Annotated in this window: 50 protein-coding genes and 1 tRNA gene (2 of these 51 cut by a window edge); 24 read left to right on the forward strand and 27 right to left on the reverse strand. The window is 40.7% G+C overall.

Annotation, left to right across the window (positions count from 1 at the left end; genetic code table 11):
* Positions 1-38, reverse strand: partial view of a sigma-70 family RNA polymerase sigma factor gene (locus HY841_09180; protein ID MBI4930921.1) — the start only. Its footprint begins 610 nt before the window's first position; the window shows 38 of its 648 coding nt (coding positions 1-38); its start codon is at positions 36-38; the stop codon falls past the left edge of the window.
* Between the two features lie 113 nt (positions 39-151).
* On the opposite strand from HY841_09180, the gene HY841_09185 reads away from it, so the two are divergent.
* The 5 genes from HY841_09185 to HY841_09205 all read left to right on the forward strand — a co-directional run bounded on the left by HY841_09185 (position 152) and on the right by HY841_09205 (position 8,571).
* Complete coding sequence (locus HY841_09185) at positions 152-4,633, forward strand: hypothetical protein (GenBank protein MBI4930922.1); 4,482 nt, start codon at positions 152-154, stop codon at positions 4,631-4,633.
* 71 nt (positions 4,634-4,704) lie between these two features.
* Positions 4,705-5,223: a hypothetical protein gene (locus HY841_09190; protein MBI4930923.1), complete on the forward strand. Its 519-nt coding sequence runs from the start codon at positions 4,705-4,707 to the stop codon at positions 5,221-5,223.
* A 158-nt stretch (positions 5,224-5,381) separates the two neighbouring features.
* A complete protein-coding gene (locus HY841_09195) occupies positions 5,382-6,863 on the forward strand; it encodes a LysM peptidoglycan-binding domain-containing protein (protein ID MBI4930924.1) in 1,482 nt (493 codons plus the stop codon).
* 190 nt (positions 6,864-7,053) lie between these two features.
* Positions 7,054-8,079, forward strand: a complete 1,026-nt coding sequence (locus HY841_09200; GenBank protein ID MBI4930925.1) for a deoxyhypusine synthase family protein — start codon at positions 7,054-7,056, stop codon at positions 8,077-8,079.
* A gap of 87 nt (positions 8,080-8,166) precedes the next feature.
* Positions 8,167-8,571: a hypothetical protein gene (locus tag HY841_09205; GenBank protein MBI4930926.1), complete on the forward strand. Its 405-nt coding sequence runs from the start codon at positions 8,167-8,169 to the stop codon at positions 8,569-8,571.
* Between the two features lie 240 nt (positions 8,572-8,811).
* Here the strand turns inward: HY841_09205 and HY841_09210 are convergent, their stop codons facing one another.
* The gene (locus HY841_09210; GenBank protein MBI4930927.1) at positions 8,812-9,384 is read right to left on the reverse strand and encodes a hypothetical protein; all 573 of its coding nucleotides are present in this window, start codon (positions 9,382-9,384) and stop codon (positions 8,812-8,814) included.
* Positions 9,385-9,658: 274 nt separating this feature from the next.
* On the opposite strand from HY841_09210, the gene HY841_09215 reads away from it, so the two are divergent.
* The 3 genes from HY841_09215 to HY841_09225 are packed head-to-tail and all read left to right on the forward strand — an operon-like array spanning position 9,659 to position 19,340.
* Positions 9,659-17,269 (forward strand): gliding motility-associated C-terminal domain-containing protein, encoded by a 7,611-nt coding sequence (locus HY841_09215; GenBank protein ID MBI4930928.1) that lies wholly within the window; start codon positions 9,659-9,661, stop codon positions 17,267-17,269.
* A gap of 38 nt (positions 17,270-17,307) precedes the next feature.
* A complete protein-coding gene (locus HY841_09220; protein MBI4930929.1) occupies positions 17,308-18,243 on the forward strand; it encodes a type IX secretion system membrane protein PorP/SprF in 936 nt (311 codons plus the stop codon).
* 35 nt (positions 18,244-18,278) lie between these two features.
* Positions 18,279-19,340 carry a PorV/PorQ family protein gene (locus HY841_09225; GenBank protein ID MBI4930930.1) on the forward strand — a complete coding sequence of 354 codons (1,062 nt, stop codon included), beginning with the start codon at positions 18,279-18,281 and terminating at the stop codon, positions 19,338-19,340.
* Positions 19,341-19,358: 18 nt separating this feature from the next.
* Here the strand turns inward: HY841_09225 and HY841_09230 are convergent, their stop codons facing one another.
* A complete protein-coding gene (locus HY841_09230; protein MBI4930931.1) occupies positions 19,359-21,353 on the reverse strand; it encodes a dehydrogenase E1 component subunit alpha/beta in 1,995 nt (664 codons plus the stop codon).
* A gap of 78 nt (positions 21,354-21,431) precedes the next feature.
* On the opposite strand from HY841_09230, the gene HY841_09235 reads away from it, so the two are divergent.
* Entirely contained in the window at positions 21,432-21,560 is a 129-nt protein-coding gene (locus tag HY841_09235) for a FeoB-associated Cys-rich membrane protein (GenBank protein MBI4930932.1), read from the forward strand.
* Here the strand turns inward: HY841_09235 and HY841_09240 are convergent.
* Together HY841_09240 and kynU are read right to left on the reverse strand one after the other, a co-directional pair.
* Positions 21,557-22,078, reverse strand: a complete 522-nt coding sequence (locus HY841_09240) for an SRPBCC family protein (GenBank protein MBI4930933.1) — start codon at positions 22,076-22,078, stop codon at positions 21,557-21,559. The two genes, HY841_09235 and HY841_09240, sit on opposite strands and share 4 nt — an antisense overlap.
* Positions 22,075-23,334 carry a kynureninase gene (gene kynU, locus HY841_09245; protein ID MBI4930934.1) on the reverse strand — a complete coding sequence of 420 codons (1,260 nt, stop codon included), beginning with the start codon at positions 23,332-23,334 and terminating at the stop codon, positions 22,075-22,077. Before kynU ends, HY841_09240 begins: the two co-directional genes overlap by 4 nt.
* A gap of 45 nt (positions 23,335-23,379) precedes the next feature.
* Here kynU and hemL point away from each other — a divergent pair, with 45 nt between their 5' ends.
* A complete protein-coding gene (gene hemL / locus HY841_09250) occupies positions 23,380-24,687 on the forward strand; it encodes a glutamate-1-semialdehyde 2,1-aminomutase (protein ID MBI4930935.1) in 1,308 nt (435 codons plus the stop codon).
* On the opposite strand, the gene HY841_09255 is transcribed toward hemL, so the two are convergent.
* The 3 genes from HY841_09255 to HY841_09265 form a co-directional block, all read right to left on the reverse strand.
* Positions 24,677-25,969 (reverse strand): T9SS type A sorting domain-containing protein, encoded by a 1,293-nt coding sequence (locus tag HY841_09255; GenBank protein MBI4930936.1) that lies wholly within the window; start codon positions 25,967-25,969, stop codon positions 24,677-24,679. The genes hemL and HY841_09255 overlap by 11 nt on opposite strands.
* Positions 25,970-26,062: 93 nt before the next feature.
* Complete coding sequence (locus HY841_09260) at positions 26,063-26,884, reverse strand: hypothetical protein (GenBank protein MBI4930937.1); 822 nt, start codon at positions 26,882-26,884, stop codon at positions 26,063-26,065.
* Positions 26,881-27,672, reverse strand: coding sequence for a hypothetical protein (locus tag HY841_09265; GenBank protein MBI4930938.1), 792 nt, complete (start codon positions 27,670-27,672; stop codon positions 26,881-26,883). The genes HY841_09260 and HY841_09265 overlap by 4 nt, the downstream gene beginning before the upstream one ends.
* Positions 27,673-27,830: 158 nt before the next feature.
* Here HY841_09265 and nusA point away from each other — a divergent pair, with 158 nt between their 5' ends.
* Together nusA and infB are read left to right on the forward strand one after the other, a co-directional pair.
* Entirely contained in the window at positions 27,831-29,105 is a 1,275-nt protein-coding gene (nusA, locus tag HY841_09270) for a transcription termination/antitermination protein NusA (protein MBI4930939.1), read from the forward strand.
* Between the two features lie 104 nt (positions 29,106-29,209).
* The gene (gene infB / locus HY841_09275; protein MBI4930940.1) at positions 29,210-31,837 is read left to right on the forward strand and encodes a translation initiation factor IF-2; all 2,628 of its coding nucleotides are present in this window, start codon (positions 29,210-29,212) and stop codon (positions 31,835-31,837) included.
* 20 nt (positions 31,838-31,857) lie between these two features.
* On the opposite strand, the gene HY841_09280 is transcribed toward infB, so the two are convergent.
* Positions 31,858-32,562, reverse strand: coding sequence for an outer membrane beta-barrel protein (locus tag HY841_09280; protein ID MBI4930941.1), 705 nt, complete (start codon positions 32,560-32,562; stop codon positions 31,858-31,860).
* 91 nt (positions 32,563-32,653) lie between these two features.
* Between HY841_09280 and HY841_09285 the strand changes: the two genes are divergently transcribed.
* The 4 genes from HY841_09285 (at position 32,654) to HY841_09300 (ending at position 35,077) form a co-directional block, all read left to right on the forward strand.
* Positions 32,654-33,091 carry a TM2 domain-containing protein gene (locus HY841_09285; protein MBI4930942.1) on the forward strand — a complete coding sequence of 146 codons (438 nt, stop codon included), beginning with the start codon at positions 32,654-32,656 and terminating at the stop codon, positions 33,089-33,091.
* 104 nt (positions 33,092-33,195) lie between these two features.
* Positions 33,196-33,441: a hypothetical protein gene (locus HY841_09290; GenBank protein ID MBI4930943.1), complete on the forward strand. Its 246-nt coding sequence runs from the start codon at positions 33,196-33,198 to the stop codon at positions 33,439-33,441.
* Positions 33,442-33,503: 62 nt separating this feature from the next.
* The gene (locus HY841_09295) at positions 33,504-34,667 is read left to right on the forward strand and encodes a hypothetical protein (protein MBI4930944.1); all 1,164 of its coding nucleotides are present in this window, start codon (positions 33,504-33,506) and stop codon (positions 34,665-34,667) included.
* Positions 34,668-34,786: 119 nt separating this feature from the next.
* The gene (locus tag HY841_09300; GenBank protein MBI4930945.1) at positions 34,787-35,077 is read left to right on the forward strand and encodes a nucleotidyltransferase family protein; all 291 of its coding nucleotides are present in this window, start codon (positions 34,787-34,789) and stop codon (positions 35,075-35,077) included.
* Between the two features lie 114 nt (positions 35,078-35,191).
* Here HY841_09300 and HY841_09305 read toward each other — a convergent pair whose 3' ends face one another.
* Both HY841_09305 and HY841_09310 read right to left on the reverse strand, forming a co-directional pair.
* Positions 35,192-35,491, reverse strand: coding sequence for a hypothetical protein (locus tag HY841_09305; GenBank protein ID MBI4930946.1), 300 nt, complete (start codon positions 35,489-35,491; stop codon positions 35,192-35,194).
* A gap of 277 nt (positions 35,492-35,768) precedes the next feature.
* Positions 35,769-36,287: a hypothetical protein gene (locus HY841_09310; GenBank protein ID MBI4930947.1), complete on the reverse strand. Its 519-nt coding sequence runs from the start codon at positions 36,285-36,287 to the stop codon at positions 35,769-35,771.
* 419 nt (positions 36,288-36,706) lie between these two features.
* Here HY841_09310 and HY841_09315 point away from each other — a divergent pair, with 419 nt between their 5' ends.
* From HY841_09315 to HY841_09325, 3 genes are read left to right on the forward strand one after another with little or no spacing between them, the layout of a single operon-like run.
* Complete coding sequence (locus tag HY841_09315; GenBank protein MBI4930948.1) at positions 36,707-38,392, forward strand: hypothetical protein; 1,686 nt, start codon at positions 36,707-36,709, stop codon at positions 38,390-38,392.
* A 20-nt stretch (positions 38,393-38,412) separates the two neighbouring features.
* Positions 38,413-39,060 (forward strand): hypothetical protein, encoded by a 648-nt coding sequence (locus tag HY841_09320; protein ID MBI4930949.1) that lies wholly within the window; start codon positions 38,413-38,415, stop codon positions 39,058-39,060.
* A gap of 21 nt (positions 39,061-39,081) precedes the next feature.
* On the forward strand, positions 39,082-40,188 hold the full coding sequence (locus HY841_09325; protein MBI4930950.1) for a T9SS type A sorting domain-containing protein: 1,107 nt from the start codon (positions 39,082-39,084) through the stop codon (positions 40,186-40,188).
* A gap of 1 nt (position 40,189) precedes the next feature.
* Here HY841_09325 and HY841_09330 read toward each other — a convergent pair whose 3' ends face one another.
* From HY841_09330 to HY841_09350, 5 genes are all read right to left on the reverse strand, one after another.
* Positions 40,190-40,999, reverse strand: a complete 810-nt coding sequence (locus tag HY841_09330) for an alpha/beta fold hydrolase (GenBank protein MBI4930951.1) — start codon at positions 40,997-40,999, stop codon at positions 40,190-40,192.
* Between the two features lie 86 nt (positions 41,000-41,085).
* The gene (locus HY841_09335) at positions 41,086-42,378 is read right to left on the reverse strand and encodes an aminopeptidase P N-terminal domain-containing protein (GenBank protein ID MBI4930952.1); all 1,293 of its coding nucleotides are present in this window, start codon (positions 42,376-42,378) and stop codon (positions 41,086-41,088) included.
* Between the two features lie 69 nt (positions 42,379-42,447).
* Positions 42,448-42,825, reverse strand: coding sequence for a four helix bundle protein (locus HY841_09340; protein MBI4930953.1), 378 nt, complete (start codon positions 42,823-42,825; stop codon positions 42,448-42,450).
* A gap of 283 nt (positions 42,826-43,108) precedes the next feature.
* Positions 43,109-43,375, reverse strand: a complete 267-nt coding sequence (locus tag HY841_09345; GenBank protein ID MBI4930954.1) for a DUF167 domain-containing protein — start codon at positions 43,373-43,375, stop codon at positions 43,109-43,111.
* Between the two features lie 14 nt (positions 43,376-43,389).
* Entirely contained in the window at positions 43,390-45,120 is a 1,731-nt protein-coding gene (locus HY841_09350; GenBank protein MBI4930955.1) for a peptide ABC transporter substrate-binding protein, read from the reverse strand.
* Between the two features lie 132 nt (positions 45,121-45,252).
* Between HY841_09350 and HY841_09355 the strand changes: the two genes are divergently transcribed.
* Positions 45,253-46,044 (forward strand): hypothetical protein, encoded by a 792-nt coding sequence (locus tag HY841_09355; GenBank protein ID MBI4930956.1) that lies wholly within the window; start codon positions 45,253-45,255, stop codon positions 46,042-46,044.
* 57 nt (positions 46,045-46,101) lie between these two features.
* A complete protein-coding gene (gene mce, locus HY841_09360) occupies positions 46,102-46,503 on the forward strand; it encodes a methylmalonyl-CoA epimerase (GenBank protein ID MBI4930957.1) in 402 nt (133 codons plus the stop codon).
* Here mce and HY841_09365 read toward each other — a convergent pair.
* The gene (locus HY841_09365) at positions 46,496-47,119 is read right to left on the reverse strand and encodes an HAD family phosphatase (GenBank protein ID MBI4930958.1); all 624 of its coding nucleotides are present in this window, start codon (positions 47,117-47,119) and stop codon (positions 46,496-46,498) included. The genes mce and HY841_09365 overlap by 8 nt on opposite strands.
* Before the next feature lie 35 nt (positions 47,120-47,154).
* Between HY841_09365 and HY841_09370 the strand changes: the two genes are divergently transcribed.
* The 3 genes from HY841_09370 to HY841_09380 all read left to right on the forward strand — a co-directional run bounded on the left by HY841_09370 (position 47,155) and on the right by HY841_09380 (position 48,631).
* Positions 47,155-47,228, forward strand: a tRNA-Ile gene (locus HY841_09370).
* A 12-nt stretch (positions 47,229-47,240) separates the two neighbouring features.
* Positions 47,241-48,299 carry a methyltransferase domain-containing protein gene (locus HY841_09375; protein MBI4930959.1) on the forward strand — a complete coding sequence of 353 codons (1,059 nt, stop codon included), beginning with the start codon at positions 47,241-47,243 and terminating at the stop codon, positions 48,297-48,299.
* Between the two features lie 5 nt (positions 48,300-48,304).
* Entirely contained in the window at positions 48,305-48,631 is a 327-nt protein-coding gene (locus HY841_09380) for a hypothetical protein (GenBank protein ID MBI4930960.1), read from the forward strand.
* On the opposite strand, the gene argH is transcribed toward HY841_09380, so the two are convergent.
* From argH to rpoN, 10 genes are all read right to left on the reverse strand, one after another.
* Positions 48,613-49,959 (reverse strand): argininosuccinate lyase, encoded by a 1,347-nt coding sequence (argH, locus tag HY841_09385; protein MBI4930961.1) that lies wholly within the window; start codon positions 49,957-49,959, stop codon positions 48,613-48,615. The genes HY841_09380 and argH overlap by 19 nt on opposite strands.
* Positions 49,960-49,970: 11 nt before the next feature.
* Entirely contained in the window at positions 49,971-51,035 is a 1,065-nt protein-coding gene (locus HY841_09390; protein ID MBI4930962.1) for a M20 family metallo-hydrolase, read from the reverse strand.
* On the reverse strand, positions 51,032-51,814 hold the full coding sequence (gene argB / locus HY841_09395) for an acetylglutamate kinase (GenBank protein ID MBI4930963.1): 783 nt from the start codon (positions 51,812-51,814) through the stop codon (positions 51,032-51,034). Before argB ends, HY841_09390 begins: the two co-directional genes overlap by 4 nt.
* Entirely contained in the window at positions 51,811-52,776 is a 966-nt protein-coding gene (locus tag HY841_09400) for an N-acetylornithine carbamoyltransferase (GenBank protein MBI4930964.1), read from the reverse strand. The genes argB and HY841_09400 overlap by 4 nt, the downstream gene beginning before the upstream one ends.
* Entirely contained in the window at positions 52,777-53,913 is a 1,137-nt protein-coding gene (locus tag HY841_09405; GenBank protein ID MBI4930965.1) for an aspartate aminotransferase family protein, read from the reverse strand.
* The gene (locus tag HY841_09410; GenBank protein ID MBI4930966.1) at positions 53,914-54,942 is read right to left on the reverse strand and encodes an N-acetyl-gamma-glutamyl-phosphate reductase; all 1,029 of its coding nucleotides are present in this window, start codon (positions 54,940-54,942) and stop codon (positions 53,914-53,916) included.
* On the reverse strand, positions 54,932-56,122 hold the full coding sequence (locus HY841_09415; protein MBI4930967.1) for an argininosuccinate synthase: 1,191 nt from the start codon (positions 56,120-56,122) through the stop codon (positions 54,932-54,934). The genes HY841_09410 and HY841_09415 overlap by 11 nt, the downstream gene beginning before the upstream one ends.
* Positions 56,123-56,132: 10 nt before the next feature.
* Positions 56,133-56,825, reverse strand: a complete 693-nt coding sequence (locus HY841_09420; protein ID MBI4930968.1) for a GNAT family N-acetyltransferase — start codon at positions 56,823-56,825, stop codon at positions 56,133-56,135.
* Between the two features lie 73 nt (positions 56,826-56,898).
* Complete coding sequence (locus HY841_09425; GenBank protein ID MBI4930969.1) at positions 56,899-57,510, reverse strand: phosphatase PAP2 family protein; 612 nt, start codon at positions 57,508-57,510, stop codon at positions 56,899-56,901.
* Between the two features lie 2 nt (positions 57,511-57,512).
* A protein-coding gene (gene rpoN / locus HY841_09430; protein MBI4930970.1) for an RNA polymerase factor sigma-54 crosses the window boundary here: on the reverse strand, positions 57,513-57,671 show its final stretch. Its footprint extends 1,317 nt past the window's final position; 159 of the gene's 1,476 nt are visible here — the last part of the coding sequence; the start codon falls outside the window, past its right edge; it ends in the stop codon at positions 57,513-57,515.

Here is a 57,671-nt window from a genome sequence, read left to right on the forward strand (position 1 = left end):
GAATCAGAGCAGTCCTTTATATTATATGAAGAAGCCAACGGTGAATAATTCTTATGTAAATATCCAAAAAATTCCCTCTTGTTTATGGAATGCTCAAAAACCGTGCATCATGCTGTTAAATAAACCGAAATCAACTAAAAAATCTATAACAATGAAAACAAATCACACATCATCAAAATTTTCCCGAGGTGGAAAATTTTTCACAGCAATCGGAGTTTCTTCCGTAATGATTGCATTAATGAGTTGGATGGCTCCAACCAGCTACCAGCCCACGGTTGAGAACGAATTCATCAAGGCGCTGAAGAAAAAATCAACTGAGGCGAATTCAAAAATGCCAGAAGAGCGCGTGTATCTTCAGTTCGACAAGCCGTTTTATAATCCTGGAGAAACCATTTGGTTTTCTGCGTATCTGCGCAACGGACAGAATCTAAAAGCAAGTTCGCAGAGCGATATTCTGAATGTGGAATTCATTAATCCGAAAGGAAGCGTAGAAAAAACCATTCGCCTTATTGCGAAGAACGGAAAAGCGAGCGGAGATTTTTCTTTGGGTGAAGAATCGCCAGGCGGATTATATAAAGTGAAGGCGTACACCAACTGGCAGAAAAATGATTCTTCTTTCTTTGAAAAAGAATTAACTGTTCAGGATGTTGTATTGCCTGCCATGAAAATGAAATTGGATTTTGACCGCAAGGCGTTTGGTGCGGGCGATGAAGTATCAGCAAAAATTAAAATTGAGACCAACGAGAACAAACCGCTATCTTCTTATAAAATAAAATATGTGGCACAGATTGGCGGTGAAAAAATTGTGGAAGAAGCCACCATCACCGATTATATAGGAGAAAAACATGTGAAGTTCACACTTCCTGCGAAATTAAAAACGAATGACGGACTTCTCAATATTATGATTGATTATCAGGGACAGACCGAATCCATTTCCCGTTCTATTCCCATTGTGCTTGGAAAAATAAATTTCTCTCTCTTCCCTGAAGGCGGAGATTTAATTCGCGGAATAGAAAGCAAAGTTGCTTTCCGTGCGCTGAATGAATTTGGAAAACCTGCTGATGTGGAAGGAATTGTATTGAACAGCAAAGGAAAAAAAGTTGCTGATTTCTCAAGTTTTCATAATGGAATGGGCGCATTTGAAATTACTCCCGCGCTCGGAGAAAAATATACCGCAAAGATTACAAGTCCTGTTGGAATCACCGAACAATATGAATTACCTGAACCATTAATCAGAGGTTATGTGTTGTCTGTTGAAAATGCTAACGCAAACGAAATGCTTCTGAACATCAGCACCACCGAAACCGAAGAGCTTTCTTTGGTTGGACAAGTTCGTGGAAAAATTTGTTACGCTACTGCTATTAATGCGAAAGCAGGACAAAATGAAATTCTTATTCCAGCCAGCGTTTTCCCTATGGGAGTTGCACAATTCACACTGTTTGATTCAAAAGGAATTGAGCGCGCTGAGCGTTTGGCGTTCGTGAATAAAAATAATCAGCTGAGTGTTTCTATTTCTACGGACAAAGAAAAATATCTTCCACGCGAAAAAGTGAACATGACCATTATGGTGAAAGATGAACGCGGAATGCCTATGCCCGCTAATCTTTCTCTCAGTGTTGCAAATGATCAGTTGCTTGCTTTCGCAGATGACAAACAAGGAAATATTCTTTCCAAACTTCTTTTGGAATACGACATCAAAGATAAAATTGAAGAACCGAATTTTTATTTTGATGCGAAGGAACCTAAATCAGACAAAGCGCTTGACTATGTGATGATGACCAGCGGATGGAGAAGATTTACCTGGGAAAAAGTTATGGCGGATGAATTGCCTGCCATTACTTACACCGCAGAAAAAGCAATCGTATCCGGAACTGTGCTGGACGCTTACACAGGAAAACCCATTGCAAATGCGAAGTTGAAAATCAGCGCTGACGGTTCAACTGTTGAAACAGATGAGAACGGAAAATTCACAGTGAAAAAAATGGATCTGACAGAAGCTAAAAATCTTTTCGTGAACGCAAGCGGTTACAATCAACAGCAATTCAATGTTTATGATTACAACCAGAATCTTGCGTACTATCTCTATCCTAATTACAACAATAATTATTACGGTACTACTTCAACAACCACTAAATCTAAAAGTGGCGGATGGTGGGCAGTTCCGCAAAGCGCGCCAGCCGGAGGAGCAGGGAACAAACATTTAGAAGTTCAGGAAGATATGATGATGGTTGCAAATGAAATGCAGTTAGGTGCAATTGATATAGCAGAAAAAGCGCCACAAAAAGGCGAGCATTTGAAAAAAGATAAAGCACCTGTTGCTGATAAATCAAAAGTAAAGGACGAAGAAGGAAAGAAAAATCAAAACAATGAAGTAGTGGCTAAGATCGAAAAAGAAAAGAAAGGAAAGATTGCTATGGATGACGCACGCGATCAAAAATTCCGCGCGAACGATGGAGATTTTGAAAACAATAGAAAAGTTGTAGCGCAGAATGCCGTGGTGTATTACCGCGCAAAGCAATTCTCAGCGCCTGTTTACAAGCAGGAAGAATATCCAGAACAAAGAACAGATTTCCGCTCTACGATTTACTGGAACCCAAATGTTCAGGTGGATAATTCAGGAAAAGCGGAAGTATCCTTTTACAATTCTGATGACATTACATCATTCAAAACAACTGTTGAAGGAATCGGAAATGACGGAAGCATCGGCAGAACTGAAAAAACTTTCTTCACACAAATGCCTTTCTCCATGACAACAAAAATTCCTACAGAGGTGGTAACAGAAGATGTGATTTCCATTCCTCTTACGCTGAAAAATAATACTTCGGCTTCTGTAACAGGATTGCTGAACATTACCGCACCAAAAGGTTTGGAGTTAATCACAAACATTACACAATTGCAAACACTTCAGGCAGGAAAAGCAAAAACAATTTATTTGGAATACAGAGTGAAAGAAGAAATTTCAGAGGGAAATTTTGAAATCGCTTTCAAAGCGTGTGGAATGAAAGATGCGTTCGCACAAAATCTGAAAGTGATTCCGAAAGGATTTCCGGTCACTGCTTCTTTCTCTGGCGACAAAGGCGAATCAGAATATGAAGTGGATTTGAGAAATGTGGTGAAAGGTTCCATTAAAGTAAAACTGACTGCGTTTCCTTCCGTTGTAAGTGATTTGCTTACAGGCGTGGATGGAATTCTTCGCGAACCGGGTGGATGTTTTGAGCAGACTTCGATGAGCAGTTATCCGAATGCAATGGTGATGGATTATCTGAAAACATCTGACACAAAAGATGAAAAACTTCTTGCCTACGCAGGAGGAATGCTGGACAGAGGTTACAAACGCCTCACCACTTTTGAAACTTCGCAGAAAGGTTATGAGTGGTTCGGACAAGCGCCAGGACATCAAGGTCTGACCGCATACGGACTCATGCAGTTCAACGATCTGAAAAAAGTTTACGAGGGCGTTGACCAGAAAATGATTGACCGCACTGCTGATTGGATTCTCTCGCAGAAAGACGGCAAAGGCGGGTTCAAGCGTGGTGGAAATGCGTATCACAATTTCGGAATGATAAGCGAAGATGTGATGAATGGTTACATTGTGTATGCGATGGCTGAAGCAGGATATGGAGGTGAGTTGAAAAAAGAAGCAGAAGCTTCTTACGAAACTGCGATGAAAAATAAAGATCCGTATCAGCTGGCTATGAGTGCGAACGCTCTTTACAAACTGAATGACAAAAACGCAGACAAGGTGATGGAAGAACTTTTATCTAAACAAAATAAAGACGGAAGTTTTGACGGCACTACTCACTCCATCACCTATTCAACGGGCAACTCTTTAACGATTGAAACCACTTCACTTGCCATCATGGCGATGTTGAAAGATCCGAATCGTCCTACGCAAGCGACCAACAAAGCAATCGAATCACTTGTGAAAAGCAGAAGCGGATACGGTTCATTCGGAAATACACAAGGAACAGTTCTCGCGCTGAAAGCATTGACCGAATATGCGAAAGCAAACAAGTCCACACCTGAAGACGGAACAGTTCAATTTTATGTGGATGGAAAACAAGTTGCTGAACAATCTTATAAAGCAGGAGAGAAAGACGCAATTGTGCTGGATGGTTTGGAACAGTATATAAAGGAAGGAAAGCACACGCTTAAAGTGAAATACGCGAATGCAAAAAATCCTCTGCCACATTCAGTTGCTGTAAGTTGGAGCACTTCGCTTCCAAACAGCGATACAGAATGCAAAGTGGATTTGCAAACTAAATTGGCAAGCAAGTCGGCAAATCAAGGTGAAACAATTCGTCTCACTGCAGAAATAAAAAACAAAACTTCTGATGAATTGCCAAGCCCGATTGCGATTATCGGAATTCCAGCAGGACTTTCTTTACAACCTTGGCAGTTAAAAGAAATGCAGGAGAAAAAAATGTTTGACTACTATGAAGTAATCGGAAGCAACCTCATCCTCTACTACCGCGGAATGGGTCCGAAAGAAGAAAAGGTGATCAACCTTGATCTGAAAGCGGATATCCCTGGCGAGTATGAAGCCCCTGCATCCTCTGCTTATCTCTATTACACCAATGAATACAAAACATGGGATGCCGGTGGCAAGGTAGTTGTTAAAAAGCAAGCATAAGAAACCAAACCCCAACCCTGAAGGGAGTAAATACAAACTCCCTTTAGGAAATGGGAAAAAATAAAAAAACAATGAAAACACTTTTTTCTCCCTTTAGGGTCGGGGCAAAACTTCTTCTCACCGCACTCGCACTTCCTATAGGAATCTTTGCACAGGGACCAAACACGAACATTAATCCGCCTCCGCAAATACAAAATGTAAATTATATTAATCTAATTGATGAAAACAATAATTCACTCGGAAATGCTTCCGGAAAAATAAATGATGACATAAATCCAATTCAAACAAATATTGCGATTCAACAACAGGCAAATCCTCCAGCGCAGGTTCAGCAACAATCATCAGGAAGTATATTCGGTTCTGAAGACAATAATCAGTCAAAAACTACCGGATGCAATGACTGTGATGCGGTAAAGCAAGCTATTAAAGCGTCTCACGCTTCATCTGGCGGGAATTACCACAAAAAATCTTTCGGCATGAAGCGATGGTCAAGGACTTTTTCGGGAAAGATGAACATGAAAATGAAAAAAATGTTCACGAAAAAGTACAAAGCGAAAACTTCTTACGCTCTCTGCTTCAATTGGCATTAACATTGGCTCGTTGATAAATCTGACCACACCTTAGACCAAACGCCTGTTTATTTCGTCTAACATTGTAGATTAAACGTCCAATAAGCAAACTATTTAGGGCTGAGAGTCGTTAAGAGTATATGAAGCGATGCGTATATATATGTATAACCGCGGCTGGAATGTTTCTTTCAGAGATTTCTTCCGCCCAATCTGACCCAATTTCAAAAGACAGTTCCGCAATAATTTTTGCGGATGATCCAATCGCTTCCATGCTGGATAGCTTGTCGCGCGTGATGTATTTTGACAAATCAACGCTTGAGATAACTCCGAACAAATATCATTTCCCGATTGATTCTGTTCCTAATTATTCTGATTCGATTTACGCCATGCGCCTTGCGAAACTGGATGCTGAATCTCCGTTTGATCTGATTTATAACAACGCAGTGAGAAGTTACATTGAACTCTACGCGGTTAGAAAACGAGCCATGGTATCGCGCATGCTGGGAATGTCAAAAATGTATTTTCCTATCATTGAAGAAATTCTTGACAGGAAAAAAATTCCGCTTGAGCTGAAATATCTTGCCATTGTTGAATCCGCCTTAAACCCCATGGCGCGCTCACGCGCTGGGGCAGTGGGCTTGTGGCAATTCATGTACGGAACAGGAAAAATGCAGGGATTGAAAATTTCTTCTTACTTAGATGAACGTTCTGATCCTTACAAATCCACAGAAGCTGCCTGCGACTATTTACAATTTCTCTATGATATGTTTGGCGACTGGCAGATGGTACTTGCTGCCTACAATGGCGGACCCGGCACCGTGAGTAAAGCCATCAGACGCTCGGGCGGAAAAACAACGTATTGGGAAATCCGACCTTATCTTCCTAGAGAAACACAGGGATATGTTCCCGCTTTCATTGCGGTGAATTATGTGATGACGCACTGGGAAGAACATAATTTATATCCCGCTGTTCCGAAAATTACGTATGCGGATATTGACACCGTAAATATTAAGGAAGAACTTTCTTTCCAGCAGATCGCAAAAGTGCTGAACATGTCGGTGGATGAAATCCGGTATTTAAATCCCTGCTACAAGCGCGGAACTGTTCCGCACTCAGAAGATAATTGTTACTCGCTTTGTCTTCCTACAGAAAAGATCGGAAGTTTCATTGCCAACGAAGCGGAAATATATGAATACGCAAAAAAAGATTCCATGATGCAGACGCTTGCCGTTCAGGAAATCGCAAAGATTCACACAGTACGAAAAGGAGAAACCCTCAGCAAAGTCGCGAAAAGATACGGATGCACTCCTGAAGATGTCAAAGCATGGAACCGGTTGAAGAGTGCGAAACTTCACACAGGGCAAAAACTTACGGTGTATATTCCGGTGAAAGGAAATTCCGTTACGGCTTCTTCCAAAACAAATACGGCTGCTGATACTTCATCGGTTGTAAAAGTTAAACAGGAAGTTTCTGCCGACACCGCCAAAACATCTCTTCCCTCCAATGCTAAATTCAAATATGTGGTTGTTCAGAAAGGCGATTCGCTCTGGAGCATCGCGCAGGAAAACGGAGTAACGATTGAACAACTCAAGCAGTGGAATAATCTCGAAGGCGGAAAAATTATGCCGGGGCAAAAAATAAAAATCCTTATCACAGGATAATCCGCTAAGTCAAAAGTTACAGGCAAATAATTCAAAAGAAAATTCCAGAAAATACTTTTTTAACTTTTAAATTTATTTTCTTGTGTTCGTTTCTTCTTGAAAAGATTTCACAAAGTTTCTCTGATTTTTTTGTTACTGTGTCAAAGAATAAATATTTTTGCTGAATTAATTTTTGAAAAATAATTTCGCAATGAGCACAACAACAAAATCTTCTGTAGAAACGCTGGTGGCTAAGCCAAGCAAGACAAAAAATTCCATTTCTTCTTTCATTGAAACTCATTACCGCCATTTTAATGCTGCAACCGTAGTGGATGCATCCAAAGCATACAAAGCACACATGAATGAAGGCGGCAAGATGATGATTACGCTTGCCGGAGCGATGAGCACTGCCGAACTCGGAGTTTCTCTTGCTGAAATGATTCGCAACAATATGGTTCAGATTATTTCCTGCACAGGCGCGAATCTGGAAGAAGATGTTTTCAATTTAGTTGCTCATGATCACTACAAACGCATTCCGAACTACCGCGATCTAAGTCCGCAGGATGAATGGAAACTTTTTGAAAAAGGTTTTAACCGTGTTACCGATACCTGCATCCCGGAAGAAGAAGCCATGCGAAGAATTGAGCGCAAACTGATCACACTCTGGAAAAAAGCGCAGGAGAAAGGAGAACGATATTTGCCGCACGAATATTTTTACCAGTTGCTCTTGAGCGGTGAACTTGTGCCCTTGTACCAGATTGATCCGAAAGATTCATGGCTGCTTGCTGCTGCTGAAAAAAATCTTCCGATTGTTTGTCCCGGCTGGGAAGATTCCACGCTCGGAAATGTTTTTGCATCCTATTGCCTGGCTGGCGACCTTAAACCCACCATCGTGAAATCAGGAATTGAATACATGATGCTGCTTGCCGACTGGTATCCGAAAAACTGCGGAGGAAAAGGAGTTGGGTTTTATCAGATTGGCGGAGGCATTGCCGGAGATTTTCCGATTTGCGTGGTGCCCATGCTCATTCAGGACATGAAAATAAAAAACACTCCGTTCTGGTCTTACTTCTGCCAGATCTCTGATTCAACAACGAGCTACGGTTCGTATTCAGGCGCGGTGCCGAATGAAAAGATCACCTGGGGCAAATTAAATCCTGACACCCCGCGTTTTGTGATTGAATCAGATGCAAGCATTGTGGCTCCGCTGATGTTTGCTTACATTCTTGGCTGGTAATTTTCTTTGGAAATATTCTTATCTCGTTTTCGTTCCAGTTATACGATTTACCGAATTGTATTAGGACTTACGCAAAAAATAAAATTCATGCCACTAAAGCACAAAGACACTAAAAATGCATCCCGATTTATAGGGAAACTTTTGTGTTTTAGTGTTTTAGTGGCAAAGCTGCGTAAGTCTTATATATATTTCTTTTTTATTCTTTCACTATTTGTTGGGATTTCTTCCTGCAAGATCAAGAGGAAAGAATACATTGAGCGGCACGGGCTTCATTCCGATAAAAAGCCAAGTGAAATGGCAAAGGAAATAGGCGCTCTTTCGAAGAAGCAGCAAAAAGCGTACAGGAAGCAACTGCGGAAAACCGATAAAGCCATCAGGAAAAGAAACAAAGAGAAACTGAAAAACATTGTTCCGAAAATTAAAACTAAAAAAGTGCGCGGCACCACAGAAAAAAGCGATACGCCTAAGACAAAAGAAATTATAATAAAATAAAGGCGGGAACTATAATTACACCGTTTGGAACGGTATTGCTTCCGTTACGAACTGTATTGCCTTCGTTACGAACCATATTTGCACCGTTATGATTCGTATTTACTCCGTTATGATTCCAACCCTTTCCGTTATGGTTCCAGACCTTGTAGAGATGATTCCAAACCTTGCCTTTATGGTTCCAAACCTTGAGGTTACCGTTCCAAACCTTGCAGTTATGGTTCCAAAAACATCATTATCTGTCTAAAAAGCTGGTTTATTAGCATCTGCTTGCTGTTTTATGGCAATCAATTGCTTGATTCTTTCCGTTACAATCGTATCCATGAGTTCGGGGGTTATCTGCGCGAGGTCAAATCGCTCCTCGGTTTTCTTAACCGATGTATCTACTATTTGGGAACTGTGACTGTGTTGAATGAATTCGGTGAACACACACACCTTTTGAAGGGAGTAATTGCCCAGCACGGTAAGAATAAAACAAAATCCACCTGCCATCTCACCGGCAGAGAGGTAATAGTTTTCGTAATCCTTATAAAGCATCTGGGTTTTATCATCTAATGCGGGCGGCACATCGAATCCCTCTATATGCGACATATCCGTACTTTGCTTTCTTCTGTGTTTGAGATCCACTGCCAGCGTGCCTCGTTTGCGCAGGGTGCCAAGAATTTTTATCATGGCGGGATGAATGATTTCATGCAGCGATTTTTTGAAAGCGGCAATAAACTCCTTTTGCGTGTGCCACAACTGCTGATTCGCCTGCAGTTTGTTTTTTTCCTGCTCGTCAAATGAGTGGAGGAATTTGTCTAATTCGTTTGCCATCTGAAATGGTTTTTGTCTTTGAATCAAAGATACAAACTATTGGGTTCTACTATCTACGAATACGAATCAAAAACGAATTCACGAATCAAAAAACTAATCCTTCCTATTTATTCGTACATTCGTAAAAATTCGTATTCGCAGATAACTTTAGTATAGAGTCCTTTCCACATTAAAAAGTTAATAAAAATGAATACTGCATGCAACCATCTATTACCTTTGTAACATCTTTACCATAGTAACGTACAACCTCATCCATTCAATAAATACTGCGGACTTGAAAAGAATAGTTTTACTCCTTGTTTTTTCTCTCTCATTTATTTATGGCGCATCTGCCGGTGAGCGCTTTTGGGTAGCCGGTTCGGGGAATTGGAATGATGCAAAACACTGGTCAGAAAAAAGCGGAGGAATTCCAGGAGCATCTCTTCCCACATCAACAGATGATGTAACCTTTGATGGCAACTCTTTTACTAATGAGGGAGAAATTGTATTGGTAGAAAAATCTGTAGAATGCCGCGACCTATACCTTCTCAATGGAATTATTAATTGCAACAATCAGGTTATTTCATGCCGCTCTGTTTTCCGAACAAAAAACAAGAGCGCGCTGATTATTGGTTTTTCTAAGATTATTGTGAAAGAAGGATGGAAGTTTATAGAGTTCCCTCTCAAAAATGAGCAGTCCTTTCGCCTTGATAATATCTCCCTTCCTTTTGCTGCAACTACCACCGTAACATGTGTTAGCGGTACGTATACTCTTACTCTTGTTATCAGCGGCACCGATATATCTTGTAATGGCGGTTGCGATGGAACTGCCACTGTTTCGGTATCGGGTGGAGTTCCTCCTTACAGTTATTTATGGACACCCAGCGGACAAACTACAACCACTGCCACGGGTTTATGTGTAGGAACAAAAACGATAGAAGTATGGGACAGTAATATGCCACTGCAGAATTATTGCACCGGCTCCATTGCTCTGACAGAACCTGCTTCATTACTTATAGGTATCAGTCCTCCCTCTCCTACTACTTCCTGTTTTGGACTGTGTGATGGTTCGGCTACAGCAAATCCTTCCGGAGGAACAGCGCCTTATACTTACCTCTGGTGCAATGGGCAAACCACAGCAACTGCTACTGGACTATGCGTAGGTTCTTGTACAGTACTTGTTACCGATGCCAACGGGTGCACTAAAACAAAACTGGCTACTGTGGGGCAGCCGCCTCTGTTAGTAGCAAACGGTACATCCACAAATGTTACTTGCTTTGGCTTGTGCAACGGCAGCGCCTGTGTTGCGCCAACAGGAGGAAATCCTCCGTATACCTATTCATGGAGCAACGGTGCAACTACTTCGTGCATCACAGGGCTTTGCGCTCCTTTATCATTAACCTGCACGGTAACAGATACAGAAACCTGCACCGCCACTTATACTACTTCCATTACCCAGCCCCCTGCACTTACTGTTACTGTTACAGGCACCAATCTTTTATGCAACGGAGTTTGCACGGGCTCGGTAACTGCCACTGCATCGGGCGGCACTCCTGCTTACACGTATTCATGGATGCCGGGAGGGTACACTACTTCTGCTGTTACAGGGTTGTGCGCTAGCAATTACACACTCACACTGACTGATGCAAACGGATGTACACTGACAAATACCATTGCCATTACTCAGCCCGCTGCGCTTACAGTTGCGCCCACCGGAACAAACATTAATTGTTTCGGGCAATGTACAGGAACTGTAAACGCCAATGCATCGGGCGGAACTTCTCCCTACACTTATTTATGGAATCCAAGTTTGTGTACCACTTCTTCCTGCACGGGTTTGTGCGCAGGAACTTATACAGTAAATGTAACGGATGCGAACGGGTGCACTAAATCAGGAACCGTTACTATTACCGAACCGCCATTGCTCACCGTTACTGCTACGGCAACAAATGTTACCTGCAACGGGTTGTGTAACGGAAGCGTTACCGCTACGGCAAGCGGAGGAACACCTGCTTATACTTATGCATGGTCTCCCGGTGGATGCACAACATCTGCCTGCGCGGGTTTATGCGCGCAAAATTACACCATCACTGTTACCGATTCAAAAGGATGCACTGCCACAGCTACTGTTGCTATCACGGAACCTCTGCCACTGCTTCCAAATTTATCTATGACTCCGGCAACCTGCAACGGAATTTGTGACGGAACTGTTACTTCATCGGCTTCAGGCGGCACCACTCCTTATACTTATTTATGGATGACGGGAGGATACACCACTTCTACAGTCACCGGACTTTGCACGGGCACTAAAACACTAACTCTTACGGATGCAAACGGCTGTTCTAGTACAGCCACAATAACAGTAACTCAGCCCGGAACATTGAGCGCGTCTATTTCTTCCGCAACTCCTAATCCGCTTAACTGCAATGGCGATTGCAATGGAACAGCCGTTGTATCTGTACTCGGAGGAACTGCACCCTATTCCTATCTATGGAACACCGGTCCTACCGCCACCACTGCTTCCATTTCCGGGCTCTGCGCAGGAAGTTATTCAGTAACTGTAACAGATACCAATGGATGCACGGCAAGCGCCAGTGTATTTTTTATTCAACCTACTCCTTTAATAGTTATTGTTAATGCTACTGACCCTACCTGCAATGGCGCCACCAACGGTTCGCTATGTGCAATTGCAGGGGGAGGAACTCCGGGCTATACTTTTTTATGGCAGCCGGGCAGCCAAACCACTTCATGCATTGCCGGGCTTGGTGCAGGAACTTACACCTTAACAGTAACCGATAGCAAGGGATGTACTTTCACAAACACATATACATTAGTAGCGCCATTACCTTTAACCGCAAATGCTGTTGTAGTAGATAGTGTTTCATGTGCCGGACTATGTGATGGCTCTGCCACTTCATCTCCATCGGGAGGAACTTCTCCTTACACATTTTTATGGTCAAACGGACAAACAACCAGCGCTGCCACCGGATTATGCGCAGGAAATGTAACTGTTACGATAACGGATGCAAACGGATGTACGAATATTAACGTTATCAATATTTTTCAACCAACAGTTCTTTCTTCTTCCATAGGTTCTACCACATCAAGTTGTACGTTATGCACCGGCACTGCGACTGTATCAACATTGGGAGGCACTTCTCCCTATACATTTTTGTGGTGTGACGGGCAAACAACTTCTGCGGCTATCGGATTATGCATAGGCACTTGCAGTGTCACGGTGACGGATGCCAATGGGTGTACCAATACGTTAACGGCAACCATACCTCCTGTGGTCACGCTCACTGTTACTGTTAATGGCACAAGCGTGAGTTGTGCCGGCTCCTGCGATGGAATTGCAACAGCAACTCCATCTGGCGGAGGCGTTCCTTATAATTATCAGTGGTGCTGTCCGATTCAAACCACCCAAACTGCAACAGGATTATGTGCGGGAACTTATACCGTAACGGTGTCTGATATAAACGGATGTATTACTACTAACACGGTAACATTTACTGACCCGCCTCCGCTTGCTTCAACTATGAGCGCTACCGTTGCCTCCTGCGGAATATGCAACGGCACTGCAACATCCACTCCATCAGGAGGAACAGGCGCGTATACTTATAATTGGAATATTTTTCCTAATCAAACTACCGCAACTGCAACCGGGTTATGTGCAGGAAATTATTCTGTTACCGTTACTGATATGATGAATTGCACCATTACAAATACCGTAACAGTTGGAAATATTTCAGTCATCCTTGCTAATCAAAGTGTGACGGATGCAAACTGCGGTTTGAGTGACGGAAGCATTTGTCTGGCGCCAACAGGGGGCACTTCTCCATACACCTACTCCTGGGCGCCCGGTGGAGAAACCACTTCCTGCATTACAGCAATACCATCCGGTATTTATACGGTCACCATAACGGATGCGGCTCTCTGTTCAGCTGTTTTCCCTATTGCAGTGAGCAACATCAGCACCTTGTCTGTTACGGTAACGAGCGCAATCAATCCTGTTTGTTACAGTGATTGCAACGGTTCAATTTCCGTTTCTGTTTCGGGAGGCACACTTCCTTATACTTTCTTATGGTCTCCCGGAGGAGAAACCACCTCTTCCATCACCGGACTTTGTGCCGGAACATATATCTTTCAGGTAATTGATGCGGTGCCTTGCACCACTTTTGCAACAATAGTCCTTACTGACCCACCGCCCTTTGTTCCGAATCCTGTGATAACAAATGTTTCCTGTAACGGAGGAAATAATGGAAGCATTTGTTTATCCCCAACGGGTGGAGTAAACCCATATACATTTTCATGGAGCAACGGGCAGTCAACCTCCTGCGCAACAGGATTAATTGCCGGATGCTATACCGTTATTATTACAGATGCAACCGGATGCGATGACACCATCCCGATCTGTGTAACAGAACCTTCTGCCCTTTCGGTGACGATTGCATCTACAAACGTAACCTGTAATGGAAACTGCGATGGAACAGCAATAGCGACAGCGGCAGGAGGCAACGGCAGTTATACTTATTTATGGAGCACAGGAGCGCCCATCCCTCCCATTGTTGGATTATGCCCTGGCACTTATAGCATAATTGTAACGGATAATAATGGATGCACAGCCACGGCAACTGTGGTGATAACAGAGCCGGCAGTTCTTACTACTACCATCACTTCGACAAACATCACTTGTAATTCTCTTTGCGATGGAACTGCTACTCTCATGGTAGCCGGAGGAACAACCGCCTATACTTATTCATGGAGCAATGGTGATACCACCGCAACTGCCGACAGTTTGTGCGTTGGAAATTATCAGGGAACAGTAACCGATGCGAATGGGTGTGCCTCCACGCAAAGCGTAAACATCACAGAACCGGCAGCGCTTTCTGCGACAGTTACGTTCACTAACGCAAGCTGTTCCGGAGGATGTGATGGAACTGCTTCGGCAAGTGTCAGCGGTGGAACAGGAGCCTATACGTATCTGTGGAATCCCGGAGGATTAACTACATCTTCTGTAACCGGATTGTGTGATGGCTCATCCTACACACTTGATGTTTCAGATGCAAATGGTTGTGTTACGAATAGTTTTTTCTCCATTTCCGCACCTTCCGTACTCCAGCCGGGTATCACAAATACTTCTCCCCTCTGCTTCGGAGGATGTGATGGAACAGCAACCTCTTCTCCTGTAGGAGGAACTCCTCCTTATACTTTCCTCTGGTGCAATGGACAAACCACCGGCACAGCAACAGGATTGTGTGCTGGAACTTGCACGCTGATATTAAGTGATGCAAATGGATGTTCTGATACTACATCTACACTAATTGGTGCACCCACTCCGCTCACACAAGCGAACGGAGTTGCTCCGGCAACTTGCATGCTTTGCAACGGAAGCATCACCATCATCGCTTCGGGAGGAACTCCGCCTTACTCCTATTTCTGGAGCACAGGAGAAACCACTCCAGGAATTACCGGACTTTGTGCAGGAGTTTATATTGATACGGTAATGGATGCCAACGGGTGTATCAGTATTGATACAATTGGCGTAAGCAATACGTCAGGACCTGCCCTCACCTTCAGCGTAACAACTGTTACCTGCAATAGTTTCTGCGATGGAACCGCAACGGTTTCTGCAACAGGAGATGGACCTCCATGGGTTTATTTGTGGACATTCCAATCGCAGACAACTCAGACAGCAACCGGACTATGCGTTAATCAAAATCCATATTGGGTTTCGGTAACAGATACAAACGGATGTATATCTGTTGCAGACACCAACATTGCCGAACCTCCGCAGATTGTTGCTAATCCAACTGTGACAAATGCAACTTGCTTTAGCATGTGTGACGGGAACATTACCACCGGTGCAACCGGTGGAACAGGTGCATTAACTTATTCATGGTTCCCCGGCATGCAAACAACTGCTTCCATCACCGGTCAATGTTCCGGAAATTATACGTTGACCATCACTGATGCAAATGGTTGTGTGCTCACTACCACATTCACCATTGGAGAGAACTCAGTTCTTACTTCTACTGTAACTTCTACCAATGATTCGTGTAATGCTTCTTGTGATGGAACTGCAACGATAGTTGTTTCCGGAGGAACTTTGCCTTATACATACGCGTGGACAGGCGGACAAACAACCAGCACCGCAACCGGATTATGTGCGGGAACATTTACGATAACCGTAACAGATGCCATCGGATGCATTCATAGCAATTCCGTAATCATTACTGAACCTGCACTTCTGGTTGCAAATATTTCAGGTGTGAATCCTCTTTGCAATGGTGATTGCAATGGTTCTGTTTCATCTGCTCCAACCGGAGGAACTCCACCTTATACTTATTTATGGGCTCCTGGCGGATGCACCACTTCTTCCTGTTCAGGTCTTTGCGCTGGAAACTACACCCTCGTACTTACTGATGCAAATAATTGTTTGGTCACAGCAACAGTTACGCTTACTGCACCTGCTCCAATTACATTAACGGATGTTGTTACTAATGCTAACTGCGCGAACACATGTGATGGAAGTATTGACATCACTCCAACAGGAGGAACGACTCCTTATACATTCCTGTGGTCGCCAGGAGGACAAATCACCGAAGATATTTCAGGGCTTTGCCCGGGAATTGATTCCGTACTTATCACCGATGCCAACGGATGCACCTTCATTGATTCAATGACGGTTGATACAGCGATTGTTGTTATTGCTGATGCGGGAAATGATACTTCTTATTGCGCGGGTGGAACAGCAACACTTTGCAGCGGAAGTATCAATGCAACTTCAATCGCGTGGTATCAATTACCCGGATGGACGCTCATTGGCAGTACCAACTGCATCAACGTTTCTCCTCCAGCAGGTGTAGATTCCATTGCACTCATCGCAACAAACGGAATTTGTTCCGATACCGATACGGTTGTAGTAACAGTAAATAATTATCCTGTTTTAGTTTCAAGCAACGATACAATTATTTGCCAGGGAGATTCTGCATTGCTTTGTTCTTCAGGCGCAAACAATTATCAATGGTACACGCTTCCGGGATGGACTCCTATCGCGACAGGAAACTGCATCATGGTTTCACCCGCTGTGGGAACTTATACTTACGGGATTATCGGCATGAACGGAATTTGTTCTGATACTGATTCTGTTTCTGTAACCGTTCTCGCCATGCCGGTTGCAAATGCCGGCAATGACATTGCGTTCTGTCTGGGTGGAAGCACCCAACTCTGCGACACGCTCAGCATTAATGGAATTGTTTCCACATGGTATCAACTTTACTCTTGGACTCCTCTTGATACTGATAGTTGTACGATTGTTTCTCCTGTGCTTTCAACGGACTACGCAGTCATAGTTTCAAACGGAATTTGCTCTGATACTGATACGGTGGCTGTAACCATTTATCCTCTTCCCACCGCTGATGCCGGAACAAACGTAACTATTCTTTCAACGGCAAGCACGGGTCTCAATGGAACTGGAAGCGGAAATTACTTATGGTCTCCCGCAAGCGGATTGAGCTGTACTACTTGCGCGAATCCGACTGCGAATCCAACCGTGACAACTACTTACACGCTCACAGTTACTGACACAAGCGGATGCATGGCATGGGATACAGTGCGCGTTACGATTATTACGGATGTGATTGTGAACGATGGTCTTTCACCAAATGGTGACGGCATCAACGATATATGGGAAATTTCAAACATTGAGCAATTCCCCGATGCGCTGGTGGAAGTGTACAACCGATGGGGAGAATTATTGTTCCACTCTATTGGCTACAAAGAAAAATGGAATTGCAAATACAACAACAATGATTTACCTGTTGGAACATATTATTACGTCATCAACCTGAACAGCGATTTACATAAAGAACCGATTACTGGACCGATAACGATACTTAGATAAACAGTTGTTATTAATTGTTCGTCTTAAAGAAAATGAAAATGAAAAAAATTATTCTGGCTTCCGGCTTCTGGCTTCTGGCTTCTGACTTGTTTGCCCAGCAATTGCCTTTGTTCTCGCAATACATGCTGAACGATTATTTCCAAAACCCAGCGGTGGCAGGAAGCCGTCCGTACTTTGATGTGGTATCTGCCAACCGCCTGCAGTGGATGGGAATCACCGATGCTCCGCGCACGTATGCGCTCAGCATGAACGGACCTCTCAAACCAAAAAACATGGGAGTAGGCGGATATTTATTTACGGATATTGCCGGACCCACGCGAAGAATCGGTTTCAGCGGCTCGTATGCATATCACGTTAAGATAAATGAAAAAATAAAAATTTCACTTTCTCTTTCCGCAGGAGTAATGCAATTTGCAGTAGATGCTTCCAAACTTACGCTCGATAATAAAAGCGATTATGTTTTTGCAAACGGATATGAATCTGAAATTGTTCCCGATCTCGGCACTTCATTTTATTTATACGGGCTTCCGAAAGATAACGGAACAGGCAACTGGTGGCTGGGCGGATATGTTCCGCAGATTTATCCTGCCAAGCTGAATCTTTTCACTACTCCTACTCCCACAGGAACTCTTGCCACGCACTTTTATGCCACGGCAGGATATAAATTATTTATCACGGATGAATTTTCCGCAGAGCCATCCTTGCTTGTGAAATTTGTTAGTCCCGTGCCCGTACAGATTGACGGTGGAGTGCGCATCTTCTACAAAAATAAAATATGGATTGGCGGAACTTACCGAACCAACGATGCCATGAGCGCCATGGTGGGCTACACCTACAAAGACAATCTCACTTTTGGCTATTCATACGACATCACCACCACCAATCTGAAAAACTACAACAACGGAACTCATGAACTCATGATTGGCTTGCGCTTTAAAGCGCCTGTTACGCCTACAGCTCCGAAGGAGGAATAAAAATATTTCTCTTCTTATTGCGTTAACGGCAGGTGATGAAAAAAACTGTCGTTATTTTTTTATTCTTTATTCAATCCTTTTCATTTGCTCAACGCGTTTCTTTATACGGGCAATTAAATACGATTACGACTGCAGTTCCTTTTTTATTAATCACTCCTGATGCGCGGGCAGGAGCAATGGGTGATGCAGGATGCGCTTCAACTCCGGATGCGTGGTCGAATCACTGGAACGCTTCAAAAAATGCTTTTATAAAAAAAGATTTCGGAGCAGCTGTTTCATATACTCCATGGCTGAGAGCATTAGTTCCTGATATTAATATGGCAGATATCGGTTTGTATAAAAAAATAAAAAAGAACAGTGCTTTTGGAATTTTTACAAAATATTTCAGTTGGAGAGATGTTTCTGTTCCGGCTATTGGGCAATTTCGCGCTCATGAAGAAACATCGGGTGTTTCATTTTCCACTTTATTGTCGAAAAAAATATCTGGCGGAGGAGTTTTAAAATATATTTATTCCAATGTAAGTTTGTCAGGGAACCCGGCATGGTCTGTCGCTGCTGATATGTCGTGTTACTGGACGGATACAATTATGCTGAAAGATATTTCATCTAAATTTTCGTGGGGAATAAATCTTTCTAACATTGGAAGTAAAATTGCATATAACAATACTGGAAACAGAGAATTCCTCCCTCAAAATCTCCGCGCGGGGGTTTCATACAAAGTTGATATTGATAAACAGAATTCTGTAGAAGTTGTATGCGATGCAAACCGCCTGCTTGTTCCATTTCCTGTCATTAATACCTTGCCGGAACAGTTTCAAACTGTAAACATTGGTTCCGGGATTGAATACTGGCATGCACAAATGTTTGCTGTTAGAAGCGGATTTTTTTACGAGCGTCCGGAATATGGAGGAAGAAAATATTTTACACTTGGGCTCGGAGTCAGATATTCTGTATTCAGTCTTGACTTTGCTTACCTGATTCCGACTGAGCAGCGCCATCCGCTTCAAAATACTCTGCGTTTTACTTTATCGTTTGATTTTAATTCTTTAAAGAAAGCAGAAAAGAAAAATATGCAGTCTTATTTTATTGAAGGATGAGTTTTACGCTTAATTAACTTAATAACTCAATAACTCAAGTAACTTCTTCTCAAATCTTTCCTTGGGCAAAAAGTTTTTTTCTAAGGTTTCGGTAAAAGGAACGGGAGTATTGAGCGAACCTTCGCGCATGACAGGCGCATCTAAATAGTCAAAACAATTTTCCGTAATAAGTGCAGAAATTTCTCCGCCAATTCCTCCTGTGAGTGCGTCTTCGTGTAGGATAATTGCTTTACCTGTTTTTTTCACGCTCTCAAAAATAGTTTCAGTATCCAGCGGGGCGAGCGAGCGCAAATCAATCAGTTCAATCCCTGAAACAAGTTCAGAATTATTTCTCTCAATTATTTCCAGCGCCCAGTGCACGCCCATTCCGTAAGTAATAACAGTCACCGCATTTCCTTCTTTCAAAATTTTTGCTTTACCGATTGGAATTGTATAATAACCATCAGGAATATTTCCTGTAATGCTTCGGTAAAGCGCTTTATGTTCAAAGAACATCACGGGGTTCGGATCTTCGAATGCAGAAAGCAAAAGTCCTTTCGCGTCAGCGGGAAAAGCGGGATAAACTATTTTCAGACCGGGAACATGAAAAAACCACGCTTCGTTTGATTGAGAATGAAACGGACCTGCAGCAACACTGGCACCAGTAGGCATTCGCACAACCACATCTGCAGATTGTCCCCATCGCCAGTGCGCCTTCGCAAGATTATTTACAATTTGTGTCATCCCTTCCGAAACAAAATCCGCAAACTGCATTTCTACCATTGCTTTCATTCCGTTGATGCTGAGTCCAAATCCTGCTCCAAGAACCGCACTTTCGCAAAGAGGAGTATTGCGCACTCTCTCTTTTCCAAATTCTTTTACTAATCCATCCGTGATTTTGAAAACGCCTCCGTATTCAGCAATGTCTTGTCCCATCAGAACGAGGTTGGAATGTTTTCGCATAGCTAAACGAAGTCCGTCAGAAATTGCGTCAACTAAACGCTTTTCTGATTTCGGTTCAGAATCCTCCCCCTTCACCCCCTCCAGAGGGGGACAAAAAGCAAATACATCTTTTATTTCTTCTTCTGTATCTGGTTCAATTTCTTTTTCACAAAAGGCAATTTCAATTCCTTCATCAATTTCTTTTTTGATTTTTGATTTGAATTCAGATATTATTTTTTCGCTGAGAATAGTTGAATCAAGTAAAAACTTTTCATACTTCTTAATAGGGTCTTTTCTTCCCCACTCTTCAAATAATTTCGGATCAATGTATTTTGTTCCTGATGCTTCCTCGTGTCCTCGCATGCGAAAGGTGATGCATTCTAATAGAATCGGTCTTGGGTTTTTTCGGATGGATTCAGCCAGAGATTTTACTGTATCGTAAACTTCCAGCACATTGTTGCCGTCAATTTGAACTGCTTCAATTCCGTAGCCGATTGCTTTATCAATAAATTGTTTGCATCGGAATTGTTCTGAAGATGGAGTTGAAAGCCCATAACCGTTATTTTCTATAGCGAAAATCACGGGCAAATCCCAGACAGCAGCAACATTTATGCTTTCGTGAAAATCTCCTTCGGAAGTTCCGCCATCTCCGGTGTAAACCAGCGTCACCTTTTTTTCTTTTTTCAGGAGATGTCCGAGTGCGATGCCGTCCGCAACTCCCATCTGCGGACCAAGGTGAGAAATCATTCCAACAATTTTGTATTCCTGGGTACCGAAATGAAAACTTCTGTCTCGCCCTTTTGTAAACCCTGATTTCTTTCCCTGAAACTGCGCAAACAATTTGGCGAGCGGAATTCCTCTCACAGTAAATGTTCCGAGATTACGGTGCAAGGGAAGAATGTATTCGTCTTTTTCCAAAGCCATCGCAGCTCCCACCGAACTTGCCTCCTGCCCGATTCCTGAAAACCATTTTGAAATTTTCCCTTGGCGAAGAAGAATGAGCATTTTTTCATCAATCATCCTCGGCTTGATGAGTTCTTTATAAAGCGAAAGAAGAATTTCATCAGAATAATTTTTTTTATCGAATTTCATGGAAGAATCTGCAGTTATCATAGGAAAAATACCTGAAAAAGGGTAGAATTGTGAGAGGCAAATTTAATAAGTTTGCACATGCAACAGATTCTTGTATATCTCATGCTCGCATCCGCTGTTTTCTACCTCGGCTATCGCGCTTATCTGACTTTCAGAAAAAAATCCGCAAAGGGCTGTGCATCCTGTCCGGCAAACGAGAAGGCTTAATTACTTATTTCTATCACTTCCTTCAGTTTATCGTACATCTCCTTGCTTTGTGCCTTGAAATACGAATGAGAAAAAACAAAAAGTGATTTCCAGAAAATATTTTTTCCTGTAATATGATTTGAAGAAATAATTTCTGTTGACGTTCCTTTATTGATGAATTTAATTTTGCACTCATTCGTGAGCATATCGTTGTCGAGAGAAAAAGCAAACACTTCATTTTCTTTGAACTCTGTTATTTCCTGTGACACAATATACGTTTCGCTCCCCTGCACAAGCGTTAATTCCATTTTGCTTCCTATTTCATTTTGCTTACCATTGAGCAGTCTTATTCCTTTAAATCCCGGAACCCATTCAGATAATTTTAATACATTATTAAAAATTTTGAAAGATTGTTCAATGGGTTTATTCACAGTAACTTTGTTTTCATATTCGAAAGAAGGAATAAAAATGCCAAGAGAGAAAAAGGTAATAACTATTACAAAGAGAACCAGACCGGAATACTTCAGGGTTTTTTTCATATTTCTTTTCTAAGTATTTCTCCAAACCTGAAAATATCCTCAAATGAATTATACAGCGGAACGGGTGCACAGCGGATTACGTTTGGTTCACGCCAGTCAGCAATCACACCTTCATTTATCAATTTGTTAAATAATTCTTTTCCCCTACCGTGCGCAATGATACTCAATTGACATCCTCTTTCTTTTGGCGTAATTATTTCCTGCTTGTGAATTCCTGCTTGTGCATTAATTTCTTGAATGATAAACTCCAAATATCCTGTTAGCTTTTTACTTTTCTCTGCGAGCGTATCTATTCCCGCTTCCATAAAAATATCGAGAGCCGCTTTATGTGCCGCCATTGAAAGAACAGACGCGTTACTCACCTGCCATGCTTCCGCAGTAGGAATCGGCACAAAGTTTTTTTCCATTTTAAAACGCTTCTCTTTATTATATCCCCACCACCCGGCAAACATCGGTAAATCTTTATTGTGATGTTTTTCATGAATGAATGCTCCGGCAACATTTCCCGGTCCTGAATTCAGATATTTATAAGAACACCAGCAGGCAAAATCCACATTCCAGTTGTGAAGATTCATTTTAATATTTCCTGCCGCATGCGCCAGATCAAAACCAACCCTTGCTCCTGCTTTGTGCCCCGCTTCGGTGATTGATTTCATGTCGAACGCCTGTCCGTTGTAATAATTCACTCCTCCTATGAAAACCAGCGCGAGTTCGTTTTTATTTTTTTCGATGGCAGATAAAACATCTTCGTGGCGGATACAGTGTTCGCCTGCTCTTGGCGCTACTTCAATGATTGCATTTTCAGGATTATACCCGTGAAATTTTACCTGTGATTCAATTGCGTACTGATCGGATGGAAATGCTTTTGCTTCGCATAGAATTTTATATCGCTCTTTTTCCGGACGATAAAATGACACAAACAAAAAATGAATGTTGCTCGTCAGCTGGTTCATTGCTACTACTTCACTCTGTTTCGCTCCAACAATTTTCGAAAGCGATTCAGCCAGAGTTTCATGATAGGAAAACCAAGGATTCTTCGCTTTGAAATGTCCTTCCACTCCAAACTTTGCCCAGACATCCAATTCATGCTGAATATATTTTGAAGCGGACTTCGGCTGAAGCCCGAGAGAATTGCCTGTGAAGTAAATCACATTTTTCCCTTTATGCTTCGGAAATAAAAATTTCGAACGGAATTTTTTCAGCGGATCTTTTTTATCCTGTGCTTGGGCGAATTGAAGTGCGTTTTCGTATTTCATCATTCTTCACTAAGAAAGAGCCAAAGATATATCTTTGCGCCAAGTATGAAGAAAGAAAAATCCCGAAGGAACAAATCAGAAGCATTATACCAAAAAGCAAAAAGCTATTTTCCCGGAGGTGTGAATTCTCCCGTACGCGCTTTTCGCTCGGTGGGAGGAACTCCGTTATTTATTGACCGCGGAAAAGGTTCTCACATCTGGGATGCTGACGGAAACGAGTACATTGATTTTTGTTGTTCGTGGGGACCGCTGATTCTCGGGCACGCGCATCCGAAAGTGGTGGAAGCAATAAAATCTACTGTAGAAAAGGGAAGTTCATTCGGTGCTCCAACAGAACTGGAAAATAAATTGGCAGAATTAATTCTGTCGAATAATAAGTTCATTGAGAAAATCCGTTTTGTGAGTTCGGGAACGGAAGCGGTGATGAGCGCAATTCGTCTGGCGAGAGGATTTACAAAACGAAATAAAATTTTAAAGTTTGAAGGATGTTATCACGGGCATTCGGATTCTTTGCTGGTGAAAGCAGGTTCGGGTTTGGTGACTTTCGGGAATACTTCCTCCGCAGGAGTTCCCGAAGCATTTGTGAACGAAACAATTGTTTGTCCGCTGAATAATAAAGAAGCGGTACGCGAAGCATTCGCAAAATTCAAAAATCAAATTGCCTGCATTATCATCGAACCGATTCCTGCCAATAACGGTTTGCTATTGCAGGATAAATCTTATTTGCAATTCCTCCGCAACATCTGTACAGAAAATAAATCGCTCTTGATTTTTGATGAAGTGATTTCAGGATTCAGAATCGGATTCACTGGCGCAGCAGGTTTCTATAATATCAAACCCGATATTATTACTTACGGAAAAATTATCGGTGGCGGTTTGCCTGTTGGCGCTTACGGAGCAAGTGCGGAAATCATGAGCAAGATTTCTCCCGAAGGAGATGTGTATCAGGCGGGAACGCTTAGCGGAAATCCTGTGGCGATGGCAGCAGGAATTGCACAGCTTACTGAATGTTTGAAGAAAGGATTTTACAAAGGGCTTGAGAAGAAGACGAAAATGTTTGTGGAGAATATAAAGTCACAAATCATAAGTCACAAATCACAAGTAAAAGTTTTTTCAATTGGAAGTATATTTTGGCTTGCGTTTACGGATAAAGAAAAAATCAAAAGTGCAGAAGAAATTGATGCTGACTCCATGAAACATTTCAGAAAATCGTATCACAAACTTTTAGAAAGCGGAGTTTATCTCGGACCTTCGGGATATGAAGTGGGGTTTGTGAGTGAGGCACATACGGAAGGTGATTTGAAAAAAGCGGGAGAAATTATTTCCGAAAGCTTGAAAAAAATCACTGCTTAATAAATCTCAAAGCAGGAAAAGAATTCAATCCATCTTCTTGCTTTAATCTGAAAAAATAAACTCCTTTCGGAAGTTGCTTGGTGTCAATTGAAAATACATTTCCGCTTTGCGCTTTTGCTTCCTGTTTCAAAGTTCTTCCAAAAATATCTGTGATTGTATATTCAACATTTGCGTTTGTGGCAGATTCAAAATGAATATTTATTTCATCAGTTGCCGGATTCGGGGAAAGAGAAGCGCCATCGTAATAATTCTGAAAGCAATTGACGTGAACAATATTTGAATAAGAAAACTTTCCGTCAAAATCCGTTTGCTTCAGGCGGTAGTAATAATATTCATCTTCTTCAGTAAATTCTGTTTTATAATTTTTCTGCGTGCTGCTGTTACCTGCTCCTTTAATTTCTCCCAGTTTTTCAAATTCAAGTCCATATTTGCTTTTTTCAATGGTGAAATAATCATTGTTGGTTTCTGAAGCGGTTGCCCATTCAAATATTTTTTTGTTTGCATCACATTTGCCTGTGAAGGAGAGTAATTCAACAGGCAATAATCCTGAAACTGTAATGGGAGAAATAAAAATATATTGGTATTGAGAAACTCCGTAACGCACCGGAGAGCCAGCCGGTGCAGGACAATGTGTTGGCGGATCTTGACTTAAATATACTATTGTGATTTGTTTTATCTGCTGCCCTGCCGTTCCAACTGAAACTGCCTGATTGGCACAGGCACCATTTACACTGTTTGCTGTTAAGACCCTTGAATTTCCTGAAGTCGTATTATCAATTGCTCCGGAAATTGTTACGGTTGGAATAACCGGACTGCTTGCATTATCAAGGGCATTGATTGTAGCTTTATCCTGATAGTACACATAATAATTAGATCCATCATAGTAAAAAGTTTCCGTGATATCATAAATATTAAAGGTGACGGGAGCAATAACAATATTTGGGAAATTTATAGTTACAGTAATACTATTATCCCAAACGCCAGTTCCTGAACCATTTCCCGAGCCACTCATTTCTAATCTTAAGCCAGTGTATGTTCCGCAATTTTGAGCTTGATCGCCACTTGTACCGCTTATGGCAGATGTTCCTGAAGAGCCGCTTTCTCGTCTGTCAAAAACTCCACCTCCTGCTGTGGCAGTTGTGACATTAAAATTAACCGAAGGGTTCCAACTGGCTGAGTTGCTAGAATATCCGGTCCAGTTAAAGGTAGTTTGTGCAATGACTGAAAAAGAATATATAAAACTTATTAATAAAAAAAGGTAATTATTTTTATTCGATTTCATATTTAAAATCTGCAACTGGTTTGTTACTATTAGGGAACAAGGTAGAAAAAAATCTTTTCCTGCTTATTGACTTAAAGCATCTTTTTAGACCAATTAAAGGTTTACGGCTATCAATACCAACAGGAGCTGCAGCAAAATCATCCCATCCATCCATAGCGAATAAAAATACTCTGAGCGTGATTCGCTTGCATTAAAAATCAGAATGACAGTTACAAGTGATGAAAACAATAATGCGATTTGAATTTTCAAAACGTAATCAGACAAAAATACCAACGCAGAAAAAATTAAAAGAAAAATCACGCAAAGAAGTTTTGCCGGCATCTCACCATAAATTACAGGCAATGTTTTTACTGCTGACTTTCGGTCAATTTCTATATCGCGGATGTTAAAAGCGATGGCTAATGAGAGCAGGAAAAAAAACCGAGACAGTCCTCCCCCTGCACCCCCTCCAGAGGGGGATAAAAATAACACAGGAAAATAATAGGTAATGCAAGTCCATACAAGTGCAACCAGCGCTGCCTTAACAAGCGGAATTCTTCTGAGATTGGTGAAAGGAAGAAAGTAGGAAAGCGAGATGAGACCAAAAAGTAAAAACCATAAAATAAAATTAAGAGGAAAAGAGAAAATGATTATTGCAATTCCCACTAATGCAATTGCAGATAAAATCATCAGTGGTTTTTTGTTTTCAAAAATCCAGTGATGGCGTTCTGACTTGCTGTCACCGGATGCTTTAGCCGTGTAAAACAACCGCTGAAAATTATACAGTGCAAACGTGCTTGCACACACAAACAAAATATATAGCCAGTTAATTTCGGAATGAATAAGAAAATAGGTCTCAATGGTCATCGCACCTGCACAGAAAGAAATAAAAAGGTTGGAGTAAAGCAGGAAGTCAGCCCACTTTTTGATTTTCACTTTTTATTTTTTTTGTGCTTTTTGTGATTCCATACACCATAACCAATTTCAAAGCCAATTTCCGCACTCCAACCACAAACAATATATCTGAAATTTTTACCTCCAATCATTTCCCATGTTTTATCTCCAATCGACATCCATGTTTTATCTGGAACGGCCCATACACCCAATCCAACTGCCAATCCGATTCCCGCACCAATAAGACTGTGCATGAAGTTCTTCTTCCGCGCTACTTTTTCGTAGCCCATCAGGTAAGTATCATACTGCAGATAATTTTTGTTCTCAATTTTTGCCGTATCTATCTTAATCACAGGTATCAGCGTGTGAAGCGGGGTAACCGCAGGCGCAATGGGCGAAAGCAACACCGCGTTTGAAAGAGCAATAGGCGAACCGGCTCCAACCACAAACCCGAAAATGAACGGCCATTTGTTTTTATAATGCTGGTCGGCTTCGCGCTCGCCAAGCATGAACATTTTTGCTTCAAGAACCGTGAATACGTTGCCAATGGTGGAATCATGGAAATAAACAATTCTTTCCTGTCCGTTGGAAAACTTCAATGAAAAAATCCTGTCCTTCTCCACATCCTGCACATGCGGCTTTCTTGTTCTTTTTTCGGGAAGAAATCTGACAAGGTGATAAACGGTATCCACCACTTTCACTGCTCTCACTTCACCGTTCAGAAAGAAAAGCGTGTCAAGTTGCGAGGTATCCGAAGTAGTTGAAATCTGTGAAAATGCATTGAGAGAGAATAATACTATAATAAGGAAGGAAAATTTTCTGAAAATCATCGTTACAAAAGTAGTAAAACCCCCTTCTTTCCTATGAAAAAATATTTCGGTGTATTGGATTTATATTTATATTTGCACCAGATATGAAGTTGGAGAAGGGGGATTGACAAAGTCCCCCTTTTCTTTTCTAATCGCTCAAAAAATTAAAAACAATAACAATGGCTACTAAAACAGCACCAAAAGCAGACAACCTGGCAACCCTGATTGAGTCGTTTTCGGAGTTCAAGGAAGTAAAGAATATTGATCGCGTAACGCTCATCAGCATCCTAGAAGATGTTTTCAGAGGAATCATCCGAAAAAAATACGGTGCGGATGAAAACTTTGACGTGATTGTGAATGACAAAGGCAAACCAGAAATATGGCACAACCGAAAAGTTGTAGATGATGAGTTTGCCGAAGATAGTTTTGATTATGATCCGAACAAACATATTTCACTCACTGATGCTCACAAAATTGACAAAGATTTCAGTTTAGATGAAGATGTGGCTCAGGAAGTGAAACTCGATGATTTCGGGCGAAGAGCAATCCTCTCCATCCGCCAGAATTTAATTGGGCGCGTTCTTGACCTTGAGAAAGACGCTGTGTATAATAAGTATAAAGACCGCATAGGAGAAATCATCACAGGCGAAGTTTATCAGATATGGAAGCGCGAAATGCTGGTGCTGGATGATGATGGCAACGAACTCATCATGCCGAAGATGGAGCAAATCCCCAGCGACTTTTTCAAAAAAGGAGATACCATCCGTGCCGTGATTGCCCGTGTGGAAATGAAAAACAACAGTCCGCTCATCGTTCTCTCAAGAACTTCTCCTGCATTTCTTGAAAGATTATTTGAACTGGAAGTGCCTGAGATTTTTGACGGACTTATCACTATCAAAAAAATCGTTCGCGAACCGGGAGAGCGCGCCAAAGTGGCTGTTGAATCGTATGACGACCGCATTGACCCCGTGGGCGCCTGCGTGGGAATGAAAGGCTCGCGCATTCACGGAATTGTGCGCGAACTGAAAAACGAAAACATTGACGTAATCAATTATACATCTAACTCAACTCTTTTCATTCAGCGTGCGTTAAGCCCCGCGAAGATTACTTCCGTCAAATTAGATGATGAAAAGCACCGCGCGGAAGTTTACCTGAAACCCGATCAGATTTCTCTCGCTATCGGAAAAGGCGGACATAACATTCGGCTTGCCGGGAAACTTACAGGCTATGAGATTGATGTGTTCCGCGATGTGGAAGAAGAAATTGAAGACGTTGAACTGGATGAATTCGCAGAAGATATTGAAGAATGGATTATTGATGAACTCAAAAAAATTGGCTGCGACACCGCGAAAGCCGTTCTTGAACTGCCAAACGAAGATTTGGTAAAACGCACCGAGCTTGAAGAAGAAACCATAAACGAAGTGAAGAAAATATTAAGAGCAGAATTTGAATAAAACTATTTGATTACACCGATAAAAAAATAAGATTACACCGATTTCTTGAATAAATAATAATCGGTGTAATCTTCCTGAAATCTGTGTAATCAAAATAAAAAAAGATGTCCGAAACAGTCATACATCGTCTCAGCAAAGTAGCAAAAGAACTCAATGTGAGCATTGGGACTATTGCTGAATTTTTGAAAGGCAAAGGACAGGAAGTTGAGAATAATCCGAATGCGAAAATTTCTGCAGAACTCTATGAGTTGCTGCTGGATGGTTTTGGCTCCGAGAAAAAAGACAAAGAAGAGTCAAAACGCATCAAAGAACAAAAGGACAACAGGAAAACCCTCACCATTGAAGAAATTGCTGAAGAGCGTCCATCGCGAAGAAAAGAAGAAGACGAACTTTTCATCCGGAGCAACCAGACCGCTGAAGAAAACATCATTCGCGCGCCAAAAGAAACTCAGTCATTCTCCATAAAAGAAGTCGGCAAAATTGATCTGGATTCCCTTTCAAAAAAGAAAAAAGAAGAATCGCAGAAGCCGTCCAAAAAAGAAGAGAAGCATGTTCCCGTTCCGGAACCCGAGATGCACAAAACCACTTTTTCGAAACTCGAAGGTCCTACGGTGGTTGGAAAAATTGAATTGCCTGTAGAAAAAGAAAAAGAAGAAGAATTTGATAAGAAGAAAAAGAAAAAGAGAATCAAAAAACAGAAAGTTCAGCACACCGAATATGCCCGTTTTGCCAGCGATGCCACCAAACAATCAGATGCGGCAAAATCGCAATCTCAGCATCATCAGCAACAAAGGCGCAGAGGCGGAAGAAGAAGGGAAGCGCGGCCTGAAGTTACACAGCAGGAAGTATCTTCCCAGATAAAAGAAACCCTGTCGCGCATTGGCGGCACCGGAAAATCACGCGCGGCAAAATACAGGAAGCTGAAGCGGGAAGCAATGGGAGAAAAAATGGAGCTGCAGGCGCAGCAGGATGAAGCAGAAAAACAAATCCTGAAAGTTACTGAGTTTGTTTCGGTAAGCCAATTGGCTTCCATGATGAACATGCCCGCCACAGAAGTTATTTCTTTTTGCATGGGGCTTGGAATTTTTGTTTCCATCAACCAGCGGCTGGATGCAGAAACCATTAAGTTGGTTTCGGAAGAATTCGGATATCAGGTTCAGTTCATCAGCGTGGAAGCGCTGGAAGATATTCACGAAGAAGAAGACAAACCCGAAGATTTATTGCCACGTCCTCCGATAGTAACCGTCATGGGTCACGTGGATCACGGAAAAACATCCTTGCTTGATAATATCCGTAAAGCAAACGTAATTGCTGGCGAAGCAGGAGGCATTACTCAGCACATCGGTGCTTACGGAGTTATTCTGGAGAATGGAAAAAAAATTACGTTCCTGGATACTCCTGGTCACGAAGCGTTTACAGCCATGCGCGCGCGCGGTGCGCAGGTAACAGACGTTGCCATCATCGTAATTGCGGCAGATGACGGAATTAAGCCGCAAACGGTGGAAGCCATCAACCACGCGCAGGCGGCAGGCGTTTCGATGATTTTCGCGATAAATAAAATTGACAAGCCGGGAGCAAATCCTGAAAAAATAAAAGAGCAGTTATCTCAAATGAATTTGCTCGTGGAAGACTGGGGCGGAAAATATCAGTGCCAGGAAGTAGCCGCCAAGACAGGAAAAAATGTTGAATTGCTTTTGGAAAAAGTTTTGCTCGAAGCCGAAGTGAAAGAACTGAAAGCAAATCCGCACAAACACGCCACCGGAACCATTGTTGAATCTTCCTTAGATAAAGGAAGAGGATACGTTGCCACTATTCTTATAAAAGCAGGAACGCTTCACATGGGCGATGTTTTGGTTGCAGGATCTTTCAGCGGAAAAATAAAAGCATTGTATAACGAACGCGGAACTCCGATTGACGAAGCCGGCCCTTCCACTCCGGTTCAGATTCTGGGATTGGATGGCGCTCCGCAGGCAGGAGATAAATTCAACGCGCTGTCTGATGAAAGACAGGCAAAAGAAATCGCTACCAAGCGAATGCAGCTGCAGCGCGAACAATCGCTCCGCACTAAAAAACATATTACGCTGGATGAAATCGGAAGGCGTATCGCCATCGGTGACTTCCAGGAATTAAATATTATTGTTAAAGGCGATGTGGACGGATCGGTGGAAGCACTTTCAGATTCACTGTTAAAACTTTCCACTCAAAAAATTCACGTCAATATCATTCACAAAGGCATTGGTCAGATTTCAGATTCGGATGTGCTTCTGGCTTCTGCCTCCAACGCCATCATTGTTTGCTTTAATGTCCGCCCTTCCGTTTCTGCCAGAAAACTTGCCGAGCAGGAACAAATTGATATCCGCCTCTACTCCATCATTTACAACGCTATCAACGAAGTGAAAGATGCGATGGAAGGAATGCTTGCCCCTGAGTTTCAGGAAAAAATCACCTGCAACATTGAAGTGCGCGAAGTGTTCAACATCACGAAAGTGGGAGCCATCGCGGGCTGCATGATGCTGGATGGAAAAATAAACCGCAATACCAAGATTCGTGTCATCCGAAATGGCGTGGTAATTCACTCAGGCGCTCTTTCCTCGCTCAAGCGCTTCAAAGACGATGTAAGAGAAGTGGTATCAGGGCAGGAATGCGGACTCAGTATAGAGGGTTATAATGATGTGCAGGTAGGCGACATCATCGAGGGCTACGAGCAGGTGGAAGTGAAAGCTAAACTTTAAGAAAGTTTTTCCTATACTTTTTAGAACGCTACTACCAATCCTCCCTGAACTATAGATTTAGCGATGCCCATCTCTGTGTATATTCCAAAACCATCTGTGAAATAATAACGAAGTCCGATGGTTGTTTCAAAACCAAACGGGCTGAATCCGGGAATACTCTCCTCCACATAATTGGGATCCGTAGAAGTAAATTTCCATGTTACCTGTTTATATCCAGCGCCTATTCCAAAATAGGGGTCCAATTGTTCTGTAGTTCCAAAATGAAAATTAATACGCGCGAGTATGCTTAGAGAGGAACGACTAATTGCATAGTCATAAGGTTTAGTTCCTGTCGCAACATCATAATCGGTGTACTTTACACCGAATGATATATAGTTCACACTTACTCCCATACCTACACCATCCGATAAGCCATACTCAGCCCTGAAGTGGAGGGGACCCAAACCGGTTGCCTTAATATTAGTTGCACCCTCTCCTATAAGAGCGGTTACAACTGCTTTGCCCAGATTGGGCCATCCATATCCTGCGGATATAACTAGTTTCCCTTGGGCAAATGCATCGCCTCCTTTGTCTTTTGCCATTAAATTTGTTGAGTGATGAAACAAATCAACAGAAGGAGCAGATAAAAAATTCTTCTTATGCTTTAAAGATTTTGTGCCTGCAAATGCAAAACTTGCCACAAGTATCATTGTAGTAATTGTAGAAAGGGTAATAATTTTTTTCATGTGGAATTTATTTTGGAATGAATTATTGATACAAAAGTATCTTTTTTTCTTAAAATCAAATCGGAGCGGAAATTGTACTTTTGAATCCAGTATGAAAAAAATTTCTCTGACTATATTTTTAATAGCGAATTGTATCATTACTCATGCAAAAGATATTTCTATTAGAGAAGGTGATACTATCATAATTTACGATACTGTTTTTTCATCTGAAATGGGACAAGTATTCGTCCCGATTACTCTTATTGACACACCCTCTTTGATTGTTGCGTTTGATTCTGCCCAAGCACCAAAACATAAAACCAAAAAGCTCATTGCTGCCGTTCTTGCTTTTCCATTCCCATTTGGCATGCTTGGCTTGCATAGAATATATCTGGGAACAAAACCCTACATGCCTTTTGCCTATATAGGCACATTGGGCGGCTGCCTGGGAATTCTTCCGCTTATTGATTTCATCACCATCCTTGCTGCAGATGAAGAAATGCTCGGGCGGTACAGGAACAATCCCAAAGTCATCATGTGGTCTCACTGAGATATTAACAATCAGCTTTTTTTGGTGAACAAGTATTTGAAACAAGTTTTTGGGTTTTCACGTTACAATGAGCAATATTTGTACTGAAAATAAACCAAACCATTATGAACCGATCAGAATTTCTAAAGTTTAACGACACGCCATGCAAATTCAAACTGCGCGGAGGAAGAGAAGTTTTCGGAGTTATCTGGGAAAACAGCTACGGCAATGAGTGGGTGCATTTCTTTTCAACCGCTGCTGAACGCATGCGCTACAAAATTGCAGAACGGGTAAACGACCGCATCACCTGCGAGCGGCTGAAAACTCCCGTTGAACTGGAAGACGTAGTGCTGGCAGAACCGCTCTCCTGATCTACCTTTGGCAGGCGGGTTTTTACATTCTTATTTTTTATTTGTATCTTTATTTCTTCAAAATGAGAACAAAGATATTTTTCTCCATTTTCCTTTCAGGGATTTTGCTTGCTGAACCAAATGCGCATGGACAAAATTCTCCCACTACCGATAATCCTCCAAAACAGAAAACCCAGACCGAACGCGGTTTCTTTGGGAAGAAAAAAACCGGACAAAAAACTGTAAAGCAAAAAGATTCATTCCGCACTAAAAACGGGAAGGATAAATACACCGTTCAGAAAGATTCCTTCAAAGAAAAAAAACAAAAACAAAAATCAAAAACAGGTGATTCATTTTCTTCAAATACCCAGACAAAAGATTATGGTCAAAAATCAAAAGGCAAACGAACCAAGCGAGGAAAAAATAATGTGAAAGGAAGTAACCTGAATGATGCGTTCGCTTCTAATACACAGACAAAAGATTACGGAGAAAAGTCAAAAGGCAAACGAACCAAGCGAGGAAAAAATAATGTGAAAGGAAGTAACCTGAATGATGCGTTTGCTTCAAACACACAAACCAAAGATTATGGAGAAAAGTCAAAAGGCAAACGAACCAAGCGCGGAAAAAATAATATTAAAGGAAGCAATCTTGATGACGCATTTGCATCCAATACAAAGACAAAAAATTATGGCGACAAGGCAAGCGGCAAGCGGGCGAGAAAAATGAAGAAAGGAAAAATGAAAAGCGATGATACGGGCGATGCCTTTGCTTCGAATACCAAAGTAAAGGACTACGGTGAAAAATCAAAAGGCAGGCGGATCAAAGGAGGAAGAAAAAATAAAATAAAAGGAGAAGATGTGAGTTCGGGAAGTTTTACAGCCAATAACAACACCTCCATGAGCTATGGAGAGAAAGCCAATGGCAAGAAGCTGAAAAAATTCAGGAAGAGGAAAATAGAAGATAATAAGGATAATGGAACCGATGCATTTGCATCCAACGTAAAGCTGAACAAAAACTCTCCTTCCAATACTTCAAAAGGCAGACACAAAAACCCGAATGTAGGCACGGGCAAAAAGAAGAAAAAGTTCCATATCTTTAAATTCCATTTCAAATCAAGACAGGAAAAGAAAATGGAAAAAGAAAATGCCAAAGAGAGCGCAAGTTTCAGCAACACCCGCGAAATGAAAAAAGCAATGAAGAAACAAAAGAAGAAAAAAGAATACGGGCTGGGATTGCCGCAGAAATGAAACTGAAGAAAAAAACTTACAAAGCCAACATAATTCTTTCCTTGCTGCCGAACCCCGCGAGAAATACGGTAAGAAATAATGCTCATGCTGAATTCAATTTTCCTGCTTACCTTTGAAGTATGAAAAGTTTGGCTGACATAAAAAATATCCTGACACGGAACAAGCAACAGTTGTATGACAAGTACGGAGTAATGGCGCTTGCCGTTTTTGGCTCTTACGGAAGAGGGCAACAGCGCGAAGACAGCGATGTGGATATATTGGTAGAATTTAAAAAACCCATAGGGCTTGAATTCATTGACCTTGCCACCGAACTGGAAAAAATCCTGAACAAAAAAGTTGACCTGGTTTCTAAAAACGGGATAAAAGCCCAGTACATGCGCGAAATAGAACAGGATATTAACTATGTCTAAGCGCAATCCTAAACTTTTGCTTGCCGATATTATGGAAGCGGCAGAAAAAATAAAAAACAAAAGAAGAAAAAAGAATACGGGCTGGGGCTACCTGAACATTAATTAACCTGTTTTTTATTTTTTCTTCAGCGATTGAATTATTTCCTTCAGAAATTCAATTTCTTTTTCAAGCGCAGAAATTTTTTCTTTTAGTTTGTTTTCAGCGGGTGAATTTCCCTCAACCCGCAGGTATTGAAACATATCGTGATTCAGCGCAGCAGAAATTTTTTCCAGCAAGGAGGTGTTGAAGTGTTGTCGTCTGAACATTTTATATACACCCCTGAAATCATATTCAATCATTTCTGAAAATTTCACTGCGCTGATGTTCCGCTCCCTCAGCAGTTGCTTTAGTTTTTTACCTAAATGAGTTTCCATAATTGCACGATTTATTCTGTTTATTGTAGAATTAATTCTACAGGAAATAGATTTTTTTCTCTTTTATTTAGAATTTTTTCTACACAGAATAGAATGTTTTCTGCTTTTTTTAGAATTTGTTCTGCTTATAGTAGAAGTTTTTCTACTTTATTTAGAATTTATTCTACAATATGTAGAATGGTTTTTGTTTTTCATTCAAAAAAAAGCATTCCGGGTATAATCGGAACGCCTTTTTGCATTAACCCCGAGAAAGTATTTCCACGGGGTTAACCCATAGTTAAAGTATTGGCGCGGGAGGTGGCACTGGTGTTGGTGCGGGAGTCGGACCTCCGTCTTCTTCCTGCTGTGCATGGTCAAAAAATTCCTGCAGTTCGGCAACCACGGCATCCAATCCCGGATTATCGCGGTTGGCAGTTTCGATCAATGCCTTTCCTTTTAATGCCGCCTCGTACGCTTCGCTGCCAGCGCCACGCTGTGTGTCATCCACTTTTTCAAACAACTGCATGATGGGGATGCGCACTTCATTCAGGTCGTCAAAACCCGAAAAATCCTGTTCCATGGCAGGCACATTGTAACTCGGAGGAATGTGTGATAAATTTTCTTTCACCGCCTGAATGAGCCGCTTCACAAAAGCGTATCGCTTGTTTCCCATTTTAGGGAGCGATTTGCGCTCGTCCTGCGTGAGGTTGATGATGGTGGTGCCGCTTGCCTGAAGGATGGCAAGAATGTCCTGCACTTTTTGTTTAATGGCCGCTTTGTCAGCTGCTGACAGCGTAACCGAGATGTTTCCGTACATTGTTTTTTTTGTTTTAAATTGTTTTATTTATTTATTTGATTACATAACGTTCAAATCCCTTGCCAGAATTTTTGGGGAAATGAACAGAAAATAATTTTTAAACAGGCTAAATATTTTTTGTGCGCGGGCGTTGCTCCTATGAAAAATCACTCCTGAAAAATAGTTGAAAAAAGGAAAAACAGCAAAGGGCTGTTGATAAGTGGCAGAAGGAGGAGAACAGGGCGGGGAAATAAAAATTTTCCTTTCAAAAATCATTCATAGATAAAACAAGCAGGTTCATCTCATAATTATTTCAGATGAAAGATGAATTGTTTTTATTGGTCGAAAACTCTTGAAATAGTTTGGCGAAAGCACACAAAGCGAATACCTTAGCCGAATCATTCATCGTCTGCTCTTTTCACAAACCTAAAACACATCGCATGAAAAAAATCATCTTCCCTCTTTCATTGCTTTTCTATTGTGCTGTAAACGCACAAAACACATTTCCTTCAAGCGGTAATGCAGGCATTGGAACAACCACTCCTTCAACACAATTAGAAGTAAAAGGAATTACCAAAACAGATACGCTCTTGTTTCCTGACGGAACATTTCAAACCACAGCCACCCGCGATAGTGTTCAACTGCTGAAAGTAGGTAAGAATTCACTTGTTGTTACCGAAAAAGGCGCTATGCGTGATGACGGAGCATTGCGCATTCAAACAGCAGATACGGTCACTCAAGTTACATGCATTATCATTCCTCCTACTAGCGGTCAACAGGGTGGTGGTAGTATGATTTGTGATAGCAGCACTGTAATATTTTCTCCAAATGATAATAACACAATTATTAATGCCGGTAACATCGGCAAAGTCGGAATCGGAATTTTTTCTCCCACAGAAAAACTCACAGTAGAAGGAACAATTCAAAGCACATCAGGAGGTTTTAAATTTCCTGACAATACTATTCAAACTACTGCTTCTACTCCTCTTTCTAACAACCCTACCTTTAATACAGTTACCGTTACAAATAAAATCATCACTCCCAGAATTACTTCACCCGATAGTATAATTAGATTTGGAGACAGTACGCTTGTTATAGACGCTTTTTATCCGCGTCTTTATAATGACCAAACCACAAGTACTCAAAAAGGAATAGGAATTGGATATAATACAAATGGAATAGGAATTCATGCAGTCGCAGTAGGAGGTTTCGCAACAGCTGCCGGAATTGGTTCAATCGCTGTAGGTGATTATGTTCTTGCCGCGGGTACAAATTCCATACTATTTGGAACTGGAACTGGCACATCTCCTTTCCCATATCTTTTAAATAGCCAACAAAATTCTTTTATGATTGGCTTCAATAGCGATATACCTACACTTACAGTAAGGCAAGCAAGTGGAGCGGGAACAACAGGCAATGTAGGAATTGGGACATCAAACCCTGTTGAAAAATTAGATGTTGCTGGTAATGCGTTATTTTCTGGTAATGTTGGTATTGGCACAACAACTCCCCAATCTACATTAGATGTGCGTGGATACATCATCAATGGCGGTTCTGATTTTAAACTTGGAATGTTTGACGGACGACCACAAAAAACTAAAACCGCTAACCGCGCTTTAGTTCATGATGGATGGCAAGCTGGGCAAGATAATCTTGTTATAAATTATGACGGTGATTTTGAAGATGGAGTTTTTGTTGGCGGACCAAAATTGGTCGTTGACGGAAATGTAGGAATAGGCACAACATGTCCCTCTGAAAGATTAGCCGTTAATGGAAAAATTAAAGCGCGTCAGGAAGTTATTGTTGAAGCAACGGGCGGTTGGTGCGATTATAAATTTGAATCCACTTACAAACGAATGACATGGCAGGACAAGATGAACTATTTTAAAGAATTCAAACACCTGCCGGATGTTGAACCAGAAAGCATAATAACCTCTGATGGATTAAAACTTGCTCACACTATGAAAGGATTAACTGGCAATGTTGAAGATAACAGTTTGGATATTATTGATATTTATCAGAGATTAGAAAAGGTAGAAAAAGAAAATGCAATTCTAAAACAACTGTTCCTTAAATTAGGTTTAGAGGTAACAGGAGAATATCTCAAAACATTTAATAACAAATAGGCAAAAATATAAGATGAATTATGAAACGAATAAAAGTTTGGATGATAATAGGTTTAATACTTAGCGTAGAAGGAATCCGCTGTCAGGATTTCAACTATTCAGATTCTTTGTTAAAGAGAAAGAACATTATCCATCTGCTTGGCTATTCAAGGGTATTAGAGCGCTTCAGGCAACCAGTAATTTTGACTACAGACATTCCGTTGGGTATTGGTATAGACATTAATCAGGGGATACAATTAGAGCAAACAGGATTATCAGCAGGAGGGCATATATTAATACGCAATAAAAACAAATTCAAAACCGCAGTAAAGAGCCATCTGACAATGGTAGGAATGTACTCAGAATCTTTCACGATATATGACCTTAGTTTCAGAACAGAAGTTCTGAGCGGATGGTATTCCCCTCACTGGTTTCTTGCTGTAGCAATAAATACAACATTACCCATCGTTAGGAATTTTTCATTCGCAAGCGAAACATACCGCAATCTCTATAATCCTCCCTCTGGATGGTACCATCCAGAGGGCGTAGGTTTTGGTTATGGCGCTATTATAGGATATACTATAAAACAACGCTCCGATATTATTTTGAGATTTGATAAGGGCTTTTATAATTATGGTTATTATCTATCACTGGATAATTTTAGCATTCAAATAAATTATAGATTTTAAAAATCCTAAAAAACATTATCCATGAGAACTAAAATATTCTACCTACTGTTTTTATTTTTAGGATTAAACACCTTCGGTTGGGCGCAATTCGACCCTCCTGTTTTATATGGTAATAATGGAACTAATGATATTAATTTTACTACCTGTCCATCCATTGTCCCTCTGAATTTTTCCTCCAACTATGATTTTGCCTGGGAGGGAAGAAAAAACTATATATGGACATTATATCGAAATGGTATTAATATAGCACAAGTCACTCAAGAGTTTAAATATAACAACTGTGTCTCGGCATGTTGCCCAGCTCCACCTCCCGGTGACCCTAATCACTGTGATCCATGCGCCTGCATACCGCCTTCAGTAGTTTTCAGCAATATTCCTCCATTATCAGGAGCATATCAGGTGCGACTGTATGTACAACCATGGACCAAACTTCTATTTGTATACGTTCAGATTGGTGCAGCCGTATATATCAAGTACTCCAATGTGATTAATGTTACAAGATTTGATGACGGGCTTGAATGTAAATGCGAGATCCCGCAAAATTCATCTGTTTCATGTGTCCCAATTAACAGTGGTTCCTTTTTTTTCCCATGGAAATTTCGTGCAGTTCATAATGTTGATATGAGTTGCGCTATTCACAATAATAGAAATGTAACCTTAATTGCAGGAGATAAAGTTTCATTACTACCCGGATTTAGAAGTGGAACGGGAGGCAACACACATTTTAGAGCATATCTTGACCCATGCAATATAATCCAACCTCCAGATCCAGCAAAGAATGCAGATAGTACAATTATAACTGATACCTTGATTGAATCCCAAACTACTCAAACGGCAATAAATCAAAATACTGAATTAAACAGAGAAATACAAAATCAAGATATGATTATTTATCCCAATCCTAATAATGGCTCGTTCACCATTAAACTCACAGATGAAGGTGAGTTGCAAAATATTAACTACACTATAGAAATCTACAACACCCTCGGAGAAAAAGTGACACAAAGTGTTATTCCGAGCGGAGTAAGGAATCTCACAATTGATTTAAGTGAGCGTCCCAAAGGCATCTACTTCATAAAAGCAACCAGCCGAGAAAATGTATTTACAGAGAAAGTGATAGTGCAGTAAGTTATTTACCCTTTTCCCTGAAACACATCCCTGAAAACTTCTTCACTGTTTTAAATGTTTCTTCTGGCGCTTCGTAAAAACCCATGTGCCCTGCATGTTCGAGAACAATGTTGAAACTTTTCTTTGGCAAACTGGTTAGCAGAAGAAGATTGTCCCAGGCAAGAATCACATCCTGCTTGCCGATGATAAACAGAACAGGATATGTGGCGTTCTTCAAAACCAGTTCGCGCGAAGGGCGCTCTTTCATTCCTAACAGTGCGGCAACAATTCCTTCTTTGGGAGTATTGAGCGCAATTTGTTTTGCTTTGCCCACTTCATCTTTCAAAAGCGGAACATTTTTCTGCGCGAAAAGTTTTGGAATCAGATCGGAGACAAATTGCGTGTGGTCTTTTTTCACAATTTCAGCAACGCGGTCTCGGTCTTTTTTCTTTTCATCTGAATCGGGCATGGCGGTGGAATGAAAAATACAAAGCCCTGAAAGATTCTGCGGAAACAATTCGGCAAACGCCAGCGCAATATATCCTCCCATGGAATGCCCGACCACCACATACTTTCTCAATTCAAGAGAATCCAAAACTGATTTCACGCACTCCGCCATGAGTTCCATGCTGTGAACATATCCTATTGCGGGAGTTTCTCCATGACCGGGCAAATCAATGGCGATGACACGAAATCGTTTTGAAAGTTTAGCGGAGAACTCATCCCAGATTTCCAAACTCTCCAGAAACCCGTGAAGCAAAACAATCACTCGCCCTTTTCCCTTATCGCTGTACCTGACCTTTACGTTCCTAAACTCCGCTTGCTTAATCATTGTTTTATTGTTGGATTGCTATATTGCTAAAAATAAAATGGACAATAAAACAATTTAACCATGTAACAATATATCAATATGATAATTTATTTAGCATTCATCATCTCCTCAATCTCATCCGCTTCAATGGGAATGTTTTTCATCAGATCATCATTTCCGTTTTTGGTGATGAGAATATCGTTTTCCAGTCGGATGCCGAGTTTCTCCCTGCGGATGTAAATGCCGGGTTCGCAGGTAAAAACCATTCCGGCTTCAAACTTGCGGTAGCGGCTTCCGTAATCGTGCACATCCAGTCCGAGATAATGCGAAGTGCCATGCATGAAATATTTTTTGTAGAGAGGATTTGCCGGATCCTGCTTTTTCACATCAGAAAGTTTGAGAAGTTTGAGCTTGATGAGTTCTTCTTCCGTTAATTTTCCCACGGCTTCGTTGTAATCAATAATATTATTTCCAACCTTCAGCATGGAGATGGCGCCACGCATCACGCGAAGCACAGCATTGTAAACCGCCTTTTGTCTTTTAGAAAATTCTCCGCTCACAGGAAGGCACCTTGTTAAGTCAGAAGCGTAGTTGGCATATTCAGCAGCCACATCCAGCAGAATCACATCGTTCTTTTTGCATTGCTTGTTGTTATCAATGTAATGCAGCACACAGGCGTTGAAGCCCGATGCGATAATAGGCGTGTAAGCAAATCCTGTTGAGCGGTTGCGCACAAACTCATGAATCAGTTCGGCTTCAATTTCATATTCCCACACACCGGGTTTTACAAGCGGGAGCAATCTGCGGAAACCTTTTTCGGTGATGTCGCATGCCTGCTGAATCAGTGCTACTTCTTCTTTTGATTTTATCGCCCGCAACTTGTGCATGAGCGGCTGAACGCGCTCATAATTATGAAGCGGGTATTGCTCCCGGCACCATTTTACAAAGCGTGAATCGCGGGTTTCAACTTCAATCACAGCGCGCAAATGTTCATTCGTATTCAGATAAACATGTTCGCACTCGCACATCAGCTGATGAAAAATAGTTTTGAATTGCGAAAGCCAGTAAACTGTTTGCACGCCAGAAGTTTCTGTTGCGCGTTTCTTGGTAAGTTTTTCTCCTTCCCAGATGGCAATGTGCTCGTTGGTTTCTTTCAGGAAAAGAATTTCTTTATGCTCATTAAGTTTAGCGTCAGGAAAGATCAGCAGGATGCTTTCTTCCTGGTCAACGCCCGAGAGCCAGAAAATATCTGTTTGCTGTTTGAACGGCATGGAGCCATCAGCGCTCATAGGCATGATGTCGCTGCTGTTAAAAAGAGCCAGCGACCCTGCTTTTAGTTCTTTCACAAACCGCTTGCGGTTGTTGATGAAAAGCTGTTGGGGAATTTGGTTGTATCTCATAGGAATTACTGTTTTATTGACATATTGATTTATTGTACTATTCTGATTTTGTCCGAGGTTGATTATGAATCATATTTTCAGTTTATCATTTGTAAAGTTAATCAAGTGGTGAATCGATTGAGGGAGTTTTTGAAGTTCTGAAAAAACAGATTGGTATTTTTCTTCTTTTAAAAGCCCTCTCACCTTGCTTTTTTGATTCCAATCAAACGATTCGTGCAAGGATCCAAAACTATAACGGTAAAATTTTATTTTATCCTTTTTAGAATACCTGCCAAACCCCTCGGCAATATTTGCAGAAATGGAATCTACTGATCGAACAAATTGTCTGCCTACAGTATCGCGTGAAAAAAAATCCCATTTAACAACTATATTCCAAGTATAATTACTTAAATGAAATGAGATTTTATACGCTTCAATATCATTGAGTGTTAAATACTTTTTTCCCATATTACATTAATCGTTTTTCCACAGGCAATAAAACAATAGGTATATGCACTTAGGTCGCCTTATAGTTAATTCTTGTATTTCTCTGCGGTTCTCAGCGTGATTTTTCTCTGTGAACTCAGCGGTTAAAAAATTTTCCCGAAGGGATGGAAATCCAACCGCAGAGAACGCTGAGATTTTCGCAGAGAGCCGCAGAGTTTGGATAAGTCCTGTCATGCTTGGGATTCTTATGTGCATATACCTATAAAACAATAAAACAATATAGCAATCAATCAATAAAAGCAATTCAACTTTTAAACCTTGCAATCTTATTTTTAAGAACTCCTTCGTCTTCCGCTACAATATTAAGTCTTTTATGGGAACTTGTAAATCCTGAAATGATTTCTATGTTTTTCTTCGGCAGACCAAAAACTTCGGATAAATATTCAACCAGATACGCGTTGGCTTTTCCGTTTACAGGCTGCGCTTTTATTTTGATACGAAGCGAACCATCCGCGTTAACAGAAACGGAATCTATTTTGCTTTTTGGTTTTACGATGCAGCGAATCTGCATGGAGAGAAAACGAATCAGGGTTTATGGGCAGGAGGGTTTTTCATGATATATACTTCCGAAAAATCCTTGTAGTTCATGGGGTTAAAATAAAAATTCTTCACATACGAATGAATCATCTTCAGGTTTTCGCCATACCAGAGAATGATCAAGGGCGCATCCAGCATCATCAGTTGTTCCGCTTTAATAAAATCCGCATAGGCGCTGTCCTGGTTTCTTTCTTTAGATCCTTTCACAACCAGACTGTCAAACATTGGATTTTTATAGCGGACAGAATTAGGATAGGAAGGCACATTCAAGCTGTCGGGAACATCTCCTCCATACAGCGTGCGCAGAAAATTTTCCGGGCTCGGGTAATCTGCCGCCCAGCCGGAGCGAAAAATATCTGACTTGCCTAGTTTTGAATCGTCCAGTTTTTGAATGAACGGAACCACTGTGTAATCAATATCAACATTCAGTACTTTCTTTAGCTGTTTCTTTACCTCTTCCACCACATCCGCATACTTGCCTCCTCCGCTGTTTACTTCAATGGTCACTTGCGGGAAATTTTTTCCATCGGGATAGCCCGCCTCCGCCAACAGTTTTTTCGCTTTATCGGGATTAAAATTATATCCTTTGATTTGAGTAATGTCGTAGCCGGAAATCCCGGGAGGGGTGAGCCCGCAAATGCCGGGACCAAATGCTTCTGTATTCAGCACATCAGAAATTATTTTATCGCGGTCAATAGCATAAGAAAATGCCTGTCTTACTTTTATATTGTCAAACGGCTTGCGCATGATATTGAACTGGTAATACTGGGTCATCAGTTCCGAATTGCGCTGCAAATAATATTTGGGGTTCTTGCTGCTGAAATCGGCAATCTGCTGTTCCACCATGGTGCTGATGGATGCAGCCGGTAATCCGAAGATAATCTGTATCTCCCCATTTTTAAACGCCTCCAGTTCTTTTGTTTTATCAGAAATGAAACGGATGTTGATTGAATCCAAAAAAGGAAGCTTATTGCCAAGAGAATCCGTTCGGTGATAAGATGGATTCCTGAGAAGAAGAACGTTATCATCGGTACTTGCGCTGCTGAACATGAACGGGCCGGTTCCGATTTTCATTTCGCTGCCATATTTTTCAACGGCTTCATGAGGAATTACGTATCCGGAAGGACCTGCTAACAGGTACAAAAAAGAACTGGACGGAGCATTAAGAGTAATCTGCAGTTCATAATCTCCGAGCACTTTCACTCCTTCAAGTTCAAACGATGGTCTTCCTTTTTTACCTGCTTCATAATATTCTTTTGCGCCTTTTACAAAGTTTCTTAATTCAGAAAGCAGGTTGTTTTCGGATGGGGTGCAAATCTGTTCAAAAGAATATTTGAAATCCTGCGCTCTTACTTCGCGCCCGATACCTTCTGTAAAACAGGCATCGTTATGAAACATCACTCCTTTTTTGAGTTTGAAAGTATAAACCACTCCATCTTCACTTATCTGCCAGCTTTCTGCAATGCAGGGCATCACCAGAGTGATTTTTTTAGTATCCAGCCGAACAAGGCCTTCATAAATCTGGTTGGCAATGTTATTGGAAACTGCATCTGAAATGGCAGGTGGGAAAAGAGAAACATAAGGATCTGTTTCATTTACCCGAAGCATCCCCCCATATACCCTTCCGCCTACTGCTTCGGGATGGGCATTAGAATTACTGCCCGGATTCCCACAGCCATATACTAATAATGATACTAAAAAAAGGGTAAACTTTTTCATGAATTACAGTACAAAATGCGGGCAAAAATACAAATTATTGGCTCGGAACACCCCCCACAAAATCCTTTTAAAAATGTTGCCATTTCAATAAAGTATTATATTTGTGCCACTAAAAAACGAGTTATTAAGCGAATGAAAAAGATTGTTATTCTGATTCAAGGATTCCTGAGCATTGTGTTTATTTCTTCTGCCGGGAATATTATTCTGGAGGGAAATTATCAAGGCAAAAATTTATATGTGCAAAATCCGTTTGCCGGCACAGGAGTAGGTTTCTGCGTTCAGAAAGTGGAAGTGAACGGACAGGTTACCACCGATGAGATCAATTCCAGCGCGTTTGAAATTGATTTCAACAACTACCAGTTTAAAATAGGAGACAAGGTGACTGTTAAAATCACCCATAAAGACGATTGCAAGCCAAAAGTTCTGAATCCGGAAGTGCTGAAACCCAAGAGTACCTTTGAGGTGATTACCATGAAACTTGATAATGATGGAACGCTGAAATGGAACACCAAAAATGAGACAGGAAAACTTCCTTTCGTGATTGAACAATATCGCTGGAACAAATGGGTGAAAGTTGGAGAACTTGATGGAAAAGGAATTGGAGATAACAACGATTATGTTTTCAAAATAACTACCCTCCATTCAGGTGAAAATCAAATTCGCATCAAACAAATTGATTATACCAGCCAGCCGAGATATTCAAAACCTGTGAAGTTTGTTTCTGCCATCCCTGAAATTACTTTTGCCCCGCAGCGTGTTACCAAAGACATTACTTTCTCTGCTGAAACTTTATATGAAATTTATGACCAGTACGGAAATGTGGTTAAGAAAGGATTCGGAAAATCGGTTGATTGCGGAAACCTTGCGAAAGGAGTTTATTATCTGAACTATGATAATAAAACGGCTGAATTTATTAAGAAGTAACCCTTGAAAAATCCCTGATATTATTTTCCCCTCGCGCCCATGCGGAGGGGTTTTTTTATGAAAAAAATCGAACACATAGGAATAGCCGTAAAAAATCTTACTTCAGCTAACAAATTGTTCTCAAAACTTTTTGGGAAAAAGCCGTACAAATCAGAAACAGTGGAAAGAGAAGGCGTAATCACTTCTTTCTTTCAGATAGGAGATACAAAAATTGAATTGCTCGAAGCCGCAAATCCCGAAAGTCCTATTGCAAAATTCATAGAGAAAAAAGGAGAAGGCATTCATCATATCGCCTATGAAGTAGAAGATATTAAATCGGAAATGGCGCGGCTTGAAAAAGAAGGCTTTCAATTGCTGAATAGTGAACCTCAGAAAGGCGCTGACAATAAACTCATCTGCTTTCTTCATCCTAAAAGCACACATGGAGTGCTGGTGGAATTGTGTCAGGAAATTAAGTAAACAAATCTAAAATCGTTTTTCCCTTTTCCAGAAAGACCGTATTTAATCCCATCTTCTTTGCTCCTTCAATATGTTGAATGGAATCGTCAATGAAAAGCGTTTCTTCTTTTCGCAGATTATTTTCTTTCAGGACAAATTCAAAAATTTCAACATCGGGTTTTCGCATGTTTATTTTGTGAGAGAAATATGTTTTCTCAAATGCACCTGAAAAAATATCACGGCCTAATTGTTTCTGCATATAGCCGGAAAAGGTATCACAGTGAATCTGATTGGTATTGCTCAAAAGAAATGTTCTGTATTTTGTTTTTAGCTTGTCAAGCAGTTGGACTCTTTCCGCAGGCAAATCCAATAACATAGAATTCCATGCTTTATCAATCTGCGAATCAGAAACATCATTATAAATAAACTTTCTGATTTCTTTTCTGAAATCTGCCGGAGTAATCAATCCTTTTTCAAATACATCAAACAATTCTTTCTGAGTTGTCTGAGAATATATTCGGTCAAAATCTTTTACCCCAAGTTTGGCGAAAGCATCTTCCGTCAGCTTGTAATCTATATTAAGAATCACCCCGCCAAAGTCAAAGATGATGTTCTTTATGGTTGTGCTTATTTGCATAAGATGGTTAAATTTGCCATCCAAAATTAACAATTGGGCCCTTAGCTCAGCTGGTTAGAGCATCAGACTCATAATCTGAGGGTCGCTGGATCGTTCCCAGCAGGGCCCACTTTTCAAAAACATGTTTGAATCTCTTCTTGACGTTATTCGCTGCCCCTTAACCCGTGAAAAATTATCCCTGTCTGTTATCTCAAGAAAGAAAAAATTGTTTCTGGGTAATGAAGAAGATATTATTTGGGAGGGAATACTTTTAGGAGGTGATGGCAGCATGTATCCTATCATTAACGGAATACCCAGAATGCTTATTGAAGCATGTGTAGATTATGAGTTCTTTCTGAAAACACATCTGCCTGACTACACCGCAAGAAAAATAAAATTACTATCTCAGCACTGGCTTCTGCTGGATAATGTAATCAGGAATAATTCTCATAACAAAAAAAGTTTTTCTAAAGAATGGGGATTATTCAAATATAATTCAGACAAAACATGGAATCTTGATTCAGAAAATATGCTCCAGCAGTTTCTTGACGAAACAAATGAAACAAAAGAGTCAATAAAAAATAAATTTATCTTCGATGCAGGATGCGGCAACGGGCAGCTGAATATTTCCCTTGCAGAAGCGGGTGTAAGAAGTATTGCCATGGATATTAGCGACAGTATTGTCAGGGCTTTTAATTATAATACCAATCCAAATGTTTCGTTTATTCAGGGAGATGTTTTCCACCCTCCTGTTGAAGCCGGAAGATTTGATGTGGTTTATTGCAGCGGGGTTTTAGTTGCAACGCATGACCCGAAACTTGGTTTTTCCTGTATTGAATCCTGTGTTAAAACGGGAGGCAAGCTGTCGGTATGGATGTATCACCCCAGGAAAAACTTCATACACAATATGTTTAATCTTGTAAGAAAATTTTCTTCTTTACTTCCTTTTCGATTTCAGTATTATTTATATTCAGCAACTCTTTTACCATTAAGTTATCTCATAAAAAAAATTAAAGGAACAAAGCAAAACGCAAGAGAAATGATGATTGAAATCCTTGATTGGTTTTCTCCAAAATACAGATGGGAGTTTGAACCGGCAGTATTGTTGAAATGGTATGAAAAGAAAAAATATGAAAACATTCTGATTACAACCAGAAATGTTTTTGGATTTAGCATTATCGGAACAAAAATTAATTCTTAAATAAAATGAATTACTACCACATTTGGTGCGATTTGCTGGAAACTCACAAAGCACACGAATTCTGTCAGGCAGTGAATGATTACCTCGGTCATTTGAAAGAAAGAAAATTGATTGAAGGGCACAAGATCACCAGAAGAAAATTAGGATTTGGCCCTCCTGAACTAGGAGAGTTCCACATCATCATTGACACGAAAGATTTAGTTCAGTTGGAACAAAACTTTCAGGCGGTGGCAAAACCCGATGAAAAAACTGCTCGCCTACATGGAAATGTTTACTCGCGGGTGAAAAATTTCAGGAGCGGGTTGTTTCGGGATTATCCTGATGTTTTCTGAAGATTGCTCAGCGCTTTTTCAACTTTCACACTTTCTTTTCTGAAACTTTTTCTCACTTCATTCATCTCCTTTACAATCACATCATTCTTCAGATTGCCGATACTTCCTTCGTGTGTGTGAGAAACTTTTTTCGGTCTTGAGAATTTTCCTAAAGAGATTTCTTCTCCTACTTTTTTATATGCTTCACGAAAAGGCATTCCTTTCTTTACTAATTCGTTCACAGCATCTACACTGAAGAGATATTTATATTTTTCATCTTTCAGTAAATTATCTTTCACTATTATTTTTTCAAGCATGAACGTTGTTATTGTCAGGCAATCATTCAGTTCAGCAAAAACAGGAAAATAAATTTCCTTCAGAAGCTGTAAATCCCTTTGATATCCCGATGGAAGATTTTTTGTTACCGCAATAATCTGTTCAGGTAAAGTTTGTATTCGGTTGCATTTTCCCCTGATCAATTCAAACACATCAGGATTTTTTTTATGCGGCATGATACTGGAACCTGTTGTAAGTTCTTCCGGAAAAGAAATGAAATCAAAATTCTGATTCATGAACAGGCAGACATCCACCGCAAGTTTTGAAAGGGTGGAAGCAATATTTGCCAGCGCATAACTAACAAGTTTCTCAGTTTTTCCCCTTGTCATCTGCGCGTAAACGGAATTATTATTCAGTCCGTCAAAACCCAAAAGTTTTGCAGTAAGATTTCTGTTTATGGGAAGCGAGCCACCGTAACCTGCGCCAGAACCGAGCGGATTCCTATTTATGATTTTATAAACCGAAAAAAGAAATTCTAAATCATCTTTCAGACTTTCAGCATAAGCACCAAACCAAAGTCCGAAAGAAGAAGGCATCGCAATCTGTAAATGCGTATAGCCGGGGAGAAGTTTTTTCTTATGCTTATTGCTGAGAGAAATAAGAAGATTAAAAAGCGCTAAAGTATTTTCAGCAACCTTGAAAATTTCTTTTCTTGAAAAGAGTTTTATGTCCAGCAGAACCTGGTCGTTGCGCGAACGGGCAGAATGAATTTTTTTTCCGACATCACCTAGTTTTTTTGTCAGCATAAATTCAACCTGCGAATGCACATCCTCTACTCCACTTTCAATTACAAATTTCCCCGAAGTAGCTTTTTGCAAAATGTTTTTCAATTCTCCGTGAAGTTTTCTTTGCTCATTCTTTTTGAGTAGTCCGACTTGTGCCAGCATTTTCGCGTGAGCCATCGAGCCAAGCACATCGTGTTCAGCCAAAAGCAAATCTAAATCACGGTCTTTGCCGATGGTAAATTTTTCTACTTGATTGTTGACGGATATTTTCTTTTGCCACAGTTTCATCACTTGCGAAATTACGAAACTATATTCTCAAGAAGTTTAATGTAAATGCTTATCCCCTCGCCTATTTCCTTCAACCAGATGAATTCATCCGCAGTATGCGAACGCTCAGATTTTCCCGGGCCCATTTTCACGGCTGGCACTTTCAGTAAAGGCATATCAGAAGAAGTTGCTGAGCCGAAAGTTTCGATTCCCAATTTTTTAGCCGATTGAACAATCAAATGATTCCTATCTATTCCCGAAGCGTTTAGTCTTGTAGAGCGCGGAATGGCTTCGCTCTTTATGTGCTGTCGAATAATCTCCAGTGTTTCTTCGTTTGTGTACGAATCCGTGGTGCGAACATCTATGGTAAACTTGCAAGTATCAGGAATCACGTTGTGCTGACTTCCTGCAGAAATAATCGTACAAGTCATTTTCACAGGCCCGAGAAATTCTGAAACCTTCGGAAATTTATACGAGTGAATCCATTCAACATCCTTCATAGCTTTTGAAATCGCATTCTCTCCCACATCGCGTGCGGCATGTCCGGCTTTTCCTTTGGCAATACAGTCCACCACCATCAAACCTTTTTCAGCTACTGCCATTTTCATATCAGTGGGTTCGCCAACAATTGCAAAATCAACTTTGCCGAGTTCTGATAAAATTGAAACTACTCCGTTCTTTCCTGAATTTTCCTCTTCGGCAGTTCCTGCTAGGACGAAGTTGTATTTCAGGTTTTTCTTTTCATTGAAATGAAGAAAAGTAGCTATGAGGGAAACCAATGCACCGCCAGCATCATTACTTCCTAAACCGAAAAGCTTTTCATCTTTTATCGTTGATTGAAAGGGATTAAATGTCCAACCGGCATTTGGCTTTACGGTATCATGATGAGAGTTGAGAAGAATTGTCTGTTTCGCAGAATCAAAATATTCATTCTTCGCCCACACATTATTTCCTTTTCGGAATGATTTCACTTTGTGCTTTATAAGAAACTTTTTAATCGCGTCTGCAGTTTTATCTTCATGTCCGCTAAATGATTCAATGGAAATAAGTTCCTTGAGGAGTTCGGTGGCTTCGTATATGAGCTTATCAATGGTCATTCTAATCTTGTTCCTGATTTTTGATTCGCTATAACTTTTTTCAAATCCTTTGCATGGCAAATCGCAACCGAATTCACTCCTTGCTTTATTGCGTCAAATGCATTATCTAGTTTCGGAATCATTCCTTTTGAAATAATTCCATCCGCTTTATATTTTTCGTAATCCGAAGAATTCATTTTTTCAATTACAAAATTATCATCATCTACATTTTTCAGCACACCGGATTTTTCAAAACAATAAATAAGTTTTACTTCATACGACTTTGTCATTGCAACGGAAATTGCAGAAGCCATTGTATCGGCATTCGTATTGAGAATTTGTCCTTTGCCATCGTGCGTGAGCGGAGCAATAATTGGGGAGAAATCTGAATTAAGTAAAGCAGAAATTTTTTCAGCGTTCACTTTTTCTACATCCCCGGCAAAACCATAATCAATATCTTTAACAGGGCGTTTCTTTGCAAGGATGATATTTCCGTCAGCGCCCATAAGCCCGATGGCATTGCAATTTCTTGATTGCAATTGTGCGACAATATTCTTATTAATCAAACCTCCGTAAACCATTTGCACTACACGAAGTGTTGCTTCGTCCGTAATTCTTCTTCCGTCAACCATCTTAGGTTCTATTCCCAATTGCTTACTCATTTCTGTTGCAATCTTTCCACCGCCATGAACTAAAATTTTGCTTTCAGAAACAGAGGCGAAATCATTTAAGAACGAAGGGAGTTGCTTCTCATCGTTAATCACATTGCCCCCGATTTTTATGATGAATAATTTTTTCACAATGATTGCAGAATTTTTTTCAGAATAACTTGTGCCGCCCAAATTCTGTTTCCCGCCTGTTGAATCACAACCGAATCTTTTCCATCTAACACTTCATCGACCACCACCACATTTCTCCTCACAGGAAGGCAGTGCATGAACTTCGCGTTATTTGTGAGAGACATTTTATGATTATTGATGATCCATGCTACATCTTTCGACAAAATTTTTCCGTAGTCTCTATACGAAGACCAGTTCTTTGCGTAAATAAAATCAGCGCCTTTGAAGGCTTCCTCCTGATTGTAAATAATTTTTACCCCTTTCGTGAACTGTCCTGCCAATTCATATCCGGGAGGGTGAGTAATCACAAAATCAAAATCAGTTTTTGTCATCCATTCTGAAAAAGAATTAGGAACTGCCTGCGGAAGAATTTTAGGATGAGGAGCCCAGCTTAAAACAACTTTTGGTTTTCGTGCAGACGTTCTTGGTTTACTGTGCCATAGTTCTGTTATCGTAATCAAATCCGCAAGCGACTGAAAAGGGTGAAGTGTTGCCGACTCCAAACTAACCACCGGAACTCCAGAATGTTGAATGAATTTATTCAGCACTTCATTCGAATAATCTTCTTCGCGATTCTGAAATTTCGGGAATGAGCGGACTCCGATGATATCACAATACTGGCCAATGACTCCAGCAGCTTCTTTTATATGCTCCGCGGCAGAACCATCCATCACTACTCCCTCTTTTGTTTCAATGCTCCATCCTTCCTTGTCCAGATTCATCACGATGACATCCATCCCGAGATTTTGTCCTGCACGTTGAGTGCTCAGACGAGTGCGCAAACTTGGATTGAGAAAAATAAGCCCGAGTGTTTTGTTTTTGCCGAGCTCTTTATTCGCTAAAGGGAATTTTTTTTCTACCAGCGCTTCGAGTACCAGCTGGTCTATGTTCGCCACATCACTGACAGAAGTAAATTTCTTCATCTACTTGACAAGAGATTTTTTCATCACGGAAGCGAAAGCGTGCAAAAATATTTCTGCCTCCTCCTTCGTCAGGCAAAGTGGCGGTAAAATGCGGATTGTATTTTTTTCCGAAGTTCCTGTAAATATTCTATGCGTAAAGATGAGTTCATTGCGAACTGTTTCATAGGGAAACTCAAGCTCAATGCCTATCATAAGCCCTCTTCCGCGAACTTCCTTCACATCTGTAATCTTTTTCAAAGTCGAAATCATGTAATCGCCAATTCCTTTTGCGTTTATCATCAGTTTTTCATTCTTGATTATATCCAAAACAGCAATGGCTGCCGCACAAGCCAAATGATTTCCTCCAAACGTAGTTCCGAGCAAATGGTGTTTCTCTGCAAACTTCGGACTGATAAGCACTCCTCCTATGGGGAATCCATTGCCCATTCCTTTTGCAGTAGTAATGATGTCAGGTTTAATATTTGAAAACTGGTGTGAGAAAAACTTTCCGCTTCTTCCGTAACCAGATTGAACTTCATCGAGAATCAAAACTGAATTATATTTTTCGCAAAGAGATTTTGCTTTTTGTAAAAAAGAATCTGTCGGAACCTGAACACCGCTAACTCCCTGCATTCCTTCAATAATCACAGCGCAGAGAGAATCGTTCATTGCATTTTCCAAAGCTGATTCATCATTGAAAGGAAGAAATAAAATATTTTCAGTTTCGTTTATAGGCGCAACAATTGATTTGTTATCCGTAGCAGCAACAGCAAGAGATGTTCTTCCATGAAAGGCCTTACTGAATGCTATTATTTTTTTTCTTCCCGTATGAAACGAAGCGAGCTTCAGCGCGTTCTCGTTTGCTTCTGCACCGCTGTTGCATAGAAATAAATTGTAGTCAAGATAGCCGGAAAGTTCTCCAAGCTTCTGTGCTAACTCATTTTGAATCGGAATCTTAACCGAATTGGAATAAAATCCAATCTTCTCTAACTGCTCTTCAATCTTTTTAATATAATAAGGATGTGAATGCCCTATAGAAATCACTGCGTGACCTCCGTATAAATCCAGATATTTATTTCCGTCCTTATCCCAAAGCCAGCAACCGAGTGCTTTAACAGGTTCGACATCAAGCAAGGGATAGACATCAAATGTTTTCATCTAGAATGCGGAAGGTTTTAGTTTAAGTCCTATAGTTTCATCTAATCCAAAAATCAAATTCATATTCTGCACAGCCTGCCCAGAAGCTCCTTTAGTAAGATTATCAATTACGCTTTGAATAAAAAGTTTGTTTCCATGCTTTTCAATATAAAGAATGCATTTATTCGTATTCACCACTTGCTTGATATCGGGATTTTTTTCTGAAACAGTAACGAACGGATGTGATTTATAAAAATCCTTGTAAAGTTTTTTCGCTTCTTCAAGAGATAATTTTGAGTTCACATAAACAGAAGCAAGAATTCCTCTGGTGAAATTTCCTCTGTATGGAATGAAATTAATTGCAGAAGAAAAATTCTTCTGAAGTTGTTTAATGCTTTGGGTTATTTCTCCGAGGTGCTGGTGTTGAAATGCTTTGTATATAGAAATGTTGTTGTTTCTCCATGTGAAATGATTTGTAGCTGACAAAGATTGCCCCGCACCTGTCGAGCCTGTGACAGCACTCACATGCACTTCATCGCTCAATAGTTTTTTTTCTGCCAAAGGAATGAGCGCTAGCTGAATTGCAGTAGCGAAACATCCGGGGTTCGCAATTTTGCTTGCAGCTTTTATTTTACCTCTGTTCAGTTCCGGTAATCCGTAAACAAAGTCTTTTGAATTCAATCTGAAATCCTGACTCATGTCAATGATTTTTATTTTGGAATCTGTTTTATTCTCCGCTAAAAACTTTACCGATTCTCCATGTCCCATGCATAAAAACAAAACATCACAGCCCACCCCTAACACCTCCCGAAGGAAGGGGGACTGCACACCAGTTTCCCTTCCCTTGGGGAAGGGATTAAGGGATGGGCTAAATTTCATTTCAGTTTCGCCAAGTAAATCTGTATGTACATCGCTCACTGGATTTCCCGCATTGCTTTTGCTATGAACAAAAGAAATTTCAGCATTCGGATGATTCAAAAGAATGCGAATAAGTTCCCCTCCTGTATAGCCTGCTCCTCCTGCAATTCCTATTTTAACTTTATTCTTCATTTACTCTGTGATAAATCATCGTCTGGTTAGAAATAATTTTTGAAAATCCTTTCACATCATCCCCACTCCATGCGTTGTTCATCTCTCCATACTTTCCAAATTTAGAAGACATCAAATCGTATTTTGAATTCACGCCAATGATGCTGAAGCGATAAGGAGCGAGTGAAACACTTACAGTGCCTGAAACATTTTTCTGCGTTGATTCCAAAAATGTTTCCACATTACGCATAACAGGATCCAGAAATTGACCCTCGTGCAACATCATGCCGTACCAGTTTCCCATTTGTTCTTTCCAATGAGACTGCCATTTAGTGAGAACATGTTTTTCTAAAGTCGCATGAGTTTTCAGAATAACAAGTGGAGCAGCTGCTTCAAATCCCACTCTGCCTTTTATCCCAATGATAGTATCTCCGATATGAATATCTCTTCCGATGGCAAATGCAGAAGTAATCTCCGAAATCTTCTGTATAGCTGAAACCGAATCAGAATATTTTTTTCCGTTCAAGCTTTTTATTTCTCCTTTTTCAAAACCTATTTCCAATTCCTCTTCTTTTGTTTTGGAAAGTTGAGTAGGATATGCTTCTTCGGGCAAGGTTTTATCGGATGTCAAAGTTTCTTTTCCCCCAACGCTTGTTCCCCACAATCCTTTATTGATAGAGTATTGTGCTTTTTCAAAATTCATTTTCACTCTGTTTGCTTTCAGAAAAGAAATTTCATCTTCTCTGGAAAGTTTCATTTCGCGAATCGGAGTCAAAACTTTTATTTCAGGAATCAGAATATTGAAGATGACATCAAATCTCACCTGGTCGTTGCCCGCACCTGTGCTTCCATGCGCAATGAAATCAGCTTTCATTTTTTTCGCCTGAAGTGCGATTGCTTTCGATTGAAAAACTCTCTCGGCAGAAACCGAAAGAGGATAAACTCCACCTCGCAAAACATTACCATATATAAGGAAGCGAATGCATTCATTATAATACGAATCCGTTTCATCGAGTGTGTAATGTTTTTTCACGCCAAGCGCATAAGCGTGCTTTTCAATCTTCTTTAACTCATCAGAAGAAAATCCACCTGTGTTCACAACAGCAGTATGAACTTCAAGATTTTTTTCTTTCGCGAAATAAATCGCGCAATAAGTAGTATCCAGCCCACCGCTGAATGCCAATAAAACTTTTTTCTTCATTTCGATAAAATTATTGCGAAGATTGTCCGTTGTCGGAATTGCTACTTCGAAATTTTTTAAGCAAAACATATTGTTTCATTCTCAGCCATCGTTCAATCTTTCCTTTCTGTTTCCTGATTTCAAATTTTTTCTCTTCGTGCTGAACCGGATCGTAAAGCATTCCGGTGCACAAACACATCTTGCGATTGTTGCGCGTTAATATATCAACATTCGGACAAGAGTTGCATCCTTTCCAGAATTCATCATCCTGTGTAAGTTCGGAAAAAGTTACAGGTCGGTACCCTAAATCAGAATTCATTTTTAAAACAGCCATGCTCGTAGTGATACCAAAAAATTTTGCATTAGGGTATTTTTGTTTTGACAATTCAAAGATTGCGCTTTTGATTTGTGAGCCAAGTCCATGCAATCGGAATGCTGGATTCACAATCAATCCCGAGTTCGCTACATAATTTCCATGTGACCAAGTTTCAATGTAACTGAATCCAGCGAATCTTCCGTCACGATGCAGAGCAATGATTGCTTTTCCTTCCAGCATTTTTTCAATTACATATTCAGGCGTACGCTTAGCAATACCGGTGCCGCGTTGCTTTGCACTATCAATATAATCCCAGCAAATTTCTTCAGCATAATGAAAATGGGAAGAATCAGCCGGCTGAATAATAAATTCAGAAGTTGCGGTTTTTTTGGGAGTCGTAGTGAACATATTCTAAAATTTTCAGGAAGCGAATATCAGAAGAAAAAGTTTAGACTTAAATTTTTTTTGAGAATTATTTTCATCACAAAAACAAAATCAACTGCACCGAAACTCCCAGCAGAAATCCAACATACACCTGTGTGGAATTATGTGCATTGAGTTTGAGTCGTGAAAAAGCTACTAATCCTGCTATGAGGAATAGTAACATGAGAACGATATGAAGATTAATCTGCAGACGATATGAAATAGCAAGCATCATTCCGCAGAGCCCTCCGATGCCCACCATGTGTGCTGAAATTTTCCAGAAGAGGTTGATGAGCATAACTGAAACAACCAGAAGTGTTGCTCCGAACATCATCGCCTTTACAAGCACAGGCACATCTGCGTTCATCAGAAAATAAGATTCTGCAAAATAAAAAATAGCAGAAGCGAGGTATGGAATTTTTCTTTCCTGTCTTGTTTCCATCGCAAGCGAAGAAATCTGTTTCATCTTTAAAAGCAGAAGTGCATTGAGAAGAGGAAGAAGAAATGTTGCTGTGAATGTGAGCGCATAAAGAAAATACCTCTGCTCCGAAGACGAAAACCATAAATTCATTTCATCAATATTAAATATCAGGAGCAATCCAAACGAAGGAAGCAGGAGAGGATGAAAAAGATAAGAAATAATTTTTGGAAAAAGATTGTCTGAATTCACGCTCAAAGTTTTTTTCTCATTCTTGCCACAGGAATATCCAGCATCTCGCGGTATTTGGCAACTGTTCTGCGGGCGATTACGTAGCCCTGCTTGTTCAGAATTTGCATAAGGGCTTCATCAGTAAGCGGTTTGTGTTTGTCTTCCGTTTCAATAGCGTCTGA

This window comes from Bacteroidota bacterium (assembly GCA_016213405.1).
Classification (GTDB): Bacteria; Bacteroidota; Bacteroidia; order Palsa-948; family Palsa-948; genus Palsa-948.

Excerpts from the sequence above, each read along its gene's own strand:
- HY841_09345 (MBI4930954.1), bottom strand. The coding sequence starts at position 43,375 with ATGCAGATTCGCTGCATCGTAAAACCAAAAAGCAAAATAGATTCCGTT.
- infB (MBI4930940.1), top strand. The coding sequence starts at position 29,210 with ATGTCCGAAACAGTCATACATCGTCTCAGCAAAGTAGCAAAAGAACTC.
- HY841_09335 (MBI4930952.1), bottom strand. The coding sequence starts at position 42,378 with ATGAGATACAACCAAATTCCCCAACAGCTTTTCATCAACAACCGCAAG.
- HY841_09390 (MBI4930962.1), bottom strand. The coding sequence starts at position 51,035 with ATGACCATTGATAAGCTCATATACGAAGCCACCGAACTCCTCAAGGAA.
- HY841_09295 (MBI4930944.1), top strand. The coding sequence starts at position 33,504 with ATGAGAACAAAGATATTTTTCTCCATTTTCCTTTCAGGGATTTTGCTT.
- HY841_09280 (MBI4930941.1), bottom strand. The coding sequence starts at position 32,562 with ATGAAAAAAATTATTACCCTTTCTACAATTACTACAATGATACTTGTG.
- HY841_09350 (MBI4930955.1), bottom strand. The coding sequence starts at position 45,120 with ATGAAAAAGTTTACCCTTTTTTTAGTATCATTATTAGTATATGGCTGT.
- HY841_09290 (MBI4930943.1), top strand. The coding sequence starts at position 33,196 with ATGAACCGATCAGAATTTCTAAAGTTTAACGACACGCCATGCAAATTC.
- mce (MBI4930957.1), top strand. The coding sequence starts at position 46,102 with ATGAAAAAAATCGAACACATAGGAATAGCCGTAAAAAATCTTACTTCA.
- hemL (MBI4930935.1), top strand. The coding sequence starts at position 23,380 with ATGAAGAAAGAAAAATCCCGAAGGAACAAATCAGAAGCATTATACCAA.
- HY841_09205 (MBI4930926.1), top strand. The coding sequence starts at position 8,167 with ATGCCACTAAAGCACAAAGACACTAAAAATGCATCCCGATTTATAGGG.
- nusA (MBI4930939.1), top strand. The coding sequence starts at position 27,831 with ATGGCTACTAAAACAGCACCAAAAGCAGACAACCTGGCAACCCTGATT.
- argH (MBI4930961.1), bottom strand. The coding sequence starts at position 49,959 with ATGAAACTGTGGCAAAAGAAAATATCCGTCAACAATCAAGTAGAAAAA.
- kynU (MBI4930934.1), bottom strand. The coding sequence starts at position 23,334 with ATGAAATACGAAAACGCACTTCAATTCGCCCAAGCACAGGATAAAAAA.
- HY841_09230 (MBI4930931.1), bottom strand. The coding sequence starts at position 21,353 with ATGAAATTCGATAAAAAAAATTATTCTGATGAAATTCTTCTTTCGCTT.
- HY841_09415 (MBI4930967.1), bottom strand. The coding sequence starts at position 56,122 with ATGAAGAAAAAAGTTTTATTGGCATTCAGCGGTGGGCTGGATACTACT.
- HY841_09220 (MBI4930929.1), top strand. The coding sequence starts at position 17,308 with ATGAAAAAAATTATTCTGGCTTCCGGCTTCTGGCTTCTGGCTTCTGAC.
- HY841_09410 (MBI4930966.1), bottom strand. The coding sequence starts at position 54,942 with ATGAAGAATAAAGTTAAAATAGGAATTGCAGGAGGAGCAGGCTATACA.
- HY841_09225 (MBI4930930.1), top strand. The coding sequence starts at position 18,279 with ATGAAAAAAACTGTCGTTATTTTTTTATTCTTTATTCAATCCTTTTCA.
- HY841_09325 (MBI4930950.1), top strand. The coding sequence starts at position 39,082 with ATGAGAACTAAAATATTCTACCTACTGTTTTTATTTTTAGGATTAAAC.
- HY841_09380 (MBI4930960.1), top strand. The coding sequence starts at position 48,305 with ATGAATTACTACCACATTTGGTGCGATTTGCTGGAAACTCACAAAGCA.
- HY841_09235 (MBI4930932.1), top strand. The coding sequence starts at position 21,432 with ATGCAACAGATTCTTGTATATCTCATGCTCGCATCCGCTGTTTTCTAC.
- HY841_09300 (MBI4930945.1), top strand. The coding sequence starts at position 34,787 with ATGAAAAGTTTGGCTGACATAAAAAATATCCTGACACGGAACAAGCAA.
- HY841_09310 (MBI4930947.1), bottom strand. The coding sequence starts at position 36,287 with ATGTACGGAAACATCTCGGTTACGCTGTCAGCAGCTGACAAAGCGGCC.
- HY841_09355 (MBI4930956.1), top strand. The coding sequence starts at position 45,253 with ATGAAAAAGATTGTTATTCTGATTCAAGGATTCCTGAGCATTGTGTTT.
- HY841_09330 (MBI4930951.1), bottom strand. The coding sequence starts at position 40,999 with ATGATTAAGCAAGCGGAGTTTAGGAACGTAAAGGTCAGGTACAGCGAT.
- HY841_09210 (MBI4930927.1), bottom strand. The coding sequence starts at position 9,384 with ATGGCAAACGAATTAGACAAATTCCTCCACTCATTTGACGAGCAGGAA.
- HY841_09255 (MBI4930936.1), bottom strand. The coding sequence starts at position 25,969 with ATGAAATCGAATAAAAATAATTACCTTTTTTTATTAATAAGTTTTATA.
- HY841_09375 (MBI4930959.1), top strand. The coding sequence starts at position 47,241 with ATGTTTGAATCTCTTCTTGACGTTATTCGCTGCCCCTTAACCCGTGAA.
- HY841_09420 (MBI4930968.1), bottom strand. The coding sequence starts at position 56,825 with ATGTTCACTACGACTCCCAAAAAAACCGCAACTTCTGAATTTATTATT.
- HY841_09340 (MBI4930953.1), bottom strand. The coding sequence starts at position 42,825 with ATGGGAAAAAAGTATTTAACACTCAATGATATTGAAGCGTATAAAATC.
- HY841_09185 (MBI4930922.1), top strand. The coding sequence starts at position 152 with ATGAAAACAAATCACACATCATCAAAATTTTCCCGAGGTGGAAAATTT.
- HY841_09265 (MBI4930938.1), bottom strand. The coding sequence starts at position 27,672 with ATGATTTTCAGAAAATTTTCCTTCCTTATTATAGTATTATTCTCTCTC.
- HY841_09400 (MBI4930964.1), bottom strand. The coding sequence starts at position 52,776 with ATGAAGAAATTTACTTCTGTCAGTGATGTGGCGAACATAGACCAGCTG.
- HY841_09285 (MBI4930942.1), top strand. The coding sequence starts at position 32,654 with ATGAAAAAAATTTCTCTGACTATATTTTTAATAGCGAATTGTATCATT.
- HY841_09320 (MBI4930949.1), top strand. The coding sequence starts at position 38,413 with ATGAAACGAATAAAAGTTTGGATGATAATAGGTTTAATACTTAGCGTA.
- HY841_09305 (MBI4930946.1), bottom strand. The coding sequence starts at position 35,491 with ATGGAAACTCATTTAGGTAAAAAACTAAAGCAACTGCTGAGGGAGCGG.
- HY841_09190 (MBI4930923.1), top strand. The coding sequence starts at position 4,705 with ATGAAAACACTTTTTTCTCCCTTTAGGGTCGGGGCAAAACTTCTTCTC.
- HY841_09240 (MBI4930933.1), bottom strand. The coding sequence starts at position 22,078 with ATGAAAAAAACCCTGAAGTATTCCGGTCTGGTTCTCTTTGTAATAGTT.
- HY841_09195 (MBI4930924.1), top strand. The coding sequence starts at position 5,382 with ATGTTTCTTTCAGAGATTTCTTCCGCCCAATCTGACCCAATTTCAAAA.
- HY841_09315 (MBI4930948.1), top strand. The coding sequence starts at position 36,707 with ATGAAAAAAATCATCTTCCCTCTTTCATTGCTTTTCTATTGTGCTGTA.
- HY841_09365 (MBI4930958.1), bottom strand. The coding sequence starts at position 47,119 with ATGCAAATAAGCACAACCATAAAGAACATCATCTTTGACTTTGGCGGG.
- HY841_09405 (MBI4930965.1), bottom strand. The coding sequence starts at position 53,913 with ATGAAAACATTTGATGTCTATCCCTTGCTTGATGTCGAACCTGTTAAA.
- HY841_09200 (MBI4930925.1), top strand. The coding sequence starts at position 7,054 with ATGAGCACAACAACAAAATCTTCTGTAGAAACGCTGGTGGCTAAGCCA.